59 protein-coding genes and 1 pseudogene (2 of these 60 running past the window's edge) are annotated in these 54,831 nt (G+C 62.6%); 10 read left to right on the top strand and 50 right to left on the bottom strand.

What is annotated here, in order from left to right:
• The 4 genes from M511_RS02320 to trxB form a co-directional block, all read right to left on the bottom strand.
• Window positions 1-191, bottom strand: the 5' portion of a protein-coding gene (locus M511_RS02320) for a glycosyltransferase family 2 protein (RefSeq protein WP_227493402.1). It extends 667 nt beyond the left edge of the window; only the first 191 of its 858 coding nucleotides appear in the window; it begins with the start codon at window positions 189-191; its stop codon lies off the left edge, out of view.
• Entirely contained in the window at window positions 137-916 is a 780-nt protein-coding gene (locus tag M511_RS02325; RefSeq protein WP_010392840.1) for a hypothetical protein, read from the bottom strand. The genes M511_RS02320 and M511_RS02325 overlap by 55 nt, the downstream gene beginning before the upstream one ends.
• Window positions 917-989: 73 nt before the next feature.
• Complete coding sequence (locus tag M511_RS02330) at window positions 990-1,799, bottom strand: bifunctional sulfate adenylyltransferase/adenylylsulfate kinase (RefSeq protein ID WP_085501258.1); 810 nt, start codon at window positions 1,797-1,799, stop codon at window positions 990-992.
• Window positions 1,800-1,831: 32 nt separating this feature from the next.
• Window positions 1,832-2,848: a thioredoxin-disulfide reductase gene (gene trxB, locus M511_RS02335; protein WP_085501259.1), complete on the bottom strand. Its 1,017-nt coding sequence runs from the start codon at window positions 2,846-2,848 to the stop codon at window positions 1,832-1,834.
• A gap of 162 nt (window positions 2,849-3,010) precedes the next feature.
• Between trxB and M511_RS02340 the strand changes: the two genes are divergently transcribed.
• The gene (locus tag M511_RS02340) at window positions 3,011-3,514 is read left to right on the top strand and encodes an Lrp/AsnC family transcriptional regulator (RefSeq protein ID WP_029371393.1); all 504 of its coding nucleotides are present in this window, start codon (window positions 3,011-3,013) and stop codon (window positions 3,512-3,514) included.
• A 52-nt stretch (window positions 3,515-3,566) separates the two neighbouring features.
• Here M511_RS02340 and M511_RS02345 read toward each other — a convergent pair whose 3' ends face one another.
• From M511_RS02345 to lgt, 4 genes are all read right to left on the bottom strand, one after another.
• Window positions 3,567-3,797 (bottom strand): hypothetical protein, encoded by a 231-nt coding sequence (locus tag M511_RS02345; protein WP_227493401.1) that lies wholly within the window; start codon window positions 3,795-3,797, stop codon window positions 3,567-3,569.
• Between the two features lie 110 nt (window positions 3,798-3,907).
• The gene (gene pgeF, locus M511_RS02350) at window positions 3,908-4,672 is read right to left on the bottom strand and encodes a peptidoglycan editing factor PgeF (RefSeq protein ID WP_010392850.1); all 765 of its coding nucleotides are present in this window, start codon (window positions 4,670-4,672) and stop codon (window positions 3,908-3,910) included.
• On the bottom strand, window positions 4,656-5,729 hold the full coding sequence (locus M511_RS02355; protein WP_085501260.1) for a class I SAM-dependent methyltransferase: 1,074 nt from the start codon (window positions 5,727-5,729) through the stop codon (window positions 4,656-4,658). The genes pgeF and M511_RS02355 overlap by 17 nt, the downstream gene beginning before the upstream one ends.
• A complete protein-coding gene (gene lgt / locus M511_RS02360) occupies window positions 5,726-6,616 on the bottom strand; it encodes a prolipoprotein diacylglyceryl transferase (protein ID WP_010392857.1) in 891 nt (296 codons plus the stop codon). The genes M511_RS02355 and lgt overlap by 4 nt, the downstream gene beginning before the upstream one ends.
• A gap of 153 nt (window positions 6,617-6,769) precedes the next feature.
• Here lgt and M511_RS02365 point away from each other — a divergent pair, with 153 nt between their 5' ends.
• A complete protein-coding gene (locus M511_RS02365) occupies window positions 6,770-7,063 on the top strand; it encodes an accessory factor UbiK family protein (protein WP_010392859.1) in 294 nt (97 codons plus the stop codon).
• Here the strand turns inward: M511_RS02365 and M511_RS02370 are convergent.
• On the bottom strand, window positions 7,054-7,359 hold the full coding sequence (locus M511_RS02370) for a DUF6476 family protein (RefSeq protein WP_240547512.1): 306 nt from the start codon (window positions 7,357-7,359) through the stop codon (window positions 7,054-7,056). The two genes, M511_RS02365 and M511_RS02370, sit on opposite strands and share 10 nt — an antisense overlap.
• Here M511_RS02370 and M511_RS02375 point away from each other — a divergent pair.
• From M511_RS02375 to M511_RS02385, 3 genes are all read left to right on the top strand, one after another.
• Complete coding sequence (locus M511_RS02375; protein ID WP_085501262.1) at window positions 7,358-8,383, top strand: RluA family pseudouridine synthase; 1,026 nt, start codon at window positions 7,358-7,360, stop codon at window positions 8,381-8,383. The two genes, M511_RS02370 and M511_RS02375, sit on opposite strands and share 2 nt — an antisense overlap.
• A 66-nt stretch (window positions 8,384-8,449) precedes the next feature.
• Window positions 8,450-9,355, top strand: a complete 906-nt coding sequence (gene rpoH, locus M511_RS02380; protein WP_010392865.1) for an RNA polymerase sigma factor RpoH — start codon at window positions 8,450-8,452, stop codon at window positions 9,353-9,355.
• Window positions 9,356-9,646: 291 nt separating this feature from the next.
• Window positions 9,647-10,666, top strand: coding sequence for a hypothetical protein (locus M511_RS02385; protein ID WP_085501263.1), 1,020 nt, complete (start codon window positions 9,647-9,649; stop codon window positions 10,664-10,666).
• A 100-nt stretch (window positions 10,667-10,766) separates the two neighbouring features.
• Here M511_RS02385 and M511_RS02390 read toward each other — a convergent pair whose 3' ends face one another.
• From M511_RS02390 to M511_RS02415, 6 genes are all read right to left on the bottom strand, one after another.
• Entirely contained in the window at window positions 10,767-11,813 is a 1,047-nt protein-coding gene (locus M511_RS02390; RefSeq protein ID WP_085501264.1) for an SPOR domain-containing protein, read from the bottom strand.
• A gap of 68 nt (window positions 11,814-11,881) precedes the next feature.
• Entirely contained in the window at window positions 11,882-12,517 is a 636-nt protein-coding gene (upp, locus tag M511_RS02395; RefSeq protein ID WP_010392872.1) for a uracil phosphoribosyltransferase, read from the bottom strand.
• A complete protein-coding gene (locus M511_RS02400; RefSeq protein ID WP_085501265.1) occupies window positions 12,514-13,482 on the bottom strand; it encodes an adenosine deaminase in 969 nt (322 codons plus the stop codon). The genes upp and M511_RS02400 overlap by 4 nt, the downstream gene beginning before the upstream one ends.
• Window positions 13,479-14,663, bottom strand: coding sequence for a phosphopentomutase (locus tag M511_RS02405; RefSeq protein ID WP_085501266.1), 1,185 nt, complete (start codon window positions 14,661-14,663; stop codon window positions 13,479-13,481). Before M511_RS02405 ends, M511_RS02400 begins: the two co-directional genes overlap by 4 nt.
• The gene (locus M511_RS02410) at window positions 14,660-15,952 is read right to left on the bottom strand and encodes a thymidine phosphorylase (RefSeq protein WP_085501267.1); all 1,293 of its coding nucleotides are present in this window, start codon (window positions 15,950-15,952) and stop codon (window positions 14,660-14,662) included. Before M511_RS02410 ends, M511_RS02405 begins: the two co-directional genes overlap by 4 nt.
• Window positions 15,949-16,344 carry a cytidine deaminase gene (locus M511_RS02415; RefSeq protein WP_085501268.1) on the bottom strand — a complete coding sequence of 132 codons (396 nt, stop codon included), beginning with the start codon at window positions 16,342-16,344 and terminating at the stop codon, window positions 15,949-15,951. The genes M511_RS02410 and M511_RS02415 overlap by 4 nt, the downstream gene beginning before the upstream one ends.
• 159 nt (window positions 16,345-16,503) lie before the next feature.
• Here M511_RS02415 and M511_RS02420 point away from each other — a divergent pair, with 159 nt between their 5' ends.
• Together M511_RS02420 and M511_RS02425 are read left to right on the top strand one after the other, a co-directional pair.
• Entirely contained in the window at window positions 16,504-18,783 is a 2,280-nt protein-coding gene (locus M511_RS02420; protein WP_010392880.1) for an NADP-dependent malic enzyme, read from the top strand.
• A 240-nt stretch (window positions 18,784-19,023) separates the two neighbouring features.
• On the top strand, window positions 19,024-20,928 hold the full coding sequence (locus M511_RS02425) for a propionyl-CoA synthetase (RefSeq protein WP_085501269.1): 1,905 nt from the start codon (window positions 19,024-19,026) through the stop codon (window positions 20,926-20,928).
• Window positions 20,929-21,107: 179 nt separating this feature from the next.
• Here the strand turns inward: M511_RS02425 and M511_RS02430 are convergent, their stop codons facing one another.
• Genes M511_RS02430 through M511_RS02440 form a run of 3 tightly spaced genes read right to left on the bottom strand, consistent with a single transcriptional unit; the run spans window position 21,108 to window position 22,172 of the window.
• Complete coding sequence (locus M511_RS02430; protein ID WP_085501270.1) at window positions 21,108-21,497, bottom strand: ACT domain-containing protein; 390 nt, start codon at window positions 21,495-21,497, stop codon at window positions 21,108-21,110.
• Window positions 21,490-21,852, bottom strand: coding sequence for an antibiotic biosynthesis monooxygenase family protein (locus M511_RS02435; protein ID WP_085501271.1), 363 nt, complete (start codon window positions 21,850-21,852; stop codon window positions 21,490-21,492). The genes M511_RS02430 and M511_RS02435 overlap by 8 nt, the downstream gene beginning before the upstream one ends.
• On the bottom strand, window positions 21,849-22,172 hold the full coding sequence (locus tag M511_RS02440; protein WP_010392887.1) for an NIPSNAP family protein: 324 nt from the start codon (window positions 22,170-22,172) through the stop codon (window positions 21,849-21,851). The genes M511_RS02435 and M511_RS02440 overlap by 4 nt, the downstream gene beginning before the upstream one ends.
• A gap of 72 nt (window positions 22,173-22,244) precedes the next feature.
• Here M511_RS02440 and M511_RS02445 point away from each other — a divergent pair, with 72 nt between their 5' ends.
• Entirely contained in the window at window positions 22,245-22,910 is a 666-nt protein-coding gene (locus tag M511_RS02445) for an ArsR/SmtB family transcription factor (RefSeq protein WP_085501272.1), read from the top strand.
• Between the two features lie 231 nt (window positions 22,911-23,141).
• On the opposite strand, the gene aroA is transcribed toward M511_RS02445, so the two are convergent.
• The 28 genes and pseudogenes from aroA to uvrA form a co-directional block, all read right to left on the bottom strand.
• Window positions 23,142-24,473 (bottom strand): 3-phosphoshikimate 1-carboxyvinyltransferase, encoded by a 1,332-nt coding sequence (aroA, locus tag M511_RS02450; RefSeq protein ID WP_010392892.1) that lies wholly within the window; start codon window positions 24,471-24,473, stop codon window positions 23,142-23,144.
• A gap of 72 nt (window positions 24,474-24,545) precedes the next feature.
• Window positions 24,546-25,247, bottom strand: a complete 702-nt coding sequence (gene trmB, locus M511_RS02455; RefSeq protein ID WP_085501273.1) for a tRNA (guanosine(46)-N7)-methyltransferase TrmB — start codon at window positions 25,245-25,247, stop codon at window positions 24,546-24,548.
• Between the two features lie 45 nt (window positions 25,248-25,292).
• Complete coding sequence (locus M511_RS02460) at window positions 25,293-26,969, bottom strand: ribonuclease J (RefSeq protein ID WP_085501274.1); 1,677 nt, start codon at window positions 26,967-26,969, stop codon at window positions 25,293-25,295.
• A complete protein-coding gene (locus M511_RS02465) occupies window positions 26,962-27,741 on the bottom strand; it encodes a type III pantothenate kinase (RefSeq protein ID WP_085501275.1) in 780 nt (259 codons plus the stop codon). The genes M511_RS02460 and M511_RS02465 overlap by 8 nt, the downstream gene beginning before the upstream one ends.
• A gap of 3 nt (window positions 27,742-27,744) precedes the next feature.
• Window positions 27,745-28,503, bottom strand: a complete 759-nt coding sequence (locus M511_RS02470) for a biotin--[acetyl-CoA-carboxylase] ligase (RefSeq protein WP_010392896.1) — start codon at window positions 28,501-28,503, stop codon at window positions 27,745-27,747.
• Window positions 28,496-29,980 (bottom strand): NADH-quinone oxidoreductase subunit NuoN, encoded by a 1,485-nt coding sequence (gene nuoN / locus M511_RS02475; protein ID WP_010392897.1) that lies wholly within the window; start codon window positions 29,978-29,980, stop codon window positions 28,496-28,498. The genes M511_RS02470 and nuoN overlap by 8 nt, the downstream gene beginning before the upstream one ends.
• Before the next feature lie 9 nt (window positions 29,981-29,989).
• A complete protein-coding gene (locus M511_RS02480) occupies window positions 29,990-31,531 on the bottom strand; it encodes an NADH-quinone oxidoreductase subunit M (protein ID WP_010392899.1) in 1,542 nt (513 codons plus the stop codon).
• 1 nt (window position 31,532) lies between these two features.
• Window positions 31,533-33,635 carry an NADH-quinone oxidoreductase subunit L gene (nuoL, locus tag M511_RS02485; RefSeq protein ID WP_085501276.1) on the bottom strand — a complete coding sequence of 701 codons (2,103 nt, stop codon included), beginning with the start codon at window positions 33,633-33,635 and terminating at the stop codon, window positions 31,533-31,535.
• Window positions 33,636-33,641: 6 nt separating this feature from the next.
• Window positions 33,642-33,947: an NADH-quinone oxidoreductase subunit NuoK gene (nuoK, locus tag M511_RS02490; RefSeq protein WP_010392916.1), complete on the bottom strand. Its 306-nt coding sequence runs from the start codon at window positions 33,945-33,947 to the stop codon at window positions 33,642-33,644.
• A 96-nt stretch (window positions 33,948-34,043) separates the two neighbouring features.
• Complete coding sequence (locus M511_RS02495; protein ID WP_010392920.1) at window positions 34,044-34,646, bottom strand: NADH-quinone oxidoreductase subunit J; 603 nt, start codon at window positions 34,644-34,646, stop codon at window positions 34,044-34,046.
• Window positions 34,643-35,047: a carboxymuconolactone decarboxylase family protein gene (locus M511_RS02500; RefSeq protein ID WP_010392922.1), complete on the bottom strand. Its 405-nt coding sequence runs from the start codon at window positions 35,045-35,047 to the stop codon at window positions 34,643-34,645. Before M511_RS02500 ends, M511_RS02495 begins: the two co-directional genes overlap by 4 nt.
• Complete coding sequence (gene nuoI / locus M511_RS02505) at window positions 35,044-35,535, bottom strand: NADH-quinone oxidoreductase subunit NuoI (protein ID WP_010392924.1); 492 nt, start codon at window positions 35,533-35,535, stop codon at window positions 35,044-35,046. The genes M511_RS02500 and nuoI overlap by 4 nt, the downstream gene beginning before the upstream one ends.
• Window positions 35,535-35,717: a hypothetical protein gene (locus M511_RS02510; protein ID WP_010392926.1), complete on the bottom strand. Its 183-nt coding sequence runs from the start codon at window positions 35,715-35,717 to the stop codon at window positions 35,535-35,537. The genes nuoI and M511_RS02510 overlap by 1 nt, the downstream gene beginning before the upstream one ends.
• A 3-nt stretch (window positions 35,718-35,720) precedes the next feature.
• Window positions 35,721-36,758, bottom strand: a complete 1,038-nt coding sequence (gene nuoH / locus M511_RS02515; RefSeq protein WP_010392929.1) for an NADH-quinone oxidoreductase subunit NuoH — start codon at window positions 36,756-36,758, stop codon at window positions 35,721-35,723.
• An 18-nt stretch (window positions 36,759-36,776) separates the two neighbouring features.
• Window positions 36,777-37,550 carry a hypothetical protein gene (locus M511_RS02520; RefSeq protein WP_010392930.1) on the bottom strand — a complete coding sequence of 258 codons (774 nt, stop codon included), beginning with the start codon at window positions 37,548-37,550 and terminating at the stop codon, window positions 36,777-36,779.
• Window positions 37,551-37,554: 4 nt separating this feature from the next.
• Window positions 37,555-39,573 (bottom strand): NADH-quinone oxidoreductase subunit NuoG, encoded by a 2,019-nt coding sequence (nuoG, locus tag M511_RS02525; protein ID WP_085501277.1) that lies wholly within the window; start codon window positions 39,571-39,573, stop codon window positions 37,555-37,557.
• A gap of 109 nt (window positions 39,574-39,682) precedes the next feature.
• Window positions 39,683-40,132: a hypothetical protein gene (locus M511_RS02530; RefSeq protein ID WP_010392935.1), complete on the bottom strand. Its 450-nt coding sequence runs from the start codon at window positions 40,130-40,132 to the stop codon at window positions 39,683-39,685.
• 8 nt (window positions 40,133-40,140) lie between these two features.
• Window positions 40,141-40,542: a DUF5333 domain-containing protein gene (locus M511_RS02535; RefSeq protein WP_010392937.1), complete on the bottom strand. Its 402-nt coding sequence runs from the start codon at window positions 40,540-40,542 to the stop codon at window positions 40,141-40,143.
• 169 nt (window positions 40,543-40,711) lie between these two features.
• Window positions 40,712-42,007: an NADH-quinone oxidoreductase subunit NuoF gene (gene nuoF, locus M511_RS02540; protein ID WP_010392940.1), complete on the bottom strand. Its 1,296-nt coding sequence runs from the start codon at window positions 42,005-42,007 to the stop codon at window positions 40,712-40,714.
• 4 nt (window positions 42,008-42,011) lie between these two features.
• The gene (locus M511_RS02545) at window positions 42,012-42,275 is read right to left on the bottom strand and encodes a DUF5337 domain-containing protein (protein WP_085501278.1); all 264 of its coding nucleotides are present in this window, start codon (window positions 42,273-42,275) and stop codon (window positions 42,012-42,014) included.
• A complete protein-coding gene (locus M511_RS02550) occupies window positions 42,275-42,931 on the bottom strand; it encodes a hypothetical protein (protein WP_085501279.1) in 657 nt (218 codons plus the stop codon). Before M511_RS02550 ends, M511_RS02545 begins: the two co-directional genes overlap by 1 nt.
• Window positions 42,932-42,969: 38 nt before the next feature.
• Window positions 42,970-43,677: pseudogene (nuoE, locus tag M511_RS02555) on the bottom strand (NADH-quinone oxidoreductase subunit NuoE); the annotation flags it as partial.
• The gene (locus M511_RS02560) at window positions 43,677-44,915 is read right to left on the bottom strand and encodes an NADH-quinone oxidoreductase subunit D (RefSeq protein ID WP_010392947.1); all 1,239 of its coding nucleotides are present in this window, start codon (window positions 44,913-44,915) and stop codon (window positions 43,677-43,679) included. The gene M511_RS02560 and the pseudogene nuoE, both read right to left, overlap by 1 nt.
• A gap of 53 nt (window positions 44,916-44,968) precedes the next feature.
• A complete protein-coding gene (locus M511_RS02565) occupies window positions 44,969-45,595 on the bottom strand; it encodes an NADH-quinone oxidoreductase subunit C (RefSeq protein WP_010392949.1) in 627 nt (208 codons plus the stop codon).
• 3 nt (window positions 45,596-45,598) lie between these two features.
• Window positions 45,599-46,132 (bottom strand): NuoB/complex I 20 kDa subunit family protein, encoded by a 534-nt coding sequence (locus tag M511_RS02570; protein ID WP_010392952.1) that lies wholly within the window; start codon window positions 46,130-46,132, stop codon window positions 45,599-45,601.
• The gene (locus M511_RS02575) at window positions 46,123-46,488 is read right to left on the bottom strand and encodes an NADH-quinone oxidoreductase subunit A (RefSeq protein ID WP_010392956.1); all 366 of its coding nucleotides are present in this window, start codon (window positions 46,486-46,488) and stop codon (window positions 46,123-46,125) included. Before M511_RS02575 ends, M511_RS02570 begins: the two co-directional genes overlap by 10 nt.
• Window positions 46,489-46,667: 179 nt before the next feature.
• Window positions 46,668-47,039, bottom strand: a complete 372-nt coding sequence (locus M511_RS02580; RefSeq protein ID WP_010392959.1) for a DUF4260 domain-containing protein — start codon at window positions 47,037-47,039, stop codon at window positions 46,668-46,670.
• Window positions 47,036-49,894 carry an excinuclease ABC subunit UvrA gene (gene uvrA / locus M511_RS02585; protein WP_010392961.1) on the bottom strand — a complete coding sequence of 953 codons (2,859 nt, stop codon included), beginning with the start codon at window positions 49,892-49,894 and terminating at the stop codon, window positions 47,036-47,038. Before uvrA ends, M511_RS02580 begins: the two co-directional genes overlap by 4 nt.
• Window positions 49,895-50,042: 148 nt before the next feature.
• Between uvrA and M511_RS02590 the strand changes: the two genes are divergently transcribed.
• A complete protein-coding gene (locus M511_RS02590) occupies window positions 50,043-50,396 on the top strand; it encodes a GFA family protein (RefSeq protein WP_085501281.1) in 354 nt (117 codons plus the stop codon).
• Here M511_RS02590 and moaA read toward each other — a convergent pair.
• Window positions 50,393-51,400, bottom strand: a complete 1,008-nt coding sequence (gene moaA, locus M511_RS02595; RefSeq protein ID WP_085501282.1) for a GTP 3',8-cyclase MoaA — start codon at window positions 51,398-51,400, stop codon at window positions 50,393-50,395. The genes M511_RS02590 and moaA overlap by 4 nt on opposite strands.
• A gap of 144 nt (window positions 51,401-51,544) precedes the next feature.
• Between moaA and M511_RS02600 the strand changes: the two genes are divergently transcribed.
• Window positions 51,545-52,081, top strand: a complete 537-nt coding sequence (locus M511_RS02600; RefSeq protein WP_040601670.1) for a hypothetical protein — start codon at window positions 51,545-51,547, stop codon at window positions 52,079-52,081.
• Window positions 52,082-52,084: 3 nt separating this feature from the next.
• Here the strand turns inward: M511_RS02600 and M511_RS02605 are convergent, their stop codons facing one another.
• The 3 genes in view from M511_RS02605 to glmU are tightly spaced (at most 33 nt apart) and all read right to left on the bottom strand, a layout consistent with a single transcriptional unit that may run on beyond the window.
• Window positions 52,085-52,774 carry a DNA alkylation repair protein gene (locus tag M511_RS02605; protein ID WP_010392966.1) on the bottom strand — a complete coding sequence of 230 codons (690 nt, stop codon included), beginning with the start codon at window positions 52,772-52,774 and terminating at the stop codon, window positions 52,085-52,087.
• A gap of 33 nt (window positions 52,775-52,807) precedes the next feature.
• Window positions 52,808-54,625 (bottom strand): glutamine--fructose-6-phosphate transaminase (isomerizing), encoded by a 1,818-nt coding sequence (gene glmS / locus M511_RS02610; protein WP_085501283.1) that lies wholly within the window; start codon window positions 54,623-54,625, stop codon window positions 52,808-52,810.
• Between the two features lie 3 nt (window positions 54,626-54,628).
• Window positions 54,629-54,831, bottom strand: the 3' end of a protein-coding gene (gene glmU / locus M511_RS02615) for a bifunctional UDP-N-acetylglucosamine diphosphorylase/glucosamine-1-phosphate N-acetyltransferase GlmU (protein WP_085501284.1). Its footprint extends 1,138 nt past the window's final position; 203 of the gene's 1,341 nt are visible here — the last part of the coding sequence; its start codon lies off the right edge, out of view; the stop codon is at window positions 54,629-54,631.

Here is a 54,831-nt window from a genome sequence, read left to right on the forward strand (position 1 = left end):
GCGGGATAGCTGGTCAGGCTGACGATCAGCGGCGCGCGCAAGCCATGCGGCGCGGGCGATAGCTGCCGGGCCAATATCTCGGCCTCGGCGCGGGCAATCCGGCGCGCCTGTTTCAGACGCCGCAGCACATCCCCGATCATCCCTGCCAGGCCGCCCGCAGCCAGTCGATATTGCCGATACGGCGATACCATTTATGTCCGCGCCCGGCGAAGACATCTTCCATCTTTGGGGCACCTGCAAAAAGAACGATCCTGGCGCCGGCTGGCAGGCTCGGGTCGCGAAGATAGCTGCGCAGACCGCGCGGGACGCAATCATTTTTAAAACTGACGCACCAGCCTTTGGGCCAGTATTGCAGATGGCCATGGGCGGCAAGCTGGGCGCTTTGGAACTGCTGGCTGATCTCATAGCCCGCAGTCGCGGCGCCCGGATCGGCCAGATAGGCGTCAAGGATATAGGAATGCGCCCCGACCTCGTAACGAAAGACCGACGAGTTGCCGACCGAATGCAGGAACCGATCGCGCGCAGGGTTGATCTTGCGCAGCGGCTTGGCGCGGAACAGATCGTCGTCACGGATGATCAGGAACTTGCCCGGCAGGTCAAAGAACGGCGACAGATCGTCCACGACCACCAGATCGAGATCCAGAAACAGCGCCGTCTTCCCGGTGAACCCGCCCAGATCGCGCCGGAACAGCGCAAGCTTGCGCCAGCGCGTATCGCCATGACCGGGCGGCAGGCCAAGTTCGGGCAGCGGCAACGCCTCGACGCCGGGGTCGATACCCCTGGCATCATCGGTAAAGCAGATAAAGCGATGGGGCCGGGACAGGTGGCGGGCGACCTGGCGGTAAAGCCTGTTCACATCCTCGGCCCCGTAAACGGTGCCCCATTTCATGGTCAGGATCAGGACCGGTTCGGTCATCCGCTTTCCTTTGCTGCTTTGCGCTGGTTTCCGCGATAGGCGAAGGCACCTGTCCGGTCAACGTTGCTAGTTTTCAGCCGGAAAGCACGTCGGCGGAGTCGCGCCGTGCAAGCGTCACGCCAATCTCGTCCTGATGGGCGCGCAGCAGATCTTGCGCGGCCTCATCCGCAGGCAGCAGCAGATCCGTCGCCCCATAATTGCGCGCAAGAATTGCAAGGCGCAGCGCCTCGCGCGGACCATGGTGGCGTGGGGCAGGCAGCGTCAGCAGCGTAGCGTCCAGCGCCTGCGCAACCGGCCGGGCCAATGCCTCATCGCCAGGGTCACAGGCAAGCACCCGCGCCCGCCCCTGCTCGCGCCAGTCAGAGCGCATCGCATTCGGCCCGCCCGCGACAGCATCCGGCACCGGCAACCCCTTGACCGGCCCGCCCAGACAGACCCGCCCGGCAAGCGCCGCCATCCGCACCACCCCGGGATGAGAGGGGTCACAGCCTCCAAACAGCTCTTCAGCCTCGGCCCGCCAGTCAGGGGCCCACTTGTCGGTGATGGACATGATGGCAAGGATCGTGCCATCCGGCGCACGCAAGGCAATATCTTCGCCCGCATCAATCTCAGCGGCGAACTCCGCGCTGATATCCAGAGGCACCGGCACGGGCCACAGCGCGCCCGAGGCCAGCCGCATCTGCTCCAGCACCGCCTGATGGTCCGCCTGGGGCAGAAACCCCCGCAGCGGCGCATAGCCGCCGTTTACCAACAGTCGCAGATCGGCAAGCTGGTCCACGGTCAGATCCCAGATCGCAAGGCGTGCTGTCTCATCCAGCAGTTTGCGCCCTGCCTCGGCGCTGACCAAAAGCTCGCGGATCGGTTGATGATGCGGCAGGGTCATGGTCAGGCTCCGAAGCGAAGGATGGGGGACGATCAGGCCGGGATCTCTGCCGCCTCGGGGACGGGCTCGCCAGCCATGTCATGTTCGGCCAGCCACCGCTCTGCATCAAGTGCGGCCATGCAGCCCATGCCCGCACTGGTCACGGCCTGACGATAGACATGGTCGGTCAGGTCACCTGCTGCAAAAACGCCGGGGATCGAGGTCCGGGTCGAACCCGGTTCGACCTTTACATAGCCGCCGTTGTGCAGCTCCAACTGGTCCTTGACCAGCTCTGAGGCCGGGGCATGGCCGATAGCGATGAAAACCCCGTCCGCCGGTACCACCTGTTCGGCCCCTTCCCGGACGTGGCGCACGCGAACGCCGGTCACGCCCAGAGGACCGTCGGTTCCGGCGACCTCGACCAGTTCATGATCCCACAGAACCGAGACCTTGGGATTGCGGAACAGCCGCTCTTGCAGGATTTTTTCGGCGCGCAGGCTGTCCCGGCGATGGATCAGCGTCACCTTGCTGGCAAAATTGGTCAAAAACAGCGCCTCTTCGACAGCAGTATTGCCGCCGCCGACCACCACGACCTCGCGGCCCCGATAGAAGAAGCCGTCGCAGGTGGCGCAGGCCGAAACGCCAAAGCCCTTGAATTTCTCTTCGCTCGGCAGCCCCAGCCAACGCGCCTGCGCGCCGGTGGCAAGGATCACCGCATCCGCCGTGATGCGCGCACCCGAATCGAGCTCGGCGACAAAAGGCCGCTGCTGAAGGTCAAGCCGGGTCACGGTATCGACAAAAATGCGCGCGCCCATGGCCCGGGCATGGGCCTCCATCCTGACCATCAGGTCGGGGCCCTGAATCTCGGTCTCGCCCGGCCAGTTCTCGACCTCGGTCGTAATGGTCAGCTGACCGCCCGGCTGCATCCCCTGAATCAGCACCGGCTTCAGCATCGCCCGCGCGGCATAGACGGCAGCGGTATAACCCGCCGGCCCCGAACCCACGATCAGCACACGGGTATGGGCAGGCAGGCTGGTGTCGGCAGCAATCTCGGCAGGGACTTGGGACATGGAACGGACCTCTTGCTTGGCGCTGCATTAGCTAATCACCGCCGAGCCTCCATGCAATCCATAAGGCCCTTTTCCACAATGTTGGAAAGAATGTTGCGCAACCCGGCCTTGCAAGATAGTTTCCGGCATGTTTTTTGCCCGCAAGGCAAATCAGGGGACCAGATGACCGCCGCCAGACTTGACGAAATCGACCGCAAAATTCTGGCAGAACTGCAAGCCGATGGCCGGATGACCAACGTCGAGCTGGCCCGGCGCGTGGGCATTTCCGCGCCGCCCTGCCTGCGCCGCGTCCGCGCGCTGGAAGAGATGGGCTATATCCGCGGTTATCACGCCGATATTGATGCCCGTGAACTGGGCTTTGAGGTGCAGGTCTTTGCCATGGTCCGTCTGGTCAGCCAGTCCGAGCGCGACCTGTCCGCATTTGAGGCGCTGGCCTGCGAATGGCCGCTTGTGCGCGAATGCCACATGCTGAACGGCGAGATCGACTTTATCCTGAAATGCGTCTCGCCCGATCTGACCAGCTTCCAGCGCTTTTTGACCGAGCAGCTGACTGCCGCGCCAAACGTCGCTTCGGTCAAGACCTCACTGGTGATCCGCTGTGCCAAGGATGAGCCCGGCGTTCCCTTCAGCGTGGTCGAGGAACGCGCAGCGGCAGCACTGGGGTAAGAGCGTGCTGTCACCCGGCCATAAACCGGGTAACAGGATTGTCAAACGACGCTCAGGACCGCTGCGAAAGGCGTTCGATCGCCTCGGCCGTGCGCTTGGTATTGTTGTAGATGCCCAGGCCCAGGTAGACCATGCCACCGATCAGAATCAGGTAGATAGTGCCGGCGATCCAGACCATCAGGCCTGGAAGAAGGCCCCCCTGAGGCGCGGTCATCACGCCCAGCCCGCCGAGCAGGACCGCGACAGCCCCAAGAACCATGACCACACTGATGATCCGTTCCATCCACACAATAAAGAAGTCCCGCAAAACACCATCTCCTGTCAAAATCAATGTCCGGGATACTGGCATATGGCAGCAGATGAGACAACCGATATGACCAGAAAATACCCGCGTTACAGTGCGATGGCCGAGATCAGCCGGCCGTAATCGGCCTCATTCCGATGGGTGCTGCGGCGGTAGGAATAGAACCGCTCGGGATCGGAATAGGTGCAATGGCCCGTCCATTCAGCCTCAACCCCGGCCTCGCGCAGTCGCATCAGACCAAAGGACGGCAGATCAAACATCGGCCGCCCGTTTGCCCCCCCAGCGAAAAAGCGGTGGTATCCCGGATCTTCGGCAAGGAATTCATCCATGAAATCCTCACCCACCTCATAGGCGCGCTGACTGATCGATGGACCGACCACCGCGCGGATATGGCGCGCGCCAAGGTCGTTCATTGCCCCCACTGTCGATTCGATCACCCCTGACAGCGCCCCGCGCCAGCCGGCGTGCACCGCGCCGATCACCCCGGCCTCGGGATCCGCCAGCAGGATCGGCTGGCAATCGGCGGTCAGCACCGCCAGCGCCACGCCGGGCTGGTTGGTCACGATACCGTCGGCTCGGATCTTGGCGATCTCTGCCGGATCGTCGCCGTCACGCAGCACCACGACATCGGGGGAATGGACCTGATGCACGGTCGCCAGCCTGCCCGCAGGGACACCCATCGCCTCGGCAACCCGGCCGCGGTTGATGGTCACGATCTCGGCCTGATCGCCCGAGCCGTAACCACAGTTCAGCCCCGAAAACACCCCCGAAGAGGCGCCGCCGCGCCGGGTAAAAAAGCCGTGCCGCGCCGAAGTCAGCAGCGGATGGGTCAGTATTTCAAGCGTCGTGTGCATCTTTGTCCAGGGGCTCGAATCCAGGAGGCACGGGCGCATGGCGAGCCCAGATGGCCAGCACCTTGAACAGGTGACCCATTTCGCCGGGCGCGGTCAAGCGATGAAGCGCGGCCATCGCGCCTGCGTCCCCGGCCTGGGCCAGACGCTGCGCGCGCGCCTCGATCCCCAGATGCCGCAGCCACGCACCCTGTGCCCCCATGCGAGAGACCCGTGCCCCCGCACCATGCGCAGCGGCAGCAAGGGGTGCGAAATCGACATGCGCGGTCAGATCGGCATCGCCGGGACTGGCCAGCGGGTCCTCGGGCTGATGGCGGCGCAAAGCCTGCAGGGTGTCGCCCTGCCCCCGCCAGTTGCCGTAGTCGATAAAAATCGCGCAGCCACCATGCCCGGCGATACGTCCGGCGATCTGCGCAGCAATCGGCGCGGCCTCGGGGCAACGCTCGATCACCGTGCCCTCGGGAACCAGAGGCAGCGTTGCAGCAATAGCCTCATCCGCCGGGGCAAGGGCGAAATGCAGATCGCCCTCGGGCGTCAAGGCAACCATGCGTTCAGCCCAATCCTGTGCGCGACGCTGAAACTGGCGGATCGGCAGGGCGTCGAAAAACTCGTTGGCGATCAGAAACAGCGGCCCCTCGGGCAGTTGCGCGACCTGATCAAGGTGCGTGGCCTCCCCCAGACGTTCGCGCTGGACCCGCCGCAGATGGGGAGATGCCTCAACCAGCGTGACCCGCGCCGCCTCGGCCATGCCGGGTACGATGCGGATGGCGCGCAGGATATCGGCCATCAGCGTACCCCGGCCCGGCCCGATCTCGGCCAGCGTAAATGGCGCAGGACTGCCCTGATCAAGCCAGGTTTGCGCCAGCGCAAGGCCGATCATCTCGCCAAACATCTGGCTGATCTCGGGTGCGGTGATGAAATCGCCCGCGCTGCCAAAGGGATCGCGGGTGGCGTAATAGCCATGTTCAGGATGCAGCAGGCAAAGCTGCATATATTCGTCCAGCCGCATTGGCCCCGACAGCCGGATGCGCCCAGCGATCAGGCGGGCCAACGCCGTCATGCGACGGTCTGGGCCACAGGCGGTCTCATGCGCGCCCGGATCAGGAAAGCAAGGCCGATCAGCACCATCGGCAACGACAGAAGCTGGCCCATGGTCACGCCCCAGACCGGCCCGCCCAGCACATGGCCCAACGGATTGTCCGGGGTGATGAAATGGGCATCAGCCTGACGAAAGAACTCGACCACGAAACGCGACAGGCCATAGCCGGCCAGAAACAGTCCCAGCGCCTGCCCCGGCCGGCGCAGCCCACCGGCACGGACAAGCAAAAACAGCGCGATAGCCAAAAGCACGCCCTCAAGACCCGCCTCATACAGCTGGCTGGGGTGACGGGCACAGGGGCCGGTGATGCCGGGGCAGGTCTGCGCCTCGACCCCGGGGAAAATCACCCCCCAGGGCGCGTCGGTCGGACGCCCCCAAAGCTCGGCGTTGATGAAGTTCGCCACCCGCCCAAGGCCCAGCCCAATGGGCGTCGCAACCGACAACGCATCCGCAAGCCGCATCGGCGCTATGCCGTGGCGGCGGCAGAACCACCACGCCGCGATAACCACACCCAGAAAACCGCCGTGAAAGGACATACCGCCCTGCCAGATCACCGGAATCTGCGAAGGATTGGCCAGGTAATAGGCCGGCTGGTAGAACAGCACAAAGCCCAGCCGCCCGCCCAGGACCACGCCGACGATCACCCATGTCAGCAACTCTTCGACCTGTTCGGGGCGCATGGGCGCGCCACCGCCCCAAAGACGCGGGCGGCGCATCAGTGCAACGATAATGCGCCAGCCGATCAGCAGCCCGACCAGATAGGCCAGCGCATACCAGCGCAACGAGAGCTCCCACCCGAAAATGTCGACGGTAAAGATCTCGGGCGAAATGCGGGGAAAGGGGATCATGGGCTCCTCATCTGGCGCGGGCGCAGGCTACGCGGGGGGACCGCGGTGTCAACCGGCCATCTGGAACTCGCCGGCGCAGGAAGGGGCGCGGGCAATTGAACAGGCCGGCAAGCGGGGCCATATAGAAGGTCTCGCTGAACCGAAAGGCCCGCCATGACTGCAAACAACCGCTTTCTCGACGATCTCTCGAAATTGATGACCAACGCCATGGGCGTGGCCCAGGGCGCCAAGGACGAGGCCCAGACTGCCTTTAACGGCTGGATTGATCGCTGGCTGGCCGATCGCGATTTCGTCACCCGCGAAGAATTCGAAGCGGTGCGCGAAATGGCGATCAAGGCCCGGACCGAGAATGCCGAACTGCGTGCCCGCCTTGACGCGCTGGAGGGCAAGGGTGTGACCTCGGTCAATCCGGCCGGCCCGCTGAACACGGGCAGCGATCAGGGCTGAACCTGTTCGCGCAGCCTGCCCTGCTTGTCATAAAGCAGCACCTCGCCCGCTTGGGTCACCACCACCAGCCAATCGCGGGCAAAGGTGACAGCGGCGGGTTGCGCGCCTGCAGGCAGGGTAATCTGTTCGGGCAGTTCAGGCAGCAGCGGTTGCGACAGACGCAGCCACAGCAGCGCGGCGATCACCAGCACGCCCACCCCCATCACCACCGCCAGCGCAGTCACCAGAAGGCGCAGCCAGCGCAGCATCGGCAACGCTTCCTCTGGCCCCGCATCCGGCCTATCATCCCGTGTCATGGCAGAAATCCTCATCACCATTCCCGAAGGGCTGTCCGAACGCCTTGATAAGGCGCTTGCGCTGGCCGCACCAGAGCAGGCGGCTCTGTCGCGCTCGCGCCTGGCAAAGCTGATCGCCGATGGCGCAGTCACCGGACCATCTGGCCCGGTGGCGGATGGCAAGGCGCGGGCGGAAACCGGGGATTATCTTATCCGCATCAACGAGCCCGAGCCGCTGGACGCCCAGCCCGAGGCGATCCCCCTGTCCGTCGCCCATGAGGATGAGGACCTGATCGTCGTCGACAAACCCGCCGGCATGGTGGTCCACCCCGCGCCCGGTGCGCCTTCGGGCACGCTGGTCAATGCGCTGCTTGCCCATTGCGCAGGCAGCCTGTCGGGTATCGGAGGGACCGCCCGTCCAGGCATCGTGCACCGCATCGACAAAGAGACCTCGGGCCTTCTGGTCGTGGCAAAAACCGACCGCGCGCATCAGGGGCTTGCCCGGCAATTTGCCGATCACACCGCACGGCGACGTTATATCGCCATCGCCCATGGCATGATCGACCCGGCCGATCCGCGACTCCGTGGCCTGCCTGGCGTCAGCTTTGAAGCGGGCGGCGTGCTGCGGATTGCGACCATGATCGGCCGCCACCCGACCGACCGGCAGCGTCAGGCCGTCAGCTTTCACAGCGGCCGTCATGCTGTGACCCGCGCAAAGGTGCTTGAAACATTCGGCACGCCCCCCACAGCCATGCTGGTCGAATGCTGGCTGGAAACGGGCCGGACCCATCAAATCCGCGTGCATATGGCCCATGCGGGATTGGGCCTTGTCGGCGACCCGGTCTATGGTGGGAACAGGCGGGCCTCGGCCCGGGCTCTGGGAACAGATGCCGCAGCGGCGGTCGCCGCCTTTTCCCGCCAGGCGCTGCACGCCGCCGAGCTGGGCTTTGAACATCCGGTCAGCGGCGAGACGCTGACCTTTACCAGCCCGCTGCCGCCCGACATGGCCGGATTGCTGGCAAAACTGCGCGAAGCGTCCGGATAATGGAACCCGGCCCGCGCTGATAGCGTTCACAATTACCCGCCGGTGGGCGGGACAGGGAATTCTCAGATGGCGAACTATCAGAACCTTCCGGCACCCAGCCCTGAACAGGGCCTGAACCGCTACTTGCAGGAGATCCGCAAGTTTCCGCTTCTGCATCCGGACGAAGAATACATGCTCGCCAAGGCATGGGTCGATCATCAGGACGCCGAGGCGGCGCAAAAGCTGGTGACCAGCCACCTGCGCCTCGCCGCCAAGATCGCCATGGGCTATCGCGGGTATGGCCTGCCGCAGGCCGAGGTCATATCCGAGGCGAACGTCGGGCTGATGCAGGCGGTCAAGCGGTTCGACCCTGAAAAGGGTTTCCGTCTGGCAACCTATGCGATGTGGTGGATCCGCGCCTCGATTCAGGAATACATCCTGCGCTCGTGGTCGCTGGTCAAGATGGGCACCACCTCGGCGCAAAAGAAGCTGTTTTTCAACCTGCGCAAAGCCAAATCCCGGCTTGGCGCGTTGGAAGAGGGCGATCTGCGCCCCGAAAACGTCGCCCAGATCGCGCATGATCTGAACGTGACCGAGCAGGACGTCATCGACATGAACCGCCGCATGTCGGGCAGCGATGCGTCGCTGAACGCTACGGTCGGGTCGGGTGACGGCGATTCTACTGCTCAGTGGCAGGACTGGCTTGAAGATGAGGATGCAGATCAGGCCGAAGCCTTCGCCGAGGCGGATGAGCTTTCGGCGCGTCGCGAGATCCTTGTCGCGGCTATGGACGTGCTGAACGACCGCGAAAAAGACATTCTTATCGAGCGGCGCCTGCGCGACGATCCGATGACGCTTGAGGATCTGTCCACTCGCTACGATGTCTCGCGCGAGCGTATCCGCCAGATCGAGGTCCGAGCCTTTGAAAAGCTGCAAAAGCGCATCCGCGAACTGGCACGCGAACGTGGCATGACGGTGCCCGAAACGGTCTGATCCGGGATTGCCGCCCCTGTTCGCCCGCACCCTGCTGCAGCAGGGCCGATATGGGACCATTTTTCCCTTGCCAAGCAATCCCTTGCCGCTGAGGTGGGCTTCGCGCGGCAAGGGCTCTTGCGAGCGGATGCCGGGTCGTGCGAACAGGGGCGCAATATTGCGGTTATCCCTGCCGCGCCGGCCGTCTTCCAGCGCCCCGGCAGCGCGAAATATCGTGATGGCGGGCAGAGTTGACCGGCACCCGGCTTGGCTTATGGTCGGGACAGGACAGCAGGAGCCGATGGCGCGGAAATGACGGCGCTGAACCAATATCAGCGGCTGGAAGCCGCAGGACTCTGGCGTGAGACGCCCCGCTCGCAGGCGCGGGATGTGATCGTGTCTTTCGGCGACGCCACGCTGATCCTGTCCGATCCGCGCTCTGAAATGCCGCTTGCGCATTGGTCGCTGCCTGCCGTCACCCGGCTTAACCCCGGCAAGCTGCCCGCGTGTTATGGGCCGGGCGGGGCCGAACCCTATGAAGAGCTTGAGATCGACGACGAGCTGATGATCTCGGCTATCTCCAAGGTCCATCATGTGATCGAGGCAAACAAGCCCCACCCCGGCCGTCTGCGTGGCGGGCTGATGCTGGGGGCGGCTGCGATCATGGCGCTGCTCGCGGCCTTTTGGGTGCCGCCGGCGCTGGTGCGCCACGCCGCGGACATCGCCCCGCCTGCGCAGCGGGCCGAGATCGGACGTATGGTGCTGGCCGAGATCGCCAAGACCACCGGCAGCGCCTGTTCGCGCCCGGCGGGCGATATGGTGCGCCAAAAACTGGCCATGCGGCTGATCGGGCCGGATGCGCAGATCGTCGTACTGCCGACGACCCTGAAGGGCGCGATCCGTCTGCCCGGAGAGATCATCGTCATCGGCGAAGATCTGATCGAAGATCAGGTTACCCCCGAGGTCGCGGCCGGTCATATTCTTGCGGCCCAGGCGATGGCGGTGCAGAACGACCCGATGCTGGCGGCCCTGCGCTATGCCGGGCCCCGCGCAACCTTTCATCTGCTGACTGCTGGCAATCTGTCGGCAAAATCCCTGGCGGGCTATGGTGAAAAGCTGTTGGCCGACCCCGTTCCGCGCCCCGAAGATGAGCCACTGCTGGCCTATTTCACCCGTGCCGGAATTTCGAGCGAACCCTATGCCCGCTCGTTGGATCCAACCGGCGAAGCAGTTCTCGGCCTGATCGAGGCCGACCCCTTCCGCACCGCCGAGCCCCGCCCGGTTCTGAGCGACCGGGAATGGATCGCACTGCAGGAAATCTGCGATCAGTAGCCGCTGCGCAACAGGAAACAGGCTGGTGACACTGCGAACCTGATGGTGGCCCAGGCCACGCCTTGATTGCGTGATGGTATTTCGCCTACCCACCACCCTATCAGCGCGGGAAGGCATCGCGGAACCCTGCCTTGCGAATCCGGTCAAGCGCACGGACGATACCTTCGCGATCAGGAAAAGGACCAGCGATCAGGTATTCGACCTCGCGCCTGCCCATTTGATCCCTGCCGCGCAGGACCGGATAACCCATTCCGGCAACACGTCTGATCGCACGTTCGGCATTTTCGGGCCGGGCAAAGGTACCGACCTGCACATAACGCGCACCTGCGGGGATCAGACCAACCTTGGGCGACATCGGCGGCGGGGTCGCTTGAATCCCGGACGGCCGCACGGGTGTCTTGGCCGCAGGCAACGGGCTTCTGGCGGTTGGCCTCGCCCCGGAAACCTTGGGGCCGTGCCCGACCCGCGCAACCTGCGGAGGCGAGGCGTCGGATTTGGGGCTGCTGGCGGCAGAAGCCATTTGCGCTCCGCTGCCAATTGGGCGGGTCAAGCTGAGCCGCGACAGCTCCACTTCGGACAGGCCGGTGCAATAACCACGGGTAGGGTCGTCAAGCTGCGCCTCGCCCGGTTTGCCATCATAGCCCAGCAACTCGCACAGTCTGAGGTTCGGGCGCAGAGCGCCGGCCATGCTTTGACGCACACCCGGAGCCGCCACCAACGCAGCACGCAGTGCATCGACCGGGACAGATGAGGCAGGCTCAGGTCCACGGTCGGGCAACGGCTCAAGCGGCCTTGGGTCGCCGGCCAGCTCACCGGGTTGCAGATTGGGAATGACCTGCCGGGTCAGCGCCTCTGCCACCAGCTCCGCGCGGCTGCGGCCGGCATTCGGATCAAGCGCCCGCAACCTGGGCGCGCCGTCCAGCCCCCGGGCAGAAAGCGTCGGGGGATAGCCGCAGATCGGCGAGCCGTCGCGCGCAAGACGCGCCTGCCATCCGCCTGTTTCGGCGTGGACAAAGACGCAGCCCCGGCTGTCGATATATTGCTGGGCCGGGAAGCCCGGCGGCGGCTCTTCCGCCGGATAAAGGGCCCGTGCCCACGCCAGCCCCGGCAACAGCACCAGCAAGAGCCACAGGATCACCCGCATCATCCCATCCCCGAATCGTTCATCCGATCCGGGAATAGGCCAGAACCCCTGAAGAACCCGTTAATCCGGATTTATTTCGTGCCGAACATCCGGTCTCCGGCATCCCCCAGACCCGGGACGATATAACCGTGATCGTCCAGCCGCTCATCAAGGGCTGCCGTCACAATCGGCACGTCGGGATGGGCCTCGCGCATCCGTGCGACCCCTTCGGGAGAGGCAAGCAGGCACAGAAAGCGCAGGTTGCGCGCACCCGCCGCCTTAAGCAGATCAATAGCCGCAACCGATGAGTTGCCGGTAGCCAGCATCGGATCGACCACGATGGTCATACGTGCGTCCAGTTCATTCGGGATTTTCGAATAGTATTGCACCGGTTGCAGCGTCTCGGGATCGCGGTAAAGCCCGATGAAACCGACGCGGGCGGCCGGGATCAGCTCAAGGATACCGTCAAGCAGCCCGTTCCCGGCCCGCAGGATCGAAATCAGCGCCAGCTTTTTTCCCTCAAGCGTCGGGGCCTCCATCTCGCACAGCGGGGTCTGGATGCGCACCGTGGTCATCTCAAGCTCACGCGTGATCTCATAGGCGAGCAACAGGCTGATTTCGCGCAGAAGACGGCGGAAACCGGCGGTCGAGGTGCCTTTGTCCCGCATAAGCGTCAGCTTGTGCTGCACCAGCGGGTGATCGACGATGGTCAGATGCGCTTGGGTCATGTGAGGTCCTTTCGCAGGCGGGTTCGGGTGGTCTCGTCACAGAAGGCCGCCTCGACGGCCCAAAGGTTCATCTGGCCAAACTCGGCCTCGGCCCAACCGAAAGCATCGGCAAGCCGCTGATATTCCTGCGACAATGTGGTATGGAAAAAGGGCGGATCGTCGGTCGAGACGGTGACGCGCACGCCAGCATCGGCCAGCCGCGCGATAGGATGGGCGGGCCAGCCGGGCACTATCCCCAGCGCAATATTCGAGCCGGGGCAGACCTCCAGCGTCACACCGCGCGCGGCAATATCGCTAAGCAGCGCGGCATCCTCAATGGCGCGGATACCATGGCCAATGCGGGTGACACCAAGGGCAAGCGCGTCGCGGACGGACCCGGGTCCCCGCCATTCGCCAGCATGTGCGGTCAGGCCCAGCCCCGCCTCGCGCGCGCAATCGAAGGCCCAGGCGAAGTCGCTTAGCTCACCCGCGCTCTCGGCCCCGCCGATGCCAAATCCTGTGACCCAGCTACCCGAAGTCTCGGCCGCGCAGATCGCGGTTTTCCTGGCGCGCTCGGGGCCGAAATGGCGGATGCAGGTCAGGATGGCGCGACTGGTGATGCCGCTGCGCTCCGCCTCGGCGGCTGCCTCTTCCATGGCTGCGAGGTAGTCGCGCCATGCCGTCAGATCCGCCCCACCGCAGAACTCGGGCGAGACGAAAACTTCGGCATAGATCGCGCCCTCTTCGGCGCAATTGCCAAGCACTTCGGTCACGAGCCGGGCATAGTCGCGCGGCGCAGTCAAAACCGAGGTCGCAGCCTCATATACGCGAAGAAACTCATTGAATCCGTTATAGGAATAGGCACCGCGCTCATCAAAGATGTGACCGATATCCTGATGTTTTTCAGCGGCTAGCGCGCGGATAAAGGCTGGAGGTGCCGCGCCTTCCAGATGCAGATGCAGTTCGATCTTTTTCAGCGATTTCATAGAAACGATCTCCCCGGACCGGCGGGCGGCAGGCCGAGATGGGCGGCAACCGAGGCGGCAATATCGGCAAAACCCACCTGCCCGATCGCGCGCGCACCATAGCCCCAGCCCAAGACCGGCACACGCTCGCGGGTGTGGTCGGTGCCGTGCCAGGTCGGGTCATTGCCGTGGTCGGCAGTAAAAATCGCCAGATCCCCCGGACGCAGCCGGGCCATCAGCGCCCCGGCAACGCCATCAAACCATTCCAGCGCCTCTGCATAGCCCTCGACATCGCGACGGTGGCCATAAAGGCTGTCAAACTCGACGAAATTGGCAAAGATCAGGCTGCCCGGCGCGGCCTCATCAGCAAGCCGCAGCAGATGATCGGCAAGGTCGGCGTCCGAGCGCCCCTTGTGCAGATGCGAGATGCCGCGATGCGAGAAGATATCGCCGATCTTGCCGATGGCATGGGTAATGCGACCGGCCTCGTGCGCGAGGTCAAGCAGTGTCGGCGCCGGCGGAGCGATGGCATAATCGCGGCGGTTCGGAGTGCGGGTAAAACTGCCCTCAGCCCCAAGAAACGGCCGGGCGATGACCCGCCCGACGCGCATCGGATGGACCATGGCCGCCACCGCTTCGCAGAGCCGATAAAGTCGGTCGAGGCCAAAGTGCTCTTCATGCGCAGCGATCTGCAACACACTATCGGCCGAGGTATAGCAGATTGGCCGGCCTGTGCGCAGATGCTCGGCGCCAAGGCGGGCGATGATCTCGGTCCCCGAGGCGTGTTCGTTGCCAAGAATGCCATCGGTGCCGGCGGCACGGGCGATATTCGCGGTCAGATCGGCTGGAAAGGACGGGTGGGTATCCGGGAAATAGTGCCAGTCCCAAGGCACGGGAACGCCCGCAATCTCCCAATGACCCGAGGGGGTGTCCTTGCCGCGCGAAACCTCGGTTGCGGCCCCCCAAAGCCCCTGCGGGACCGCGTCAAGACCGGGGGCCTCGGCCCCGCTTGCCAGGCGGATCGCGGCACCAAGCCCCAGCGCGTCCAGATGAGGCAGATGCAGCGGCCGCGTCTGGGCGATATGGGCCAGCGTATTCGCGCCGGTATCGGGCAGCCCGTCATTGAAATAGGCAGCCGCATCCGGGGCACCGCCGATGCCCACCGAATCCATCACGATCAGGACAGCGCGTCTGTCGGTCATGTCACCTCGCTGCGGATCAGGGGACCCGGTTCCGGCCCATCGCCCAGCAGATAGGCAGCCGCGACTGAGGCAACCGCCGCCTCGGCCGCCGCCTCTGTTGCGGCATGGACCAGCGCCAGCGGGCGCCCCTCATCCGCCGTCTCGCCGATGCGGAGCAGTTCTGCAAGCCCTACCCGCGGGTCAATCCGGTCACCGGCACGCAGCCGCCCGCCGCCCAAAGCGACAACGGCATGGCCAAGCGCCTCGGTATCTATGGCGGCAACCCGACCGCGACCGGGCACGGCACGCACCACCGGTGCAGGTGGCAGATAGCGGTCGGGATGTTCCAGCAGGTCGGTCGGGCCACCCTGCGCGGCAACCATGCGGGCGAAACGTTCAGCCGCAGCGCCACTTTCCAGCGCCTGCAATGTGCCATCGGATAGCCCGGCCAGATCAAGGCAGGCCGAGGACAGCGCCAGCGACAGATCCCGCAACGCACCTTGCCCACCGGTCAGGGCTACGATCGCCTCGCGCAGTTCCAACGCATTGCCGGCGGCGCGGGCCAGCGGCTGATCCATGTCGGTGACATAGGCGCGGGCGCGGCAACCTGCGCCCTTGGCCGTATCGACCAGCGCACGCGCCAGGTCCTGCGCCGCCTCGGGGTTGCGCAGAAAGGCACCACTGCCCTGTTTGACATCCAAGATCAGCGCATCAAGCCCCGCCGCCAGTTTCTTTGACAGGATCGACGCGGTGATCAGATCCACCGAACCGACCGTCGCGCTTTCATCGCGGATCGCGTAAAGCCGCGCATCGGCGGGGGCAAGTTCAGGCCCCGCGGCAACAATTGCGCAGCCGGCCCCGGCGGTGACGCGGCGAAACTCTTTCTCAGACAGCGCGGTGCGGAAACCCGGTATGGCCTCAAGCTTATCCAGCGTGCCGCCGGTATGGCCAAGCCCGCGCCCCGAGATCATCGGCACATAGCCCCCGCAGCTGGCAACCAAAGGGGCAAGGATCAGGCTGACCGTATCGCCAATCCCTCCGGTCGAATGCTTGTCCACCACCGGCCCCGGCAGATCCCATCGCATGACATGACCGGAATCACGCATCGCCCGGGTCAGCGCCACGCGACCGCCCTTATCCAGCCCGCGCAGCAGCACCGCCATGGCAAACGCGGCCGCCTGGGCGTCACTGACCGAGCCATCGGCCAGCCCGCGCGCGATCAGCCCCGCACCCGCCGCATCCAGCCCATGCCCATCGCGGACGGCAGCAATCACCGGACGCGGATCATGGCGCGAGGCCTCGGGGGTCATTCCGTACCCGACATATGACTGATACCAAAGCGACCGGGCAGCAGCTCGCCGATCGTGGTGGCAAGCTCGGTCCCTCGGATGGTCGCCAGCAGCACCGGGGTTTCGGGACGCCCGAATTCGGCAAGCTTCTGTCGGCAGCCGCCACAAGGCGGCACCGGCCCCTGCGAGTCGGCGATAACCGCAACCTCGACAATCTCGGTCTCGCCCGCTGCGATCATCGCAGCGATAGCCCCGGCCTCGGCGCAGGTGCCCTCGGGGTAAGCGACATTCTCAACATTACAGCCGGCATAGACCCTGCCCGAGGCACCGCGAACCGCCGCGCCGACCTTGAAATTGGAATAGGGCGCATAGGCCCTTTCGCGCACATCACGAGCCGCATCCAAAAGCGCCATGGTCCACCTTTCCCTGCCCTTTTCCCGGATAATGAGTTTGCGCGCCCGCCCCCCACGATGCAAGAGCGGCGCAGTCCCGCCCCCGGCTCGCAATGCCCCCTGTTCCCCGGCGAAGAAATAGTTTAACGCTGAACCATCTTGAGAGGAGAGGGTCTGGCCATGGAAGAACGCAGGCAGGACAACGCCAGGCAGGCGGCATTGGATTATCACGAATTTCCGCGCCCAGGTAAGCTGGAGGTGCGCGCAACCAAGCCCCTTGCCAACGGCCGCGACCTTAGCCGCGCCTATTCGCCCGGCGTGGCGGAAGCCTGCCTTGAAATCAAGGCCGATCCTGCCACCGCTGCCCGCTATACCTCGCGCGGCAATCTGGTCGCCGTTGTCTCGAACGGTACGGCCGTGCTGGGGCTGGGCAATATCGGTGCGCTGGCCTCAAAACCCGTGATGGAGGGTAAGGCGGTCCTGTTCAAGAAATTCGCCAATATCGACTGTTTCGATATCGAGGTGAACGAATCGGACCCCGAAAAGCTGGCCGATATCGTCTGCGCGCTTGAACCGACCTTCGGCGCCATCAACCTTGAGGATATCAAGGCCCCCGACTGTTTTATCGTCGAGAAACTGTGCCGCGAGCGGATGAACATCCCGGTCTTTCACGACGACCAGCACGGCACCGCCATCGTGGTCGGCGCGGCGGCGACCAATGCGCTGCATATCGCCGGCAAGCGGTTCCAGGATATCAAGGTCGTCTCGACCGGCGGTGGCGCAGCAGGCATTGCCTGCCTGAACATGCTGCTGAAACTGGGCGTCAAGCGCGAGAACGTCTGGCTCTGCGATATCGCCGGCCTCGTCTATGAGGGCCGGACCGAGGAAATGACGCCGCAAAAGGCCGAATATGCGCAGAAATCCGATCTGCGCACGCTCGATCAGGTGATCGATGGCGCGGACCTGTTCCTTGGCCTTTCCGGTCCCGGTGTCCTGAAACCTGAAATGGTCGCCAAAATGGCCAAGCGTCCAATCATCTTTGCGCTGGCGAACCCGACACCCGAGATCCTGCCCGAGGATGCCCGCGCCGTCGCCCCGGATGCGATCATCGCCACGGGCCGCAGCGATTATCCCAACCAGGTCAACAACGTTCTGTGCTTTCCCTTTATCTTTCGGGGTGCGCTGGACGTCGGCGCGACCACGATCAACGACGAGATGCAGCTTGCCTGTATCGAAGGGATCGCCGCGCTTGCCCGCGCCACCACCAGTGCCGAAGCAGCCATGGCCTATCGGGGCGAAACGCTGACCTTTGGTGCGGATTATCTGATCCCGAAACCCTTTGACCCACGTCTGATCGGCGTGGTCTCATCCGCTGTCGCCAAGGCGGCGATGGAGACCGGCGTCGCCACCCGTCCGCTTGACAATATCGCCGTCTACAAACGCAAGCTTGACGGCTCGGTCTTCCGCTCGGCGATGATCATGCGCCCGGTCTTTGAGGCCGCTGCAACCGCCAAGCGCCGCATCGTCTTTGCCGAGGGCGAGGATGAACGGGTGCTGCGCGCCGCCAATGCGATGCTGGAGGAAACCACCGACGCGCCGATCCTGATCGGCCGTCCCGAGGTGATCGCCATGCGCGCCGAACGCGCCGGCCTGCCGATCCGCCCCGGCCGCGACTTTGAGATCGTGAACCCCGAGAACGACCCCCGTTATCGCGACTATTGGGGCACCTATCACGATCTGATGGCCCGGCGCGGTGTCACCCCCGACATCGCCCGCGCGATCATGCGCACCAATACCACCGCCATCGGTGCGGTCATGGTTCACCGGGGCGAGGCTGACAGCCTGATCTGCGGCACTTTCGGCCAATATAGCTGGCACCTGAATTACGTCAGCCAGGTGCTCGCCCGGGACGGGCTGTGCCCGCATGGCGCGCTGTCGCTGATGATCCTTGAGGACGGGCCGCTCTTTATCGCCGACACTCAGGTCCATCATAACCCCACGCCCGAACAGGTGGCCGAGGCCGCTATCGGTGCCGCCCGCCACGTGCGCCGCTTTGGCGTCACGCCCAAGGTCGCGCTGTGCAGCCATTCGCAATTCGGCAACCTCGACAACGAAACCGGCGTCAAGATGCGCGCTGCGATGGAGATCCTGCACTCGCGCGGCGTGGACTTCATCTTTGACGGTGAAATGCACGTCGACTCGGCGCTGGATCCATCAATCCGCGAACGGCTGTTGCCGCGCTCGATCCTGGAAGGGGCGGCAAATACGCTGGTCTTTTCGGGCACCGATGCGGCATCGGGCGTGCGCAACGCGCTGAAGCTCAAGGCCAACGGGCTTGAGGTCGGGCCGATCCTGATGGGTATGGGCAACCGCGCCCATATCGTCACGCCCTCGATCACCACCCGCGGCCTTTTGAATATGAGCGCGATCGCCGGCACGCCGGTCGATCACTATCGCTAAGCCATGGGGCTGCGGTGATTCTACCGCAGCCCACCCCTTGCCCTGCTTCATTTTGCAAAAGGCGGCAGAGTTTGCATCACACTGCAAACTCATTTTTTCTTTGCAAAATTATTTCCCCCGCTTTGGCGACAGACCGCACAAGTTTCTGTCGCATAGCGGGCTGTGGGCGTTAACATCCTTGCGCCCCTCCCCACCTCACGCGTAACTCCACCCATCCATTCGGGGAGGAGAGTTGTTTTCATGGGATACCGCGAGATATATTCCGCGTGGCAGGCCGATCCTGAGGGGTTCTGGATGCAGGCCGCCGAGGCCATCGACTGGAAGCAAAAACCCTCAAAGGCGCTTTTTGACGACAAGGCCCCGATCTACGAATGGTTCTCGGACGGGCTGGTGAACACCTGCTGGAATGCGGTGGACCGCCATGTCCTGGCGGGGCGCGGCGACCAGATCGCCATCTGGCATGAAAGCCCGATCACCCTGACCACCAAGGGGATCACCTACCGTCAGTTACGCGACCGCGTTGCCTCACTGGCCGGCGCGCTGCGTATGCGTGGCGTCGAAAAGGGCGATCGCGTCATCATCTATATGCCGATGATCCCCGAAGCGATCGAGGCGATGCTGGCCTGCACCCGCTTGGGTGCCGTCCACTCGGTGGTCTTTGGCGGCTTTGCGGCCAATGAATTGGCGGTACGCATCGACGATTGTCAGCCCAAGGCGATCATCGCGGCCTCTTGCGGGCTCGAACCAAACCGGGTCGTTCACTACAAGCCACTGCTTGACGCCGCCATCGACATGTCCAGCCACAAGCCCGAGTTCTGCGTGATCTTCCAGCGCGAACAAGAGGTTGCCAAGCTGGTCGAAGGCCGCGACTTTTCCTGGCACGGCTTTCAATATGGCGTGAAACCCGCCGACTGTGTCCCGGTCGAGGGTAACCACCCCGCCTATATCCTTTACACCTCGGGCACGACTGGCCAGCCCAAGGGCGTCGTGCGCCACACCGCCGGCCATCTGGTCGCGCTGCAATGGTCGATGACAAATATCTATAACATCGAGGCCGGAGACCGTTTCTGGGCCGCCTCGGATGTCGGCTGGGTAGTTGGCCACAGCTATATCTGCTACGGCCCGCTGATCGCGGGTGCCACCACCGTCGTATTCGAGGGCAAGCCGGTCGGCACCCCGCATCCCGGCGTCTTCTGGCGCACCATCCAGAACCTTCGCATTAAAAGCTTTTTCACCGCGCCGACCGCGCTGCGCGCCATCCGCCGCGAGGACCCGAACGGCGACTGGATCCGTCGCTATAAGCTGCACGATCTGCAGGCGTTGTTCCTTGCCGGTGAACGCGCCGATCCCGATACGGTGCAATGGGCGCAGGAGCATCTGGGCGTACCGGTGATCGACCACTGGTGGCAGACCGAAACCGGCTGGGCCATCGCCGCGAACCCGATGGGGATCGAGACCTTGCCGATCAAACCGGGCAGCCCTTCGGTGCCGATGCCCGGCTATGACGTGCAGGTGCTGGATGAGGCAGGCCACCCGGTACCCGCAGGCACGCTTGGAGCCATTGCGATCAAGCTGCCCCTGCCTCCCGGCACGCTGCCGACGCTGTGGAACGCCGAAGAGCGGTTCCGCAAATCCTACCTCGACCACTTCCCCGGCTATTATGAAACTGGGGACGCGGGCTATATAGATGAGGACGGCTATCTTTACATCATGGCCCGCACCGATGACGTGATCAACGTCGCCGGCCACCGCCTGTCCACCGGCGCAATGGAAGAGGTTCTGGCCAGCCACTCCGCCGTTGCGGAATGTGCGGTAATCGGGGTCGCGGACAGCCTCAAGGGCCAGTCTCCGGTCGGATTCCTCTGCCTCAAGGCCGGGATAACGACCTCGCATGACCAGGTGGTGCGCGAAGTGGTCCAGCTGGTACGCGACCGGATCGGTCCTGTGGCGGCGTTCAAATCGGCCTGCGTCGTGGATCGACTGCCCAAGACCCGCTCGGGCAAGATCCTGCGCGCCACCATGGCCAAGATCGCCGATGGAGAAGAGTTCAAGACCCCGGCCACCATCGACGATCCCGCCGTTCTGGACGAAATCCGCAAGGCGCTGGGACAGATCGGCTACCCCGAGGCCGCCAAAGCCGACTAATGCGCTTTGCAGGCCTATCGGGCCGCATCCTTGTTGCGGCCCGTCCCACATGACACAGCCAGTGATCAAAGAGCCGCTGCCACAGCAGCGGCTCTGTCGTCTGTCGGATACTTTCGATTTTCTGTCAGATTCCTGCCCTGCAGCCAGGTCAGGCCATCCGTACGAAGAGCCCTTAGCAGTCATTCATCGGCGGGCCATCCGGTGGTCGCATTTCCCGCCAGTTCTTCGCTGTCACAGACCAGAACAAGCTGATTATGATGGTCGGAATACTGAACCAGTATATTCACGCCTGCCTCGGCCAATGCGCGCGAGATCGCGCCCAACTGGCCCGGAGTGCCCTGTTTCAGCTTACGGATGATCGGTGTGCAGATCGCCGCGACCGCGATCCCGGCGTCTTTCGCGGCACTGGCTGCAGCCTCGCCATCGCGAAACAGGAAGTGTGCGATGGACGTCCCGCCATGGCTGAATACCCCACCACCCTCGAAAGAAACCCCGGCGCGCCCCATCGCCTCGCCAAGCTCTGCCAGCGCACCGGGACGGTTTTCCAGATGGAACTCAAGGTCAAACATGATCGGAGGTCTCCTTGTGGATCGCGCGGCTGTCGGCCGGAGCCTCGGCGCGGGCTGTCATGCTGTAGTCCCGCGTCACTGCGGCGATACGCAGATGGTAATCGGCAAAGACATGATCGCGGCCAGCGACCTGCACGCGCCGGTGCTCCGGCAGGTTACGCCAGGCCGCGACCGCAGCTTCGTCGCGCCAGAAGGACAGCGACAGGACCTTGCCGGGATTGGTCAGGCTCTGGAACCGCTCGATGGAGATAAAGCCATCCAGATCCGCCAGCAGCGGGCGCAGCCCGGTCGCCAGATCAAGATATTCGGCCCGGGCCGCACCGGGAACCCAGGCTTCGAAAATGACGGCAATCATGTGCGACCCCCATGTGGAGCTGAAGCGAGTTTGACGAAAAGGCGGTTCTCGCTGCGAATAAAGCCCTCACGTTTGGCGAATTCGTAGTTCTCCCGACCCAGTGGATCTGCCGCCAACCGCGACCGATAGGCTTCATATTCGGCAAGGGATGGCAGCGAATAAATGCCATAGGCGGTCGAGGCCGAACCCTCATGCGGGGCGAAATAGCCGATCAGATCAGCACCGCAGCGCGGGCTGCATTCGCCCCAGTTGCGGGCGTATTGGTCGAACAGCTCACGCCGGTTCGGATCGATGTCATAGGTGATGACGCAGGTTATCATGGGTCTGGCCTTTCTTGCTGACCCCAGACCTACCCGATTGGCGGCAGCAGATGGTTCGGTTAGGATCGAACCATGAGAGAAGGCCCCGATATCGCCCGCATCGCCGCCCTTGTCGCCGATCCTGCCCGCAGTACGATGCTGATTGCGCTGATGGATGGGCGCGCCCTGACCGCGACCGAATTGGCCGGCCTTGGCGGGATCACCAAACAAACCGCCAGTTCTCACCTTGCCAAACTGGTGGATGGCGAGGTGCTGATGGTCGAAGCGCAGGGCCGGCACCGCTACTTCCGTCTGGCGGGCCCCAATGTTGCCAGCCTGCTTGAAGCCCTGATGGTGTTTTCCAGCGATGCCGCGCCTTCGTTGCGCACCGGCCCGCGCGATCCGGCGCTGCGCAAGGCCCGCATCTGCTACGATCATCTGGCTGGAGAGGTGGGCGTCCGGCTTTATAAGCAAATGCTGGCGGATGAGTGGTTGGCGAATGATCTGACCGTGACCCGCTACGGCAGGGAAAAACTGGCCGAAATTGATCTGGATATTGATAGCCTTCCGCCAGGCAATCGACCCCTGTGCCGTGCCTGCCTCGACTGGAGCGAGCGGCGACAGCATCTGGCCGGGCGTCTGGGGAAGGCCATATTAGATCATCTGATCGCCAGATCATGGGCGCGTCGGGTGCCTGCGTCGCGCATCATCAATTTCACTTCGGAAGGTGAGCGGATCTTGCATGGCTGGCTGCGCTGACCAGCGGCTTTGTTTCGCATAGCTGACATTTCCGTATGTCAGTAACTTTATTCTCCAGCAAATTCAGTGGCCGGCAATTGCACAAGGCTGAGGATTTTTCACCCCCCACCAGTCTCGTGCATATATGCGCGAAATCGTCCGCATAACTGCTGCTCAGTGATGACACGAGTCAGCCTGCCAATGGTCGGGACAGCCGCGCCTGACAGACACGGCAGCCCCCGCGCGGCAGGTTTAGCCGATCTGCGCACCCAGCCCCTTCATCAAGGGCAGGAAGTCAGGGAAGGAAGTCGCAATCGGACTGCCGTCATCGACGCTGATCGGCTGTTCCGAGGCAAGCCCCGCGACAAGGAAGGACATGGCGATGCGGTGATCTAGATGGGTCGCGCAAATCGCGCCGCCCTTAAGTCCGCCCTTGCCATGCACGGTCATGGTATCATCCGTCGCCCCGACCTCGGCACCATTGGCGACAAGGCCGACGGCCATGGCCTCGATCCTGTCGCTTTCCTTGACGCGCAGCTCATGGACCCCCTGCATGACGGTCGTGCCTTCGGCGAAACAGGCGATCACGGACAGGATCGGGAATTCGTCGATCATGCTTGCCGCGCGTTCGGGCGGAACGGTCACACCCTTAAGCGGGCCGTGGCGGACGACCAGATCGGCCACCGGCTCGCCCCCCTCTTCACGCGGATTTTCAAAGCGGATGTCAGCCCCCATTTCAAGCAGGGTGACATACAGCCCATCCCGCGTCGGGTTGCGGCTGACGCCGGGCACACGAATCTCGGAGCCCGGAACGATCAGCGCCGCAGCCACCGGGAAAGCCGCACTTGAAGGGTCGCGCGGAACAACAACCGGCTGCGGCCGCAGTTCGGGCCGGCCTCGCAGGGTGATAACCTGCCCTTCATCCGTCACCTCGGTCGAGATCGTGGCGCCAAAGCCCGCAAGCATACGCTCGGTATGGTCGCGGGTCGGCTCGGATTCGATCACCACGGTTTCACCCGGGGCATTCAGCGCAGCAAGCAGCACCGCCGATTTGATCTGGGCCGAGGCAACCGGCGTCTTGTAACGCACGGGCACCGGATCCGCCGCGCCCTTGATCGTGACAGGCAGCCGCTTGCCCTCGCGCGCTGTTACCTCGCAGCCAAACAGCTCCAGCGGGTCAGTCACGCGCCCCATCGGGCGCCGCGACAGGCTGGCGTCGCCGGTGAAGGTCGCGGTGACCGGGGTCGTCGCCATCGCACCCATGATCAGCCGGACACCGGTACCCGAGTTGCCGCAGTCAATCACGCCCTCAGGCTCGGAAAAGCCGCCGACGCCGACGCCGTTCACCAACCACTCACCCTCTCCCAGACGTTCGACACGCGCGCCAAAGGCCTGCATGGCTTTGGCTGTGTCCAGAACGTCCTGACCTTCCAGAAGGCCGGTGATATGGGTCTCTCCCACAGCCAGGGCACCAAGGATCAGCGCGCGGTGGCTGATCGACTTGTCGCCCGGCACCTTGGCCTCACCCTTCAGGGGGCCCGAGCGGCGGGCAATCATCGGAAGCGGTTCGGCGGAATGTGACATGAAGGCCCCCTTGTACGTGTCGCGCAAGGTGATAGCGGTCACGGCTGGCCTATGCAATCGGCCCCGAAGCTTTCAGCCCTTGCGGCGAAAGGTGACGTAATGCGGCACCCGTCCTTCGCGCAGGGCCTTTTGCTCATAGCGCGTGGACAGCCAGTCGTCCCAGGCGTCTTTCCCTTCCGAGATCAGCTCGAAACCGGCCTGCGGAACCTCTTCCAGCGTCTGGCGGACATAATCAGGAATGTCGGTCGCTACGCGGAATTCGGCCCCCGGCTTCATCACCCGGTAAAGTGGGATCAGATGTTCGGGCGTGACGAAACGGCGGCGGTGGTGGCGCGCCTTGGGCCAAGGGTCGGGATAGTTCAGGAACGCCTTGCTGATCGAGCCTTCGGGCAGGACATCCATCAGATCGCGGGCATCGCCCGGATGGACGCTGACATTCGACACCCCCGCCGCGCGGATCTTGCCCAGCAGCATCGCGACGCCGTTGATAAAGGGCTCACAGCCAATGATCCCGATCTGGGGATAGCGGGCGGCCATGTGAACCATATGTTCGCCCCCGCCAAAGCCGACCTCCAGCCAGACCGGGCGGTCATCGCCAAAGATCTGGGCCAGATCGATCGGCTTGCGTTCGGGGTTTTCATCAAGGGTAATGCCGCGCGGGCGCAGGTTGCCCAGATCCTCGGACAGATAGCCCTTTTGGCTCTGGCGCAGAGTTTTGCCATGACGGCGGCCGTAAAAGTTACGGCGCGGAGGTTTCGGGTCGAATTCGCTCATGCTCTTTCTCGGGTGGGCCGGCCGGGACCGGCCCATGCTCTCAGATCATTCGGCAGCCAGACGCGAGATGACCACCGTCACCTCGGGCTTCTTGCCGATCTCTTCCATCGAGACCTGACGGGTAAGGCGGCGGATGCCCTCTTCCAGCCGCTCGTCATCCATGACGGTCCGATCATCGGCACGCTCAAGGAAATCGGCCAGCGCAGCCTCGATATTCTCGGCCAGCGGTGCACCGCCACGGCCCCGTTCAGGCAGACCGGACAGTTCAACCCAGGCGTCGGGCAAGGGCGTGTCATCCTCATCAACGATGACCGAGACCATGGCATGACCGTTCAGCGCCATGCGGATGCGGTCGCGCACCACGCCATCCATGGCACCGATCAGCACCGAACCATCCAGATACAGCCTGCCGGTGTCGATCTGATCGACCACCCGCGGCGCGGTCCCGGACAGGTCCAGCATGGTACCGTTCGTCGCCACTGCCGCCGGAATGCCGCGCGCCTCGGCCAGCTTGGCATGCTCGCGCAGATGCATGTGTTCGCCATGCATCGGAATAACCATCTGCGGCTTCAACAGATCATGCACCGCCTCGATATCGGGGCGGTTGGCGTGGCCCGAAACGTGGTAAACCCCGTCATCGGCATCAAACAGGTCCACGCCCTTTTCCGACAGCGCATTCATGATGCGGATGACGCCGCGCTCATTCCCCGGAATGGTGCGTGAACTGAAAAGGAAACTGTCGCCCTCTTTCAGGTCAATGCCCAGATAGCGGCCACGCGACAACTGGGCACTCGCAGCGCGCCGTTCGCCCTGACTGCCGGTGACGATCAGCATCACCTTGTCGCGCGGCAGTTCCGAGGCCTCTTCCGGTCCGATCACCGGGGGGAAGTTGGTCAACACGCCGGTTTCGATTGCAACGGTGATCATGCGGCGCATGGCGCGGCCCAAAAGGCAGATCTTGCGCCCCGCGGTAACGCCTGCCTCGGCCAGCGTCTTGAGCCGGGCAATGTTGCTGGCAAAGGTCGTGGCCACCACCATCTGGCGCTGCGCGATGACGAAATCCAGCAGCGGATTGGCCAAAAGCGCCTCGGACCGGCCGGGATGGGGGGAAAACACGTTGGTCGAATCGCAGGTCAGGACCTTGACCCCCTGCCCTTCGTTGGCAATCTCGTGCCAGACCATCGGGTCAAAGGGCTCACCCACCACTGGCGTTCCGTCCAGCTTAAAGTCACCCGTATGGACGATCCGACCTGCCGGCGTGTCGATGATCAGGGCCGAACTTTCGGGAATAGAATGGCTGACCGGCACGAATTGCACACGGAAGGGACCTGCCGTCACCACGTCAGGCCGCGGAGCGTGAATATGTATCTGGTCGGTCGGCTGGCCCACCTCTTCCAGCTTCAGCCGCGCCAAGGCACCGGTAAAGCGGCGGCAATGCACAGGCTTTTGCAGCTTTGGCCACAAAAGGCCAAGTGCGCCAACGTGATCCTCATGCCCGTGGGTGATAAAGATTGCGTCGATCCGGTCGCGGTTCGTCTCAAGCCATGACACATCGGCCATGATCAGATCGATACCCGGGGCGGATTCCATATCGCCAAAGGTAACGCCCAGATCGACGACGATCAGCCGCTCTCGTCCCGGCTCGCCATAGCCATAGACATAGGCGTTCATGCCGATTTCGCCCGCGCCGCCCAGCGGCAGATAGATCAGGCGCTCAGCCATTGCCCATCTCCTTGTTATAATCGTGAATGAGGCGCAGCCCATGCATGGTCAGGTCGTCCTCGATCGCGTCGAACAGATCAAAGCCCTGGTCGAACAGCGGCGCAAGCCCCCCGGTCGCGACGACCTTCATCTGGCGGCCTCGCTCTTCGCGGATCTTGTCCACCACGCCCTGCACAAGGCCGATATAACCCCAGTAAATGCCCGACTGGATACAAGCCACCGTATTTGTGCCAATTACCTTGGGCGGCATAGTCACATCGACATGAGGCAGGCTGGCCGCCCCCATATGCAGTGCCTCAAGCGACAGGTTCACCCCCGGCGCAATGACGCCTCCGACATAGGCGCCATCCGTGTCGACCACATCAAAAGTCGTCGCAGTGCCAAAATCGACCACGATCAGATCGGGACCGTGGCGGTGGAATGCGCCCCAGGTGTTCACCAGCCGGTCGGGACCGACCACCGTGCCAAAATCAACCCGGGGGGCCACCGGCAACAGGCAGTCAGGCTTGCCCACAACCAGCGGGCGGGTGTCAAAATAGCGGTTGCACAGCACGCGCAGGTTGAACACCACCCGCGGCGCGGTTGAACTGATGATGCAGCTGTCGATGTTCAGCTCAAGCTTTTGCAATGAGATCAGTGTGGACAGCCAGACGAAATATTCATCCGCAGTACGCCGGTGGTCGGTCGAAATACGCCACATGCCGACGAATTGTTCGCCGTCCCAGACTGAAAAGACCGTGTTCGTGTTGCCGGTGTCGATGCAAAGCAGCATGGGCTAGCCTCTGAAATACACATCGGCGGCGGGAATAACCTGCCGCCCGTCAGAGCCGCGCAGGATCAGCGCGCCACTTTCGTCAATGCCTTCGAAGATACCGTGGCTTTCGTTGGTGCCAGCACGAGCGATGATCGGCTCACCCAGCCGGGCGGCGCGCGCAAGCCAGGCGTTGCGGATCGGCCCAAAGCCGTAGGTTTCAAGCTGATCCTGCCAACGCGCGAAAGCAGGGGCGAGCAGGTCCAGAAAATCCTCGGGCGCGACGGTATGGCCGGTCTCACCTTTGACCGAAACAGGCGGAACTGCCCCCGGCCCGACCAGATCCGCATCCGGAGCATCCGCCAGATTGACGCCGATCCCGACCGCAACAGCCTGTATGCCGGGACCGGATCCCGCGCTTTCCAAAAGAATGCCGGCGACCTTGCCACCGTTCAGCAACACGTCATTTGGCCATTTGATCGCCAGCCGCACTGAGGGGCCGCAGGCGTCACCAAGCGCATCATAAAGCGCCAGCGCCGCAACAAAGGACAGTTGTGCCGCGACCAGCGCCCCACCCCTGGGCCGGGTTACCAAGGTCGCGGCGAAATTCCCGGCGGGCATCACCCAGTCCCGGCCGCGACGACCACGGCCCGCGAATTGCTCGCGGGCCATCACCCAGGCTGGACCTGAGAGGCCGGGCGCCAGCCTCAGCGCCTCGGCATTGGTACTGTCGACGCGGGCCAGCACATGGCGGGCCACGCCTTCGGGCCAGGTATCACTCACCTTGCGCAGACTCGGCCGGCTGCTCGGCAGCGGCCACCGGACCTACCAGAGTCTCGGCGGCACGACCGGCAGCGGCATCGACACCGAACATGCTGACCGCGCCGACCAGCATCACCAGCGCCGGCACCATCAATGCCAGATATTGCACCGCGCCCATGCGGCTGGTGATGCCTTCACTCTCGGCACCAAAATACATGTAGTAAACGATGCGCAGATAGTAGAAGGCACCGATAACCGAGGCGATGACACCGGCGATGGCAAGCCAACCCATGCCCGCGTCGACCGCTGCGGTCAGCACGCCCAGCTTGGCAAAAAAGCCAAGGGTCGGCGGCACACCGGCAAGGCTGAACATCAGGACCAGCATCGCCAGCCCCTTGACCGGGTCGGTCCAGGCAAAACGGTTCAGCGCGGCAAGATCGGTCACCGGAACCCCGTCACGTTCCATCGACAGGATGAAAGCGAAAGTGCCGATGTTCATCACCGAATAGATGGTCATATAGAGCAGCATGCTCTGCACCCCGATCACGGTGCCGGACGCGAGCCCGACCAACGCAAAGCCCATATGGGTGATCGAAGAATAGGCCATCAGCCGTTTGATATTGGTCTGGCCGATCCCGGCGATCGAGCCAAGGAACATCGACATCACCGCCAGCGCCGCGATGATCTGGCTCCAGTCCGAGATGACATGACCGAAGGCGTCAAAGACCAGCCGGGCGATCAGCGCCATGGCGGCGACCTTGGGTGCGGTCGCAAAGAAGGCGGTCACCGGGGTCGGCGAGCCCTCATAGACATCCGGCGTCCACATGTGGAACGGCACGGCCGAAACCTTGAAGGCCAGACCGACCAGCATGAACACCAGCCCGAACAGCACGCCAAGCGACAGATGTCCGGCCGAGATGGTCGCAATGATGCCCTGGAACCCGGTGGTGCCGACAAAGCCGTAGATCAGCGAGGTGCCATAGAGCAGCAAGCCCGACGAAAGCGAGCCCAGAACAAAGTATTTCAGCCCCGCCTCGGACGAGCGAACCGAGTCGCGGCGCATGGCGGCAACGACGTAAAGCGCAAGCGATTGCAGCTCCAGCCCCATATAGAGCGTCAGCAGGTCACCGGCCGAGACCATGAACATCATCCCCAGCACCGCCAGAGCGACAATGATCGGGAACTCAAAGCGCAGCATATTACGGCGCTGCATGTAATCAGCACTCATCGCCAGCACGCAGGCAGCAGCAACCAGCGTCACCACCTTGGCAAAGCGCGAAAAGCCATCGTCGATGAACATGCCATGGAAGGCGGTGCCATCGGTGCGATTGCCAAGACCAACCATGGCCGCGACGATCAGAAAGGCCGCGACAGTCAGCCACAGCAGCGTCCGCGCCAGCCTGTCCTTGCCGAGATAGGCCCCGGCCATCAGGGCGGCAAGCGCGTAAACCGCCAGAACCACCTCGGGCAGAATGGTCGAGAAGTCGAGCGAGGTCATGTCTGCCCCCTAGTGGCTGGCCTGAACCGCGGCAACGGGTGCCGCTGGCTGGCTCTGGTTGTAGTCTTGAAGAAGCGCGGAGACGGCCGGACCGGTCACATCGGTAACGAGCCGCGGATAGACACCGAGGATCAGCGTCATCGCAATCAGCGGCACAAAGATCCAACGCTCGCGCGGGGTCATGTCGGTGATCGACTTCAGGCTTTCCTTGATCAGCTGGCCCAGCGTCACGCGGCGATAAAGCCACAGCGCATAAGCGGCCGAGAAGATCACGCCCGTGGTCGCGACCAGCGCCACCCAGGTATTGACGCGGAAAGTACCCATCAACGTCAGGAATTCACCCACGAAACCCGAGGTGCCGGGCAGGCCCACGTTCGCCATGGTAAAGAACATGAACACCGCCGCATAGGCCGGCATCCGGTTCACGAGGCCGCCGTAGGCGTCGATCTCACGCGTGTGCATGCGGTCGTAGATGACCCCGACGCAAAGGAACAGCGCGCCCGAGACAAAGCCGTGCGACAGCATCTGGAAGATCGCGCCGTCGACACCAACCTGATTGGCGGCAAATATCCCCAGGGTCACGTAACCCATATGCGCGACCGAGGAATAGGCGATGACCTTCTTCATGTCCGACTGCGCCAGCGCCACCAGCGACGTGTAGACGATGGCAATGGCGGACAGCCAGAACACATAGGGCTGGGCAACAGCACTGGCGACCGGGAACATGGGCAGGCTGAAGCGCAGAAAGCCGTAACCGCCCATCTTCAGCAGCACCGCGGCCAGCAGGACCGAACCGGCGGTCGGTGCCTGAACGTGCGCGTCAGGCAGCCAAGTATGAACCGGCCACATCGGCATCTTGACCGCAAAGCTGGCAAAGAATGCCAGGAACAGCAGCATTTGCGTGCCGCCGATTACGGTCATGCCAAGCAGGCGGAAATTCTCGGACGGGAATTCATACTGCAGCAGCGCGACGATATCGGTCGTGCCCGAGATGCGATACATCGCGATCATCGCCACCAGCATCAGCACCGAGCCAAGGAAGGTGTAGAGGAAGAACTTGAAGCTGGCGTAGATGCGATCCTTGCCGCCCCAGATCCCAATGATCAGGAACATCGGGATCAGACCCGCCTCGAAGAACAGGTAGAAGAGGATGAGGTCCAGCGCGGTAAATACGCCGATCATCAGCCCTTCAAGCACGAGGAAGGCGATCATGTATTCCTTGACCTTATCTCCGACGTTCCAGGTCGAAAGAATGGTCAGCGGCATCATAAAGGTGGTCAGCAGCACGAACAGCACCGAAATGCCGTCCACGCCCATCTTGTAGCGCAGCCCCATGATCCAGGGGTGATCCTCGACGAACTGGAAGCCCGTATTCGCAGGATCAAACCGGAACAGCACAAAGAGCGAGATCACAAAGGTCGCCGTCGTGGTCAGCAACGCCAGCCATTTGGCATTGCGCGCAGCAGCTTCGTCCTGACCCCGCAGGAACAGCGCCATGATGATGGCGGCAACAATCGGCAGGAAGGTGATGATAGAAAGAAGGTTCGTCATGTCAGTGCGCGCCCCGCATCATCACCCAGATCAGCAAGCCCACGATGCCCAGAACCATCGCGAAGGCGTAGTGGAACAGATAGCCCGATTGCACCCGGACCGCCGCACGGGTCAGCCGCGGGATCAAACCCAGGGCCAGGCCGTTGATCGTGCCGTCAATTACGGCGCCATCGCCACCCTTCCACAGCAGTCGGCCAAGCCATTTCGTCGGCCGGACAAAGATGAAGTCGTAGATCTCGTCGAAGTACCACTTGTTCAGCAGGAACTGATACAGCGCCGGTTGCTGGGCCGCCAGCCGCCGAGGCAGCGACGGATTGACGATGTAGAACATCCAGGCCGTGAACAGTCCGATCACCATGGCGATAAAGGGCGAAACCTTGACCCAGGCCGGGGCATTGTGCGCCTCATCCATGGTGTGGTTGTCAGGATGCATATAGATCGCACCACCAACCGGAGCTTCGATCGCAGCATGAGCGGTCTCGGCCGCAGCCTCACCCTCGGCAGCATCGGCGACAGCAGGCTCAGCCGGCGCTTCGGCGGTCGCGTGTTCCCCACCCACGCCTTCGGCCGTTTCATGCGAGCCGGCGATGTGGAAATACTCCGTCACCTTGTGATGGTCGCCAAAGAACGGACCATACCAGACCATACCGGCAAAGATCGCACCAATCGCCAGAACGCCCAGCGGAATGGTCATCACAGGCGGGCTTTCATGCGCATGGTCATGGGCATGATGATCGCCGCGCGGCTTGCCGTAGAAGGTCAGGAAGATCAGCCGCCAGCTGTAGAAGCTGGTGAAGCAGGCCGCGATGACCAGCATCCAGAAGGCATAGCTGCTGCCCGCCCAGGCGCTTTCGATGATCGCGTCCTTCGACAGGAAACCAGCAAAGCCGATATGGGTCAGCGGAATCCCGACGCCGGTGATGGCAAAGGTACCGATCATCATCGCCCAGAAGGTCAGCGGAATCTTTTTCCGCAGCCCGCCATAATTCCGCATATCCTGTTCATGGTGCATGGCGTGGATCACCGAACCGGCGCCAAGGAACAGCATCGCTTTGAAGAAGGCGTGGGTCAGCAGGTGGAACATCGCCGCCGAATAGACGCCGACACCGGCTGCCACGAACATATAACCCAGCTGCGAACAGGTCGAATAGGCGATGACGCGCTTGATGTCGTTCTGGACCAGACCGACGGTCGCAGCAAAGAAAGCCGTGGTCGCACCGATGATGACGATGAAGTTCTTCGCATCAGGCGCAAATTCGTAAAGCGGCGACATACGGCAGACAAGGAACACCCCGGCGGTCACCATGGTCGCAGCGTGAATCAGGGCCGAAACCGGGGTCGGACCTTCCATCGCGTCGGGCAGCCAGGTGTGCAGCAGCAGCTGTGCCGATTTCCCCATTGCGCCGATAAAGAGCAGGAAGCCCAGCAGGTTCGCCGCGTTCCAGTCACGCCACAGGAAATGCAGGCTGGTCTGCGCAAGTTCGGGCACCCGGGCAAAGATCGCATCGAACTGAACCGAGTCGGTCAGCCAATAGATGCCAAAGATCCCAAGCAGGAAGCCAAAGTCGCCGACACGGTTGACGATGAAAGCCTTCATCGCCGCCGCATTCGCGCTGGCCTTTTTATAGTAAAAGCCGATGAGCAGGTAGGAGGCGACGCCAACGCCCTCCCAGCCAAAGAACATCTGCAACAGGTTGTCGGCCGTCACCAGCATCAGCATGGCGAAGGTAAAGAAGGACAGATAGGCGAAGAAACGCGCTTTGTAATGCTCGTCATGCGTCCAGTTGTCGTCATGGGCCATATAGCCCAGCGAGTAGGTATGGACGAGCGCCGAAACCGTGGTCACCACGATCAGCATGATCGCGGTCAGCCGGTCGAGGCGGATGGCCCATTCGGCGTGGAAATCGCCGGTCACCACCCAGTCGAGCACCGGGATATGGCGTACCACCCCGTCAAACGACAGGAACAGGTACCAGCTGGCAAAGCAGACAAGGAACAGCAGCCCTGTGGTCAGGTATTGCGCGGCCTTTTCGCCGATCGCGCGCCAGCCAAGACCGGCGATCAGCGACCCGACGAGGGGCGCGAAGAGGACAAACTTTTCCATGACCGCTTATCCCTTCATCACGTTAACATCTTCCACCGCGATGGTGCCGCGGTTGCGGAAGAAGACGACCAGGATCGCCAGACCGATGGCAGCCTCGGCAGCGGCCACGGTCAGCACGAACATCGTAAAGACCTGACCAGCCAGGTCGCCCAGATGGGTCGAAAATGCGACAAAATTGATGTTTACCGCCAGAAGCATCAGCTCGATCGACATCAGGATGACGATGACGTTCTTTCGGTTCACAAAGATCCCGAAAATGCCGGTGACGAAAAGTATCGCCCCCACAACAAGATAATGAGTCAATCCGATCATCGTCCTGGTCCCTCCGGGTCGTTCACCCGTTGAATATCCGTTCGCTGTATGGGCCGCGCAGGCGGCCCGAATTGGCTAGGTGGCCCTAAGGGCGCTTCAGAGGCCCTGCCCCGGCTTCACATCCTTCAGCTCCAGTGTCTTGGCCGGGTCGCGCCACATCTGCTCAAGCACGTTCTGACGCTTGACGTCCTTGCGGTGACGCATGGTCAGCACGATCGCCCCGATCATCGCGACCAGCAGCACCAGACCGGCAAGCTGGAACATCAGCACATAGCGGTCATAGATCACGAGGCCCAGCCCATAGGTGTTCTGAACCGTCGGGTCCACAGGCGCAGCGCGCAGCGCCTCGGCGCTTTCCGAAGGCACCCAGCCCGAAAACGCAATGCCCAGCTGCGCCAAAAGCACGACGCCGATCACCAGTGCAAGCGGCAGATAACGCGCCAGCTCGCCCTTGAGCGCGGCAAAGTCGATATCGAGCATCATCACCACGAACAGGAACAGCACCGCCACCGCGCCGACATAGACGACGACCAGCAGCATGGCCACGAATTCCGCGCCTTGCAGCACAAAGAGGCCCGCCGAAGCAAGGAAAGCAAGGATAAGCCACAACACCGAATGCACCGGGTTACGGCCGATCACCACCATGAAGCCCGCAACGCAGACACTGATGGCGAACAGGTAGAAAGCGAAGGTCATCATTCCTCGTCCTCCTCGGCATAGACGCTCTGGGCAACTTCAAGCGCCTTCTGCATCGCAGGCAGCCCGCCGAACATGCTCATCTGAAAGATCGTCTCGGCGATCTCGCGTTTCGTGGCACCGGCCGCAAGCGCCTGACGGATGGTCATGCGCAGCTGCGGCTCGGCCAGCGCACCCTGAACGGTGATCGCGCCTATGGTGAGAAGCAGGCGCGTCTTGGCGTCCAGCCCCTCGCGGTTGAAAGTCTTGCCGAACCACATTTCCAGCATGTCGGCAGGAATCGTCGGCACCAGCTTTTCAAGGCTGCGCATGTCGAGATGTTCAAGCGCAGGATTGATGGCGCGCGCCATCTCCTGGCCCGAAGCCATCATCTGCGCGAAAAGCCGGGCGAAAGCGTCGGTCATCTGTAGGGCGCATCCAGTTGCAGGTTGCGGGCGATTTCGGCCTCCCAGCGTTCACCGTTCGCAAGCAGCTTTTGCTTGTCGTAGAACAGCTCTTCGCGGGTCTCGGTCGCGTATTCGAAGTTCGGCCCCTCGACGATGGCATCAACCGGGCAAGCCTCCTGGCAAAAGCCGCAGTAGATGCATTTGGTCATGTCGATGTCATAGCGCGTGGTGCGGCGCGAACCATCTTCACGCGGCTCGGCATCAATGGTGATGGCCTGCGCCGGGCAGATCGCTTCGCACAGTTTGCAGGCGATGCAGCGCTCTTCACCGTTCGGGTAGCGACGCAGCGCGTGCTCGCCCCGGAAACGCGGTGACAGCGGGCCCTTTTCGTGGGGATAGTTCAGCGTCGGCTTGGGCGAAACAAAGTAACGCATCCCAAGGCCAAAGCCTTTGATGAAATCCCACATGAGGAAATATTTGGTGGCACGGGCGAAATCAAAGGCCATCAGAACTGCTCCCCTTCTCTGGGAGCCGCGAAACGGTCGAACGCGGCGACATATTCCCGGACACGGGCACTGCTTTTCGCCTGCTCTGCACTGTCCAGATTGTTGGCGAGGAAATGTGCCAGTTCCACCTTGTCGGTCTCACTGGCTTTGGCGAATGCCTCGGCTAGCTTGTTGGCATACATGGCCTACCCTCCGACCGTGAAGCGGGCCCAGAAACCGCCCAGAACTTCATAGCGCGACAGGATCGCCACCAGCACCACCCAGCCCAGCGACAGGGGCAGGAACACCTTCCAGCCGATCCGCATCAGCTGGTCATAGCGGTACCGGGGCACGATCGCCTTGACCATGGCGAACATGTAGAACCAGAACCACATCTTGATGACCATCCACCACCAGCCGTCGGCGATAAAGGGCACCGGCGACAGCCAGCCGCCAAAGAACAACAGCGAAAGCAGCGCGCACATCAGATACATGGCGATGTATTCACCGGCCATGAACAGCAGGTAGGGCGTCGACGAATATTCGGTCATGAAGCCCGCGACCAGCTCCGATTCCGCCTCGACGAGGTCGAAGGGCGGGCGGTTGCATTCGGCAAGTGCGCTGACAAAGAACAGCACGACCATCGGCAGGTGCGGCAGCCAGTACCAGTTCAGCAGACCGTAGTCACCGCGCTGTGCCTCAACGATGGCAGTCAGGTTCATCGAGCCGGTCGAAATGATAACGCCGATGATGATCAGACCCAGCGACACCTCATACGAGATCATCTGTGCCGCAGACCGCAGCGAAGCAAGGAACGGGTATTTCGAGTTCGAGGCCCAGCCGCCCATGATAACGCCATAAACCTCAAGCGAGGAGGCGGCAAAGATGAACAGGATGCCGACGTTGATATTCGCCATCACCCAGCCATCATCGAACGGGATGACGACAAAGGCAAACAGCGCCAGCATCATCGACAGAAACGGCGCCAGGAAATAGACGAACTTGTCGGCACCGGCCGGGACGACGATTTCCTTGAAGACATATTTCATCGCGTCGGCAAAGGTCTGCAACAGACCCCAGGGGCCAACGACGTTCGGGCCGCGGCGCATCTGAACAGCCGCCCAGATCTTGCGGTCGCCATAGACCATGAAGATCAGCGAACCCATGACAAAGGCGATGACCGCCAGACCCTGCAAGAGCAGGCTGAGTGCGAAACCGTAGGGCGAGGCCCAGAATTCAGCCATGATCTTTCGTCCCTCTCATCACGCCGCGGGAATGCCGCGTGCCTTGCATTCCTGCAAGGTCTCTTTCGTTGTCATCACCGTCAGGCCCATCGGTTTTTTCTCGGAAAGGGTGAACACCGAGCCGACGACCATCTTGCCGTTGCGCTTGTCCCGGAGCGTGCGAATGTGGCGGGCATAGAGCGTCCCTTTCGCCTCGGCCCAGCTGGCCAGCGCGCATGTGGCATAGGCGAAGGCGGTGCCGCCGTCCACCCCGGGGCGAAGGTTTGCGGTCACTTCGACCAGACTGTCTTCACCCTTGCGCCCGTTTCCAAGCGTTGCGACCTGCGCACCCTGATAATCCTTGGGATCAGCCTCGAATGTCGCAGGCAGATTCAGCCGCAGCGGACGGGTCCGCGCAGCAAAATCGGCCAGTGCCTTTTCCTGCGCCGTCGGTTCGCGCGGCTTGACCGGCCCCATATCCGGCAGACCAGACAGGTCCAGCTCCAGGTTTGCATTCAGCGCCAGAAGATCGGCCTCGCTCACAGCAAAGGCGTTACGCCCCTCGGGGCTGTCCAGTGCCATCTCAGTCACTGACCCGTCAGGTTCGAGAATCAGGATCTCTCCCGATTTGGTCGAGATCCGGCCCCGGGTCAGGACCTTTTTGTTGGGCGATCCCGCATCGCTTTGCAGCACAGCCACGCCCAGTTCGGGCGGCTTGGGCTGCGGACGCGCGGCACCCTTATCCTCGCTGCAGGCCGCCAGCAGGCCAAGCGCGCCGATACCGATGAGCAGCAATGCAAGGCGGGGTCGCATCGCGTTACTCCGCCGCCAGAGCCGGAGCCCTGCGGGCCGCGGCCATTGCCGAAAGCTCGCCCATCAACGGCGACGAACGCGCGATCGGGTTGGTCAGATAAAAGTCCTTGATCGCATAGCGGAAGCTTGCCTGCCCCAGATCAAAGCGATCAAGCGGCTGCCATTCGTTCTGCGGCACCTGATCGATCTGGGCAAGATGCGGCACGGCCTCGATCAGCTTGCGACGCAGGCCGGCAAGACTGTCCCAAGGCTGGGTCTTGCCCAGTTCAGCCGAAAGTGCCCGCAGGATCGCCCAGTTCTCTTTGCCCTCACCCGGCGCAAAATTGGCGCGCATCGCCAGTTGCGGCCGGCCTTCGGTGTTTACGAACAGGCCGTTTTCCTCGGTATAGCAGGCGCCGGGCAGAATGATATCGGCGCGATGCGCGCCACGATCACCATGACTGCCCTGATAGATCACGAAAGGACCGGGGGCGATATCGACCTCATCCGCACCGAGGTTATAGATCACCTCGGCCCCCTCAATGGCGGCGATCAGCCCGCCCTCGGTCACCGCACCGACATCCATGGCGCCAACGCGGCTTGCCGCCGTATGCAGCACCAGAAGCCTGCAGTCGCCTTGCTCGCAGATGCGCATGGCATGGGCCAGCACAGCCTCTCCATCGGCTTCGCGCAGGGCACCCTGCCCGACGATGACGATACCCGGGGTGCCATCCTTGTTCGACAGATCCTCGTCCTGCAGCTTGGCCAGCGCGGCGCGATCATTGCCAAAGTGATGGTATTCATAGGTCAGATCGACCGGCTCGCCGATCAGCGCGATCTGAGCGCCCTGCGTCCACGCCTTGCGGATGCGGGCGTTCAGGACCGGAGCCTCTTCGCGCGGGTTGGTGCCGATCAGCAGAATGCGCTTGGCGCAGTCGATATCCCCGATCCGCGCCGTGCCGACATAGGCTGAACGATTGCCGATCGGCAGGCGCGCGCCGTCAGTGCGGCATTCCACCTGACCGCCCAGCCCCTCGACCAGTTGCTTAAGGCTGAAGGCCGCCTCGACCGGGACCAGATCGCCGATCAGGCCCGTCACCTTGCGGCCCTGCATGGCACGCGCAGCAGCCTCAAGCGCCTCGGGCCAGCTTGCCGGACGCAGCCGGCCGTTTTCGCGGATATAGGGCTTGTCGAGACGCTGGCGGCGCAGACCGTCCCAGACGAAACGGGTCTTGTCGCTGATCCACTCCTCGTTCACGCCATCATGGTTGCGTGGCAGGATGCGCATCACTTCGCGGCCCTTGGTATCAACGCGGATGTTTGACCCCAGCGCGTCCATGACGTCGATCGATTCAGTCTTGGTCAGTTCCCACGGACGGGCAGTAAAGGCATAGGGCTTGCTTACCAGCGCACCGACAGGGCAAAGGTCGATGATATTGCCCTGCATGTTCGATTCCAGCGTCTGGTTCAGATAGCTGGTGATCTCGGAATCCTCACCACGACCGGTCTGACCCATCTGGGTGATGCCCGCGACCTCGGTGGTAAAGCGCACGCAGCGGGTGCAGCTGATACAGCGTGTCATATGGGTTTCAACCAGCGGACCAAGGTTCAGGTCCTCGCTGGCGCGTTTTGGCTCGCGATAGCGGCTGAAGTCGATCCCATAGGCCATCGCCTGATCCTGCAGGTCGCATTCGCCACCCTGGTCGCAGATCGGACAGTCAAGCGGGTGGTTGATGAGCAGGAACTCCATCACCCCCTCGCGCGCCTTCTTGACCATGGGCGAGTTGGTGCGGATCTCGGACGGCGCGCCGTCGGGACCGGGACGCAGGTCCTTGACCTGCATCGCGCAAGAGGCGGCGGGCTTGGGCGGGCCGCCCACGACCTCGACAAGGCACATGCGGCAGTTGCCGGCGATCGACAACCGCTCATGATAGCAGAAACGCGGCACCTCGACTCCGGCCAGTTCACAGGCCTGGATCAGGGTCATGTTGGGATCGACCTCGATAATCTTGTCGTCGATCTTGATCTTGCGAAGATCCGCCATCTTGTCTTCCCTTATCCCTCGCGACGGGAAACCATGCCGGACCGATCTCCGTCAGGTTCCATGCGATGCAATTGCTGGCCGAAGGCTGGCCTGGTTGTCCTGAGCGCCGTCATTCCCGTACCTTTACGAAGGCCCCGGAATAGATCGTCGGCACCAATCTGTCCTGTTCGCCATCACGCTCGACCATGACGCTTGCAGCATCGCCCCCGGTCTGCAGCATCACCGTCGCCCATACGGCGCCAGCGGCGTTATAGCTTACCTTGCGGTTAACATCGGTCGTATAGCGGCTGCCATCCGGGCGCCAGCACTGGATCTGTGCATCCGAGGCATTGCCGGTGATGCGCAAAAGCGGCGCGCCCGTGACGCTGCGGCTGACCTTGGTCCGCACACCCGGTCCGGTCGCATCGCATCTGATATCGGCCGGCGCAAAAACCGAAAACTTCAGATAGAACTTCTCGGCCGTCGGGGCGAAAGGCTGCGACGGCTCGCCTGCAAAGGCATCAGCCGCGATCATCGCCGCCGCTGCCGCCGCCATCAGGGTCAGACCTATGCGGTTCATCCAGCTCATCATTTCGCCACCAAAAGGCTGCCAATAATGGTATTACGTGCGATCTCTTGCCGACCGATGCGGCAATAGGTTTCAGGCTCGCTCTTCTTTGCGCCATTCCGGGTCAGATAGTCATCGGCAATGGCGTAGATGCGCCTCTTATCCTCTTTGCTGTCCAGAAAGGCGTCGATCTGAGCGCGTGAGTAACCCTTTTTCTCGGCATAGCGCTTAAGCTTGCGCGCCTCGCCATAGGCATAAAGGATGCGACCGTCGATGCTGGGACAGGTCCGGCGGATACGGTCGGCAATCCGTGCCGCAATTAGGCGGTCGTTGATGTATTTTTCCTGGCTCAGCGGTTCAAGCGCCACGGCAGGGCTCGACAGCATCGCGGCAATCAATGCAACGGGCAGGATTTTTTTCATGGCAGCAGCCTCCTCGTTATGACCTACAGCCATAACATGGGACCGGCGGAAAGATTTGCCAGTTTGGGTTGAAACCCGCGTGATCGCATGGGCCAGCAACCCGCACATGCGCCGCCGTTCCCCCAGGGGGGCCGGCTTTGTCATGAGGTGCGGAGCCCGGAACATGCGCTTACTCTGCCGCCATCGCGCCCATGCGGCCGGTACGCCTGGCCTTGATACGATCCTCGATCTCTTCGCGGAAGTTGCGGATAAGACCCTGGATCGGCCAGGCGGCAGCGTCGCCAAGCGCGCAGATGGTGTGGCCTTCGACCTGTTTGGTCACGTCGAAAAGCATGTCGATCTCTTCGATCTCTGCCTCGCCGCGAACCAGACGCTCCATCACCCGCATCATCCACCCGGTGCCTTCGCGGCAGGGGGTGCACTGGCCGCAGCTTTCGTGCTTGAAGAACTTGGACAGACGCCAGATCGCCTTAACCACATCGGTGGACTGATCCATGACGATCATGCAGGCCGTGCCAAAGGACGAGCGCAGCTCACGCATGCCATCATAGTCCATGATCGCGTTTTCGCATTGCTCGGCGGTCAGCACCGGGCAAGAAGCGCCGCCGGGGATCACCGCCTTGAGGTTTTTCCACCCGCCACGCACGCCGCCGCCATGCTTTTCGATCAGCTCACGCATCGGGATCGACATGGCCTCTTCGACCACGCAGGGCGCGTTGATATGGCCGGTCAGACCGAACAGCTTGACCCCGGCGTTGTTCGGACGGCCAAAGCCCGCAAACCACTCGGGCCCGCGACGCAGGATGGTCGGCACCACCGCGATGGATTCGACGTTGTTCACCGTGGTCGGGCAACCGTAAAGCCCCGCCCCTGCAGGGAACGGCGGCTTCATGCGCGGCATGCCCTTTTTGCCTTCCAGCGATTCAAGCAGCGCGGTTTCCTCACCACAGATATAGGCACCGGCGCCGTGATGCAGGAACAGGTCGAAATCCCAGCCCGAACCAGCGGCGTTACGGCCCAGCAGACCCGCATCATAGCATTCGTCGATCGCAGCCTGCAGCGCCTCGCGTTCGCGGATGAACTCGCCCCGGATGTAGATATAGGCGGTATTCGCACCCATGGCGAAGCTCGCGATCAGCGCACCCTCGATCAGCGTGTGCGGATCGTGGCGCATGATTTCGCGGTCCTTACAGGTCGCCGGTTCGGATTCATCGGCGTTGATGACCAGATAAGAGGGACGGCCGTCCGACTCTTTGGGCATAAAGGACCATTTCATCCCGGTCGGGAAGCCCGCGCCGCCGCGACCGCGCAGACCCGAGGCCTTGACCTCATCAATGATCTTGTCACGCCCGCGGGCGATGATGGCGGCGGTGCCGTCCCAGCAGCCGCGCTTTTTCGCGCCGGCAAGGCTGCGGTCGCCCATGCCATAGATATTCGTAAAGATCCGGTCCTGATCGTTCAGCATCGTCTCATCCTTGTCCCTGCGAGGACGCATTGCGCCGCCGCCAGATCCGCCAGGTCACCAAAAGCGACCAGATCAAGGCCCCAATCGCCACAAGATCGGCGAGAAAGGCGTATTTCGCGGGCCAGTCCCTCTGACCGCCCAACCATTGCACCCCCAGCCACAGCACCATGGTCACGGCGATCACCACCGCGACCAGACGCATCTGCCGGGCATCCGCCGCAGCGGCACCGGGCCCCTGCGACGTCTGATGTCCTGTTTGGCGCGCCATCAACTGGCCTCGCCCTTATCGACGCGGCGAGAGTGTTCGGTCTCACCCCCCGCCGCCAAAAGTCGCGCCTGACCAACCCAGTCGTCAGCCTCGATCCGCCCGCCCATACGGCCCAGCCGCTCGGCATATCCGGCAATCCGGGCCTTGTCCCAACCGGCGATCTGCTCATAGCGGGTCACGCCATTGGCGTTCAGCCAGTCCGAAAGTTTGGGCCCGATACCCTTGATCCGACGCAGATCATCGCGGCGCTCGTCACCCGGGATCACCGTTGCTGTCGATTCATTGACAGGGTCAAGCACTTGCTCCGAAATCCCCTGCCCCGGCAAGGCACCGGCGACGATTGGTATCTGCGCGCCGGTATCATCGCACTCTGGGCCAAGTGAGCCACTGACGACCAGCCTTTCCGGCTGACTGTCTGCGGCGGCGCGCTGCCAATCGGTGCCGGTCATTCCCTGGCGGCCATCCTCAAACAGTTCGGGCCGGTCGTGACAAACCAGCCAGACCATCAGCGCACCGAACAGAGCAAAGGTCACGAGACCAAGGAACAGACCGGCGAACCAGTGCAGCTCACCAAGGCCCGAGGTGAACAACAGCACCACGACCCCGGTGATTGCCGCCGAGATCCAGCAGTTCCTGTTGCACTCTGCCCGTTCCATCGTGACCCGACTGCTCCTCTTTCCTTTCAGGCGTCGTTGCGCGCGGCAAGCCAAGGCGTCGAGAGCGGAACCTCGGTCCCGTCGATGCGCTTGATCGTTTCGCCCAGCTGGACCGCACGCGCGACGCTGCCGTTATAAGCCTCGCCGCCCTTCAGATCGGCAAGCGCCACCGGACCGCCCAGAGGTTCGGCCGAGAAGCGGCCGTTCTGCGGCCCCGGTACCGGCACCTCGCCAGCCGCGATACGGTCGATCAGTTCGGCCAGTTTCTCTGCCGTCAGATCCTCGTAGAAATCCTTGCCGATCTGAGCCATGGGCGCGTTTGTGCAGGCGCCAAGGCATTCGACCTCTTCCCATGAGAAACGGCCATCGGCGGAAAGCGTGTGCGGCTCGGCCGCAATCTTTTCCTTGCAGACCCGGATCAGATCCTCGGCCCCGCAGATCATGCAGGTGGTGGTGCCACAAACCTGAATATGGGCAACCGAACCAACCGGTTGCAGCTGAAACATAAAGTAGAAGGTCGCGACCTCAAGCGCCCGGATATAGGGCATGCCCAGCAGGTCGGCGCAATATTCGATGGCCGGACGGCTTAGCCAACCTTCTTGCTCTTGCGCGCGCCACAGGACCGGGATGATCGCCGATTGCTGGCGACCTTCCGGGTATTTGGTCATCTGGGCACGGGCCCATTCGAGGTTCGCAGGCGTGAACTCGAACGAGTCAGGCTGGATGGGGGACAGACGGCGCAGCATCAGCGGTCAACCTCTCCGAAAACGATGTCGAGCGTGGCGATGATCGCCGGAACGTCGGCCAGCATATGGCCGCGCGCCATCCAGTCGATCGACTGCAGATGCGCGAAACCGGGCGCGCGCAGTTTGGCTCGCCACGGCTTGTTGGTGCCGTCGGCCACCAGATAGACGCCGAATTCACCCTTGGGCGCCTCGACCGAGGCGTAGACCTCGCCCGCCGGGACACGGAAGCCCTCGGTGTAAAGCTTAAAGTGGTGGATCAGAGCTTCCATGTCGCGTTTCATGTCGGCGCGTTTCGGTGGGGTCAGCTTGCCACGGGCAAGAACGTCCCCAACCGGCTCAGCACGCAGCTTTTGCACTGCCTGCTTCATGATTTTGCACGATTCGCGCATCTCGGCCATGCGGCACAGATAGCGATCATAGCAGTCGCCGTTCTTGCCAACCGGGATCTGGAAGTCGAACTCGTCGTAGCATTCATAGGGCTGCGCGCGCCGCAGGTCCCATGCAAGGCCCGAGCCGCGCACCATGACACCGGTGTAGCCCCAGTTCAGCGCGTCCTCTTCGGTCACGATGCCGATATCGACAAGGCGCTGTTTGAAAATCCGGTTCTCGGTCAGCAGGGTGTCGAGGTCATCGACCAGCTTCGGGAAACGCTCGCACCATTCTTCGATATCATCGAGCAGATCGGGCGGCAGATCCTGATGCACTCCGCCCGGCCGGAAATAGGCCGCGTGCAGGCGTGCGCCGCAGGCGCGTTCGTAAAAGACCATCAGCTCTTCACGCGCCTCGAACCCCCACAGCGGAGGGGTCAGCGCGCCGACGTCCATTGCGCCGGTGGTGATGCCCATCAGGTGGTTCAGAATCCGACCGATTTCCGAGTAAAGCACCCGGATCAGGCTTGCACGGCGCGGAATCGCCGTGCCGGTCAGCCGCTCGATCGCCAGACACCAGGCATGCTCCTGATTCATCGGCGCAACATAGTCTAGCCGGTCCAGATAGGGCAGGTTCTGCAGATAGGTGCGGCTCTCCATCAGCTTTTCGGTGCCGCGATGCAGCAAGCCGATATGCGGGTCGGCACGCTCGACGACCTCGCCGTCCAGCTCCAGCACCATGCGCAGCACGCCGTGGGCGGCCGGGTGCTGCGGACCGAAGTTGATGTTGAAGTTGCGAATGCTCTGTTCGCCGGTCAGGGCGTCCACCGAGCCGTCGTCATAGCTGTTCTTGCGGATGTCGCCGTCCATGGTCAGCCCTCAAATCCGATGCGGAGCGCGCAGCCCCTGCTGCGCGACTGCGGTCACTTCTTTGCCTCCGGCGCCTTCTCGTCACCCGGAAGCACGTATTTCGCGCCTTCCCACGGAGACAGGAAGTCGAACTGGCGGTATTCCTGAACCAGATTCACCGGCTCATAGACCACGCGCTTTTCAAGATCGTTCCAGCGCACCTCGACATAGCCGGTGGTGGGGAAGTCCTTGCGCAGCGGATAGCCACGAAAGCCGTAGTCGGTCACGATCCGGCGCAGGTCGGGATGGCCCGAGAACAGGATGCCGAACAGGTCAAAGACCTCGCGCTCATACCAGCCGGCGCCGGGGAAAACCCCGGTCAGGCTCGGGACCAGCTCATCCTCGCGCACCTGAACTTTCACCCGAATGCGCTGGTTCTGATACATCGACAGCAGGTGGTAGACCACGTCGAAACGCGCCGGACGTGCCGGGTTGTCGACCGCAGTAATGTCGATCAGCGTTGAAAAGCGGCAGTTCGGATCGTTGCGCAGAAATTCGATCAGCCCGAGCACGCCCGACAGCGTCGCATTCACTGTCAGTTCGCCAAACGCAATCTCAGTCGAGATCACGTCGCTTTCGCGGCGCAGCGAGATATGCTCGGCCAGTTCCTGCAGCGTTTCGTCAGAGATGGTTTGAGACATGGCTCACCTCACCAGCGTGCCGGTACGCCGGATGCGGCGCTGAAGTTGCAGGATGCCGTAAAGCAGCGCTTCGGCGGTCGGAGGGCAGCCCGGAACATAGATGTCCACCGGCACGATACGGTCGCAGCCGCGCACCACCGAATAGGAATAATGGTAATAGCCACCGCCATTGGCACAGCTGCCCATCGAAATGACATAGCGCGGCTCGGGCATCTGGTCATAAACCTTGCGCAGAGCCGGGGCCATCTTGTTGGTCAGGGTACCCGCGACGATCATCAGGTCCGACTGGCGCGGCGAAGCCCGCGGCGCGGTCCCGAACCGTTCAAGGTCATAGCGCGGCATCGAGGTCTGCATCATCTCGACTGCACAGCAGGCCAGACCAAAAGTCATCCAGTGCAGCGAGCCGTTGCGGGCCCAGTTGATGATGTCCTCGGTCGTGGTCAGCAGGAAGCCCTTGTCCTGCAGCTCGCGGTTCAGCTCGGCCGTGGCGAATTCACGATCGACGCCGGCCGTATTGGCTCCGGTCATCACGCCCATTCCAGCGCCCCTTTCTTCCATTCATAGGCAAAGCCCACGGTCAGAACGCCCAGGAAAAGCATCATACCCCAGAAGGCCACATCCGACAGGCTGGCAAAGCTGACCGCCCACGGGAACAGGAAGGCCACTTCGAGGTCAAAGATGATGAACAGGATCGACACCAGATAAAAGCGGACGTCGAACTTCATCCGCGCGTCGTCAAAGGCGTTGAAACCGCATTCATAGGCGCTGACCTTTTCCGGGTCCGGATTGCGCACGGCGATGATCGCGGCAGCCAGAATCAGGACAATGGCAAGAGCCGAGGCCATTCCCAGAAAAACCAGGATGGGCAGATATTCTTGCAGCAGATATTCCACTGGATTGGGCTCCCTTTCACTCGCAGGAACCCGACTGGCGCCCCGCGATGGGTTTGGCTAGGGTCCGTTTATCCCCGGTCGCGGATATGGTCAACGGTAGGACCCCGCTTCACACCGGCTTTACGGCCCGCGCATGGCAGCAAAAACGCGAAATGCGTCAAAAGATACTATAAGGTGTTTTACTCAACTTTTCGGCCGATCTGGCCGAGATGAGTGTTGCGAAAGCCTAAAGGCTCTTTCAGCCCATACCCCAGCGCCCGATCCAGTCCGATATGGGCAAGCCACAGACCGCCCCCTGCAATCAGCCCCGTCGATCCCAGCGCCACGCCCAGAACCATCATAAGAAAGGCCAGGGCATATAGGTGACCCAGGTTGTACAGCACGGCCCCGGCCCGCGGCCCGGCCAGATAGCCCACCATGCTGAGATCAGGCGCAAACAGCACCGCCAGCCAGATCAGCCAGCCCCAACCCGGAGCGGCCTGAGCCGCGATCAGCAACCCGGCAAGAGCCAACCCCGCGCCTTCGACACGCTGCCAGAGGATGGCGCTCATTCCGCAGCGCGGCTGCGCGCCGCCTCAAGCATCGGGGCCAGATAGCGGCCAGTGTGGCTTTCAGGAACCTCTGCCACCTCTTCCGGAGTCCCGGTGGCGACAATGCGTCCGCCGCCATCGCCACCCTCGGGCCCGATATCAATGATCCAGTCGGCGGTCTTGATCACATCAAGGTTATGTTCGATCACCACCACCGTATTTCCCTGATCAACCAAGGAGTGCAGCACTTCCAGCAGCTTGCGCACGTCCTCGAAATGCAGGCCCGTCGTCGGCTCGTCGAGGATATAAAGCGTCTTTCCGGTGGCACGCCGCGACAGCTCTTTGGACAGTTTGACCCGCTGCGCTTCGCCGCCCGACAGGGTCGTCGCCTGCTGGCCGACTTTGATATAGCCCAGCCCCACCTCAACCAGCGCATCCATCTTTTCGCGAATCGAGGGAACGGCCTTGAAAAACTCCTGCGCGTCCTCAACAGTCATGTCGAGCACATCGGCGATGGATTTGCCTTTGAAGGTCACCTCCAGTGTCTCGCGATTGTAGCGCTTGCCTTTGCAGGTTTCGCAGGTGACATAGACGTCGGGCAAAAAGTGCATCTCGATCTTGATAACCCCATCGCCCTGGCAGGCCTCACAGCGACCACCCTTGACGTTAAAGCTGAACCGGCCGGGCTTGTAGCCACGCGCCTTGGCCTCGGGCAGACCGGCGAACCAGTCGCGGATCGGGGTAAAGGCGCCCGTATAGGTCGCGGGATTCGAACGCGGCGTGCGTCCGATCGGGCGCTGGTCGATGTCGATCACCTTGTCCAGCTGCTCCAGCCCCTTGATCGTCTCGCAGGGAGCGGGGGTCTGGCGTGCGCCATTCAGTCGCAGGCTCGCAGTTTTGAACAGCGTCTCGATAGTCAGGGTTGATTTGCCGCCACCCGAAACGCCGGTCACGCAGACAAACTTTCCAAGCGGGAACTCGGCAGTCACATTCTTGAGATTGTTGCCGCTGGCACCGACCACGGTAATCGCCTTGCCATTGCCCTTGCGGCGCTCAGCCGGGACCTCGATCCGGCGGGCACCGGACAGATATTGCCCGGTCAGGCTTGAGGGATCGGATGCAATCTCGGCCGGAGTGCCCTTGGCGACAACCTGTCCGCCATGCACCCCTGCCCCCGGGCCAATGTCAAAGACATAATCGGCATGGCGAATCGCATCCTCGTCATGTTCGACCACCAGCACCGAGTTGCCCTGATCGCGCAGCCCCTTCAGCGTCGCGAGCAACCGGTCATTGTCACGCTGGTGCAGGCCGATTGACGGCTCATCAAGCACGTAAAGCACGCCCGTCAGCCCTGAGCCGATCTGACTGGCCAACCGGATGCGCTGGCTTTCGCCACCCGACAACGTCCCAGCAGCGCGCGAGAGCGTCAGGTAATCAAGCCCGACATTGACCAGAAAACCCAAACGCTCACGAATTTCCTTGAGAATGGCTGCAGCAATCTCGTTTTTCTGCCTGGTAAGGTGGTTGGGGGCTTCTTCCACCCAGGCCAGCGCCTCTTTGATCGACAGCTCGGTGACTTTGCCGATGTGGCTGCCGGCGATCTTGACGGCCAGCGCCTCGGGCTTCAGCCGATAGCCGTTACAGGAACCGCAGGGACGGTTGTTCTGATATTTCTCAAACTCTTCGCGCACCCAGGACGAGTCGCTTTCGCGCAGCCGACGTTCCATATTCGGGATTACGCCCTCAAACCGGCGCGTTACTTCATAAACACGGCCGGAATCGTCAAAACGGAAGGGGATCTCATCCGTGCCAGAACCGTACAGGAACATCCGCCGCACATCCTCGGGCAGATCTTTCCAGGCAGTTTTCTTGTCGAACCCGTAAAATTTGGCCAGCGCATTGATAGTCTGGGTCAGATAGGCCGATTTCGACTTGGCCCAAGGTGCAACTGCCCCCTGCGCAACCGAAAGCGCCGAATCGGGAACAATCAGCCGCTCGTCAAAAAACAGCTCTACCCCCAGCCCATCACAGACCGGGCACGCCCCGAAAGGCGCGTTGAACGAGAAAAGCCGCGGCTCAATTTCAGGGATGGTAAAGCCGCTGACCGGGCAGGCGAAGTTCTCGCTGAAGGTAATCCGCTCCGGCTCCCCCTCCGCCGGGGCTGTTTCAAGCACGGCAATGCCGTCCGCAAGATCCAGCGCGGTACGAAAACTGTCGGCAAGCCGGGTCTCCATCCCCTCGCGCACGACGACGCGGTCAACCACCACATCAATATTATGGCGAAATTTCTTGTCCAGCACCGGCGGCTCGTCCAGCTCGTAAAACTGGCCGTTCACCTTTACGCGCTGAAAGCCCTGTTTGCGCAGCTCAAGAAACTCTTTCTTATACTCACCCTTACGATCTCGGACGATGGGCGCCAACAGATAGGCACGCATACCCTCGGGCATCTCCATCACCCGGTCCACCATATCCTGAACCTGCTGCGCCTCGATCGGCAGGCCGGTCGCGGGACTGTAAGGCGTGCCAGCGCGGGCAAAGAGCAGCCGCAGATAGTCATAGATCTCGGTCACCGTGCCGACGGTCGAGCGCGGGTTTTTCGAGGTGGTCTTTTGCTCGATCGAAATCGCCGGAGACAGGCCCGAAATATGGTCCACGTCCGGCTTGCCCATCATGTCGAGGAATTGCCGAGCATAGGCAGACAGGCTTTCGACATAACGCCTCTGCCCCTCGGCATAGATGGTATCAAAGGCGAGCGACGATTTACCCGAACCCGACAACCCGGTGATCACCACCAGCCTGTCGCGCGGAATGTCCATATCCACGTTCTTCAGATTATGTTCGCGCGCGCCGCGAACCTCGATGAACTTTTGTTCCATCGCGCCAGTCCTGATTCCGCCAAGTGCATCAGATAGGCATCCGGGCCGAAATGGCAACCACAAATGGAACAAACCGTGAATATTTTCCACTTGCGTCCCAAGGCAACCATGCCTCATCCTTGGTCATGAGTCGAAAGCGGAGGTGACCATGACCCGTCAGCATTACACGGGTGGATGCCAGTGCGGTGCGATTAGCTATAAGGTCGATGCCGATCTGGAACGGACCTTCACATGCAATTGCTCACGCTGCAAACGGATGGGGTTTGTCCTGACCTTTGTTTCCAGGGAGGACTTTCATCTGGTCAACGACGGGCCGGTGACAGAGTATCTGTTCAATCGCCAGCAGATCCACCACCGCTTCTGCCCAACCTGCGGAGTCGAGGCCTATGCCTTTGGCAAGGGGCCCGATGGAAGCGATGTGGTGGCGGTAAATGTGAATTGCCTCGATGGAATCAACCCGCGCGCGCTGGCCAGCCAGGCGGTGGACGGAGCCAGCTACTAACCGCCCGTATGGCTCATATAGCGGCTGACCCGGCCCGACACATGTCGCCGGGAATAGTCGAAATCATGACCTTCAGGCTTGCGCGCAATCGCTTCGCGAATGGCGGTGCGCAACGCATCGTCCTCTGCGCTGGCGCGCAGGGGTGCACGCAGATCCGCCCGGTCTTCTTGTCCAAGACACATGAACAGCTCGCCCGTGCAGGTGACCCGGACACGGTTGCAGCTTTCGCAGAAATTATGGGTCAGCGGCGTGATGAAACCGACCTTTTGCCCGCTCTCTTCAAGGCGGACATAGCGCGCCGGCCCCCCGGTGCGTTCGGCCAGAGGCGTCAGCGTAAAACGCGTGGCCAGCCGGTCACGCAGCTCCGACAACGCCCAATACTGGTCCAGCCGCTGCGCATCACCCATCTCACCCATCGGCATGACCTCAATGAAGGTCAGGTCGTGGTCATGTTCGGCACACCAATCTATCAGCGGGAAAAGCTCATCTTCATTAAAGCCTTTTAGCGCCACCGTGTTGATCTTGACGCGAAGGCCCGCCGCTTTCGCGGCCTCGATCCCCTCCAGCACCTGCGGCAATCTGCCCCAGCGGGTGATCTGTGAAAAGCGGTCCTTGTCCAGCGTATCAAGCGAAACGTTGACCCGCCGGACCCCGCATTCGGCCAGTTCGTCGGCGAAACGCGCCAACTGGCTGCCGTTGGTGGTCAGTGTCATCTCATCAAGCCCCGCCCCCAAATGGCGCGACATGGCACGAAAGAATTCCATGATATTGCGCCGCACCAGCGGCTCACCACCCGTAACCCGCAGCTTGCGCACACCAAGCCCGACAAAGGCGGAACAGAGGCGATCCAGCTCTTCAAGCGTCAGCAGATCGCGCTTGGGCAGGAACTGCATATGCTCGGCCATGCAATAAGTGCAGCGAAAATCGCAACGATCCGTCACCGACACCCGAAGATAGGTGATCGGCCTGGCAAAAGGGTCTGTCAGCGGGGCCTGAGCGTCCATTGCTTAAAGATAAGGCTGGGCTTGCATCGGCACAAGCCAGCCGATCCGTTAATATTGTCATAACCACGAGTTGAAGCTCGGGTGGACATGCAGGGTCGCGCGGGGCTAGCCTTCTCTTCGGACAATGAGGACGAGGAACTGCCGATGACCAGGCCGATCATGCTGTTTTCGGGCGCGCTGGCGCTGCTGGTGCTGACTGCCTGCACCCAGCCATCGCAAACACAAAACGCGCCTAAGGCCGAGGTGATCGACCCCGCGACCGGCCAGCCGGTAATTGCGGGCCCCGATCTGACCGGAACGGCGCCGCGCACGCCGGGCAAGACCATCACTACAGCTGCCCGCCCCTCGCCCGCAGCGCGCACCGCGGCAGAGTTCGACACCACGACACGTGAGCAAAAGGCAGCCGCCGCAGCCCCGCCCGCAGCGGCCGAGCGTCGGCTGGGTGCCACGGTCGCCTCGCTTGGCGACCCGTCGCAGCCGGGCTTCTGGATCAAGACACCGCTGGCGAAATCCGAAGCTGATGGCCGTATCGTAAACCCCGAAAACGGCAAATCCGCGAAAGTGCGGCTGATCCCGCTTGGTGGTCCGGCCAGTGGCGGCAGTCAGGTTTCGCTGCCCGCGCTACAACTGATCGGCGTCAGCCTGACCGATCTGCCCACCATCGAGGTTTACGGGAACTGACGCCTAAGGGTGGCTGTTGCGATTTTCGGGCAGCCAGCGCCCCGCCTCACGCCGAGCAAAGGGTTTCAGCCGCCCCCCATTGGCCGCGAGCCAGTCGCGGACGCACTGCGGATCGTGTTTCGAATGATCGCGCAGCCACCAGCCGATAGCTTTCTGAATGAACCACTCCCGGTCATCAGCAAGCTTTTCCAGCCAGGTCAGCACCCTATCACGACGGGCCAGATCGTCCGCTTTGGGATTCCGAATCGACGTCCAGGGCAAAGTCCCGACAAGCGCTGCGCGCCGGACCCAGAAACCGGGGGCTTCGAGCCATGTCTCGACCTCATCCAGGCGCGCCGGATCAGAGATCAGCCGGCGGGAACCCGCTTTCATAGCGTGATCGGCGATGGCCCAGGCGTCGAACTGCGGCACCCAGCTGGCAATCAGCCGCCAGACCTCGTCATCGGGGCGAATACGGGCCTGGGTCAGCAGCTTTGCCGCTGCGATCCGTGCCTCATGCACATTGCTGTCCCAAAGGTGACGGGCGAGTTCTATCCGACCAGGCAGATCCAGCCCTGCACGCCACCCCCGCGCCAGTTCGTCGATCACAGGGACGGCGACGCCCAGATAGGGACGGGGCGCCTTGTGATAGGCGGCCATCCCGGCCGCCTTTCCGGGGTCGCCCAATGCCTTCAGCTCGTCCAGTTCCCGCATCTTTCCCTGCGCTAAAATGGTCCCTGCTGCCCTTTACTCGACCGTCACCGATTTTGCGAGATTGCGCGGCTGGTCCACATCGGTCCCCTTGGCGACCGCCGTGTGATAGGCAAGATACTGCATCGGGACCGCATATAGGATCGGCTGAAACAGCCCGCCGCCCTCGGGCATGGCAAGGCTCGCGCGCACGCCGTGGCCGGCGGCGGAAATCCCCTCTGCGTCCGAGATCAGCAGCACCTGACCATGACGCGCCATTACCTCTTGCATGTTCGAGACAGTCTTATCGAAAAGCCCGTCACGCGGTGCCAGCACCACCACCGGCACGTTGCGGTCGATCAGCGCGATCGGCCCATGCTTGAGCTCACCCGAGGCGTAACCTTCGGCATGGATATAGCTGAGCTCCTTGAGCTTCAGCGCCCCTTCGAGCGCCACGGGATAAAGCGGGCCGCGGCCGAGATACAGCACGTCCTGTGCCTCAGAGAGCCAGCCAGCAAGGCGGCGGCATTCGTCACTGATTCCAAGCGCCTGCTGCAACAGCCCCGGCAAAGCCCGCAGGTCAGCGAGATGGCCAGCCAGTTCAGCCTCGGTCATCCGCCCGCGATCCACTGCCGCCTTGAGCGCCAGGATTGCCAAGACCGCAAGCTGGCAGGTAAAAGCCTTGGAAGAGGCCACGCCGACCTCAATCCCCGCCAGCGTCGGCAAGGCAATATCGGCGTCGCGCGCGATAGCCGAGGTACCGACGTTTACCACACCCACGGTCTGCGCAACCTTGCCGCGCGCATAATGCAATGCGGCCAGCGTATCGGCGGTTTCACCCGACTGGCTGACAAAGATCGCCCAGCTTTCCGGCGAAAGCGGCGGTTCGCGATAGCGGAATTCGGACGCTACATCCAGATCGCAAGGCAGACCGGCGAGGCTTTCAAACCAATAGCGCGCTACATGCGCGGCATAAGAGGCCGTGCCACAGGCGACGAGCGTCAGGCGGTCAACGGCACTGAAATCCAGTGCCTCGGGCAACATGATCCGGTCGCCCTTGATATAGTGGTTCAAAGCATCGGCCAGCACGACAGGCTGTTCGGCGACCTCTTTGGCCATGAAATGGCGGTAGCCGCCTTTGTCGATCTGGGTCGCGCCGACGTCGATCTGCTGGATTTCGCGATTGGCAGGCCAACCCTCGGCATCAAAGATCTCGGCCCCCGAGCGGCGGATGATGACGTGATCGCCATCCTCAAGATAGGTGATCCGGTCGGTAAAGGGCGCAAGCGCGATGGCGTCCGAGCCAAGAAACATCTCACCCTTGCCATGGCCGACGGCAAGCGGGCTACCCTTGCGCGCCCCGATCATCAGATCGGTCTCGCCCTCAAACAGAAAGGCCAGAGCAAAAGCACCGTGCAGCCGTGCGAGGGTGGCGCGCGCGGCCTCGATCGGGTCAAGGCCCTGCCCCAGATGCCAGGCAGTCAGCAGCACCACGGTTTCGGTGTCAGTTTCGGATTCCGGCTGAAGCCCAAGCCGCGTCACCTCATCGCGCAGTTCACGAAAATTCTCAATGATGCCGTTATGAACCACCGCAACCGGGCCGCTAAGATGGGGGTGCGCGTTTGCCTCGGTCGCGGCGCCATGGGTGGCCCAGCGCGTGTGGCCAATGCCGGCATGACCGGGCAGCGGCAGATGAACCAGGCGGTCCGACAGGTTCACCAGCTTGCCGACCGCGCGCCGCCGATCCAGCCGACCGTCGTCATCCACGGTGGCGACGCCGGCACTATCATAGCCGCGATACTCCAGCCTCTTCAGTGCCTCGACCAGTTGGGGCGAGACCTGATGGTTGCCCAGAATTCCGATAATGCCACACATGGATCAATTTCCCTTCTTTTGCCGCAGGGCCTGCATCAGTCGCGCGGCAAGACCCGGTTTCATCACTTGCCGGGCGCGGCCCAGCGCCAGAGCGTCGTCCGGCACATCCTGCGTAATGACCGAACCCGAGCCGGTCATCGCCCGAGCCCCTACCCGCACCGGTGCGACCAGCATCGTATCCGAGCCGATGAAGGCATTGGCCCCGA

Source organism: Paracoccus sp. J56 (genome assembly GCF_019633685.1).
In the GTDB taxonomy this organism is placed as follows: domain Bacteria; phylum Pseudomonadota; class Alphaproteobacteria; order Rhodobacterales; family Rhodobacteraceae; genus Paracoccus; species Paracoccus kondratievae.

What these genes read in the sequence shown, in the direction of transcription:
- M511_RS02325 (WP_010392840.1), bottom strand. Translation starts at nt 916, where the DNA reads ATGACCGAACCGGTCCTGATCCTGACCATGAAATGGGGCACCGTTTAC.
- M511_RS02330 (WP_085501258.1), bottom strand. Translation starts at nt 1,799, where the DNA reads ATGACCCTGCCGCATCATCAACCGATCCGCGAGCTTTTGGTCAGCGCC.
- trxB (WP_085501259.1), bottom strand. Translation starts at nt 2,848, where the DNA reads ATGTCCCAAGTCCCTGCCGAGATTGCTGCCGACACCAGCCTGCCTGCC.
- M511_RS02340 (WP_029371393.1), top strand. Translation starts at nt 3,011, where the DNA reads ATGACCGCCGCCAGACTTGACGAAATCGACCGCAAAATTCTGGCAGAA.
- M511_RS02345 (WP_227493401.1), bottom strand. Translation starts at nt 3,797, where the DNA reads ATGGAACGGATCATCAGTGTGGTCATGGTTCTTGGGGCTGTCGCGGTC.
- pgeF (WP_010392850.1), bottom strand. Translation starts at nt 4,672, where the DNA reads ATGCACACGACGCTTGAAATACTGACCCATCCGCTGCTGACTTCGGCG.
- M511_RS02355 (WP_085501260.1), bottom strand. Translation starts at nt 5,729, where the DNA reads ATGACGGCGTTGGCCCGCCTGATCGCTGGGCGCATCCGGCTGTCGGGG.
- lgt (WP_010392857.1), bottom strand. Translation starts at nt 6,616, where the DNA reads ATGATCCCCTTTCCCCGCATTTCGCCCGAGATCTTTACCGTCGACATT.
- M511_RS02365 (WP_010392859.1), top strand. Translation starts at nt 6,770, where the DNA reads ATGACTGCAAACAACCGCTTTCTCGACGATCTCTCGAAATTGATGACC.
- M511_RS02375 (WP_085501262.1), top strand. Translation starts at nt 7,358, where the DNA reads ATGGCAGAAATCCTCATCACCATTCCCGAAGGGCTGTCCGAACGCCTT.
- M511_RS02370 (WP_240547512.1), bottom strand. Translation starts at nt 7,359, where the DNA reads ATGACACGGGATGATAGGCCGGATGCGGGGCCAGAGGAAGCGTTGCCG.
- rpoH (WP_010392865.1), top strand. Translation starts at nt 8,450, where the DNA reads ATGGCGAACTATCAGAACCTTCCGGCACCCAGCCCTGAACAGGGCCTG.
- M511_RS02385 (WP_085501263.1), top strand. Translation starts at nt 9,647, where the DNA reads ATGACGGCGCTGAACCAATATCAGCGGCTGGAAGCCGCAGGACTCTGG.
- M511_RS02390 (WP_085501264.1), bottom strand. Translation starts at nt 11,813, where the DNA reads ATGATGCGGGTGATCCTGTGGCTCTTGCTGGTGCTGTTGCCGGGGCTG.
- upp (WP_010392872.1), bottom strand. Translation starts at nt 12,517, where the DNA reads ATGACCCAAGCGCATCTGACCATCGTCGATCACCCGCTGGTGCAGCAC.
- M511_RS02400 (WP_085501265.1), bottom strand. Translation starts at nt 13,482, where the DNA reads ATGAAATCGCTGAAAAAGATCGAACTGCATCTGCATCTGGAAGGCGCG.
- M511_RS02405 (WP_085501266.1), bottom strand. Translation starts at nt 14,663, where the DNA reads ATGACCGACAGACGCGCTGTCCTGATCGTGATGGATTCGGTGGGCATC.
- M511_RS02410 (WP_085501267.1), bottom strand. Translation starts at nt 15,952, where the DNA reads ATGACCCCCGAGGCCTCGCGCCATGATCCGCGTCCGGTGATTGCTGCC.
- M511_RS02415 (WP_085501268.1), bottom strand. Translation starts at nt 16,344, where the DNA reads ATGGCGCTTTTGGATGCGGCTCGTGATGTGCGCGAAAGGGCCTATGCG.
- M511_RS02420 (WP_010392880.1), top strand. Translation starts at nt 16,504, where the DNA reads ATGGAAGAACGCAGGCAGGACAACGCCAGGCAGGCGGCATTGGATTAT.
- M511_RS02425 (WP_085501269.1), top strand. Translation starts at nt 19,024, where the DNA reads ATGGGATACCGCGAGATATATTCCGCGTGGCAGGCCGATCCTGAGGGG.
- M511_RS02430 (WP_085501270.1), bottom strand. Translation starts at nt 21,497, where the DNA reads ATGTTTGACCTTGAGTTCCATCTGGAAAACCGTCCCGGTGCGCTGGCA.
- M511_RS02435 (WP_085501271.1), bottom strand. Translation starts at nt 21,852, where the DNA reads ATGATTGCCGTCATTTTCGAAGCCTGGGTTCCCGGTGCGGCCCGGGCC.
- M511_RS02440 (WP_010392887.1), bottom strand. Translation starts at nt 22,172, where the DNA reads ATGATAACCTGCGTCATCACCTATGACATCGATCCGAACCGGCGTGAG.
- M511_RS02445 (WP_085501272.1), top strand. Translation starts at nt 22,245, where the DNA reads ATGAGAGAAGGCCCCGATATCGCCCGCATCGCCGCCCTTGTCGCCGAT.
- aroA (WP_010392892.1), bottom strand. Translation starts at nt 24,473, where the DNA reads ATGTCACATTCCGCCGAACCGCTTCCGATGATTGCCCGCCGCTCGGGC.
- trmB (WP_085501273.1), bottom strand. Translation starts at nt 25,247, where the DNA reads ATGAGCGAATTCGACCCGAAACCTCCGCGCCGTAACTTTTACGGCCGC.
- M511_RS02460 (WP_085501274.1), bottom strand. Translation starts at nt 26,969, where the DNA reads ATGGCTGAGCGCCTGATCTATCTGCCGCTGGGCGGCGCGGGCGAAATC.
- M511_RS02465 (WP_085501275.1), bottom strand. Translation starts at nt 27,741, where the DNA reads ATGCTGCTTTGCATCGACACCGGCAACACGAACACGGTCTTTTCAGTC.
- nuoN (WP_010392897.1), bottom strand. Translation starts at nt 29,980, where the DNA reads ATGACCTCGCTCGACTTCTCGACCATTCTGCCCGAGGTGGTTCTGGCG.
- M511_RS02480 (WP_010392899.1), bottom strand. Translation starts at nt 31,531, where the DNA reads ATGACGAACCTTCTTTCTATCATCACCTTCCTGCCGATTGTTGCCGCC.
- nuoL (WP_085501276.1), bottom strand. Translation starts at nt 33,635, where the DNA reads ATGGAAAAGTTTGTCCTCTTCGCGCCCCTCGTCGGGTCGCTGATCGCC.
- nuoK (WP_010392916.1), bottom strand. Translation starts at nt 33,947, where the DNA reads ATGATCGGATTGACTCATTATCTTGTTGTGGGGGCGATACTTTTCGTC.
- M511_RS02495 (WP_010392920.1), bottom strand. Translation starts at nt 34,646, where the DNA reads ATGATGACCTTCGCTTTCTACCTGTTCGCCATCAGTGTCTGCGTTGCG.
- M511_RS02500 (WP_010392922.1), bottom strand. Translation starts at nt 35,047, where the DNA reads ATGACCGACGCTTTCGCCCGGCTTTTCGCGCAGATGATGGCTTCGGGC.
- nuoI (WP_010392924.1), bottom strand. Translation starts at nt 35,535, where the DNA reads ATGGCCTTTGATTTCGCCCGTGCCACCAAATATTTCCTCATGTGGGAT.
- M511_RS02510 (WP_010392926.1), bottom strand. Translation starts at nt 35,717, where the DNA reads ATGTATGCCAACAAGCTAGCCGAGGCATTCGCCAAAGCCAGTGAGACC.
- nuoH (WP_010392929.1), bottom strand. Translation starts at nt 36,758, where the DNA reads ATGGCTGAATTCTGGGCCTCGCCCTACGGTTTCGCACTCAGCCTGCTC.
- M511_RS02520 (WP_010392930.1), bottom strand. Translation starts at nt 37,550, where the DNA reads ATGCGACCCCGCCTTGCATTGCTGCTCATCGGTATCGGCGCGCTTGGC.
- nuoG (WP_085501277.1), bottom strand. Translation starts at nt 39,573, where the DNA reads ATGGCGGATCTTCGCAAGATCAAGATCGACGACAAGATTATCGAGGTC.
- M511_RS02530 (WP_010392935.1), bottom strand. Translation starts at nt 40,132, where the DNA reads ATGAACCGCATAGGTCTGACCCTGATGGCGGCGGCAGCGGCGGCGATG.
- M511_RS02535 (WP_010392937.1), bottom strand. Translation starts at nt 40,542, where the DNA reads ATGAAAAAAATCCTGCCCGTTGCATTGATTGCCGCGATGCTGTCGAGC.
- nuoF (WP_010392940.1), bottom strand. Translation starts at nt 42,007, where the DNA reads ATGCTGAACGATCAGGACCGGATCTTTACGAATATCTATGGCATGGGC.
- M511_RS02545 (WP_085501278.1), bottom strand. Translation starts at nt 42,275, where the DNA reads ATGGCGCGCCAAACAGGACATCAGACGTCGCAGGGGCCCGGTGCCGCT.
- M511_RS02550 (WP_085501279.1), bottom strand. Translation starts at nt 42,931, where the DNA reads ATGGAACGGGCAGAGTGCAACAGGAACTGCTGGATCTCGGCGGCAATC.
- M511_RS02560 (WP_010392947.1), bottom strand. Translation starts at nt 44,915, where the DNA reads ATGGACGGCGACATCCGCAAGAACAGCTATGACGACGGCTCGGTGGAC.
- M511_RS02565 (WP_010392949.1), bottom strand. Translation starts at nt 45,595, where the DNA reads ATGTCTCAAACCATCTCTGACGAAACGCTGCAGGAACTGGCCGAGCAT.
- M511_RS02570 (WP_010392952.1), bottom strand. Translation starts at nt 46,132, where the DNA reads ATGGGCGTGATGACCGGAGCCAATACGGCCGGCGTCGATCGTGAATTC.
- M511_RS02580 (WP_010392959.1), bottom strand. Translation starts at nt 47,039, where the DNA reads ATGAGCGCCATCCTCTGGCAGCGTGTCGAAGGCGCGGGGTTGGCTCTT.
- uvrA (WP_010392961.1), bottom strand. Translation starts at nt 49,894, where the DNA reads ATGGAACAAAAGTTCATCGAGGTTCGCGGCGCGCGCGAACATAATCTG.
- M511_RS02590 (WP_085501281.1), top strand. Translation starts at nt 50,043, where the DNA reads ATGACCCGTCAGCATTACACGGGTGGATGCCAGTGCGGTGCGATTAGC.
- moaA (WP_085501282.1), bottom strand. Translation starts at nt 51,400, where the DNA reads ATGGACGCTCAGGCCCCGCTGACAGACCCTTTTGCCAGGCCGATCACC.
- M511_RS02600 (WP_040601670.1), top strand. Translation starts at nt 51,545, where the DNA reads ATGACCAGGCCGATCATGCTGTTTTCGGGCGCGCTGGCGCTGCTGGTG.
- M511_RS02605 (WP_010392966.1), bottom strand. Translation starts at nt 52,774, where the DNA reads ATGCGGGAACTGGACGAGCTGAAGGCATTGGGCGACCCCGGAAAGGCG.
- glmS (WP_085501283.1), bottom strand. Translation starts at nt 54,625, where the DNA reads ATGTGTGGCATTATCGGAATTCTGGGCAACCATCAGGTCTCGCCCCAA.